Annotated in this window: 51 protein-coding genes and 1 tRNA gene (1 of these 52 running past the window's edge); 23 read left to right on the top strand and 29 right to left on the bottom strand. The window is 31.2% G+C overall.

Translation table 11 applies throughout. From position 1 onward, the window contains the following. Together N4A44_03415 and N4A44_03410 are read right to left on the bottom strand one after the other, a co-directional pair. Nucleotides 1-130: the 5' end (the start) of a hypothetical protein gene (locus tag N4A44_03415; GenBank protein ID MCT4552691.1), read on the bottom strand. Its footprint begins 1,145 nt before the window's first position; the window shows 130 of its 1,275 coding nt (coding positions 1-130); its start codon is at nucleotides 128-130; its stop codon lies off the left edge, out of view. Between the two features lie 115 nt (nucleotides 131-245). After that, nucleotides 246-1,730 (bottom strand): ATP-binding cassette domain-containing protein, encoded by a 1,485-nt coding sequence (locus N4A44_03410; protein ID MCT4552690.1) that lies wholly within the window; start codon nucleotides 1,728-1,730, stop codon nucleotides 246-248. Nucleotides 1,731-1,972: 242 nt separating this feature from the next. Between N4A44_03410 and N4A44_03405 the strand changes: the two genes are divergently transcribed. From N4A44_03405 to N4A44_03360, 10 genes are all read left to right on the top strand, one after another. Continuing rightward, nucleotides 1,973-2,473: a DUF4402 domain-containing protein gene (locus tag N4A44_03405; protein MCT4552689.1), complete on the top strand. Its 501-nt coding sequence runs from the start codon at nucleotides 1,973-1,975 to the stop codon at nucleotides 2,471-2,473. 118 nt (nucleotides 2,474-2,591) lie between these two features. After that, entirely contained in the window at nucleotides 2,592-3,092 is a 501-nt protein-coding gene (locus N4A44_03400; GenBank protein ID MCT4552688.1) for a DUF4402 domain-containing protein, read from the top strand. A 222-nt stretch (nucleotides 3,093-3,314) separates the two neighbouring features. Beyond that, nucleotides 3,315-3,995: a DUF4402 domain-containing protein gene (locus N4A44_03395; GenBank protein ID MCT4552687.1), complete on the top strand. Its 681-nt coding sequence runs from the start codon at nucleotides 3,315-3,317 to the stop codon at nucleotides 3,993-3,995. A 12-nt stretch (nucleotides 3,996-4,007) separates the two neighbouring features. After that, a complete protein-coding gene (locus N4A44_03390; protein MCT4552686.1) occupies nucleotides 4,008-4,895 on the top strand; it encodes a DUF4402 domain-containing protein in 888 nt (295 codons plus the stop codon). A 44-nt stretch (nucleotides 4,896-4,939) separates the two neighbouring features. Continuing rightward, nucleotides 4,940-5,788: a hypothetical protein gene (locus tag N4A44_03385; GenBank protein MCT4552685.1), complete on the top strand. Its 849-nt coding sequence runs from the start codon at nucleotides 4,940-4,942 to the stop codon at nucleotides 5,786-5,788. A 25-nt stretch (nucleotides 5,789-5,813) separates the two neighbouring features. Continuing rightward, nucleotides 5,814-9,296 (top strand): hypothetical protein, encoded by a 3,483-nt coding sequence (locus tag N4A44_03380; GenBank protein ID MCT4552684.1) that lies wholly within the window; start codon nucleotides 5,814-5,816, stop codon nucleotides 9,294-9,296. A gap of 59 nt (nucleotides 9,297-9,355) precedes the next feature. Continuing rightward, nucleotides 9,356-10,411: a glycosyltransferase gene (locus N4A44_03375; GenBank protein ID MCT4552683.1), complete on the top strand. Its 1,056-nt coding sequence runs from the start codon at nucleotides 9,356-9,358 to the stop codon at nucleotides 10,409-10,411. A 141-nt stretch (nucleotides 10,412-10,552) separates the two neighbouring features. Continuing rightward, nucleotides 10,553-11,803: a hypothetical protein gene (locus N4A44_03370; protein MCT4552682.1), complete on the top strand. Its 1,251-nt coding sequence runs from the start codon at nucleotides 10,553-10,555 to the stop codon at nucleotides 11,801-11,803. A gap of 85 nt (nucleotides 11,804-11,888) precedes the next feature. Beyond that, nucleotides 11,889-12,701 carry a DUF616 domain-containing protein gene (locus N4A44_03365; GenBank protein ID MCT4552681.1) on the top strand — a complete coding sequence of 271 codons (813 nt, stop codon included), beginning with the start codon at nucleotides 11,889-11,891 and terminating at the stop codon, nucleotides 12,699-12,701. 10 nt (nucleotides 12,702-12,711) lie between these two features. After that, nucleotides 12,712-14,475, top strand: a complete 1,764-nt coding sequence (locus N4A44_03360) for a glycosyltransferase (protein MCT4552680.1) — start codon at nucleotides 12,712-12,714, stop codon at nucleotides 14,473-14,475. A gap of 26 nt (nucleotides 14,476-14,501) precedes the next feature. Here N4A44_03360 and N4A44_03355 read toward each other — a convergent pair whose 3' ends face one another. Then, complete coding sequence (locus N4A44_03355) at nucleotides 14,502-15,515, bottom strand: glycosyltransferase (GenBank protein MCT4552679.1); 1,014 nt, start codon at nucleotides 15,513-15,515, stop codon at nucleotides 14,502-14,504. Between the two features lie 182 nt (nucleotides 15,516-15,697). Here N4A44_03355 and N4A44_03350 point away from each other — a divergent pair, with 182 nt between their 5' ends. Beyond that, nucleotides 15,698-16,144: a hypothetical protein gene (locus N4A44_03350; GenBank protein MCT4552678.1), complete on the top strand. Its 447-nt coding sequence runs from the start codon at nucleotides 15,698-15,700 to the stop codon at nucleotides 16,142-16,144. A gap of 128 nt (nucleotides 16,145-16,272) precedes the next feature. Here the strand turns inward: N4A44_03350 and N4A44_03345 are convergent, their stop codons facing one another. From N4A44_03345 to N4A44_03335, 3 genes are all read right to left on the bottom strand, one after another. Then, on the bottom strand, nucleotides 16,273-17,772 hold the full coding sequence (locus N4A44_03345; protein ID MCT4552677.1) for an orotidine 5'-phosphate decarboxylase: 1,500 nt from the start codon (nucleotides 17,770-17,772) through the stop codon (nucleotides 16,273-16,275). A 209-nt stretch (nucleotides 17,773-17,981) separates the two neighbouring features. Further along, nucleotides 17,982-18,362 (bottom strand): hypothetical protein, encoded by a 381-nt coding sequence (locus N4A44_03340; protein MCT4552676.1) that lies wholly within the window; start codon nucleotides 18,360-18,362, stop codon nucleotides 17,982-17,984. 319 nt (nucleotides 18,363-18,681) lie between these two features. Then, nucleotides 18,682-18,758: transfer RNA gene (locus N4A44_03335), tRNA-Asp, on the bottom strand. 372 nt (nucleotides 18,759-19,130) lie between these two features. Between N4A44_03335 and N4A44_03330 the strand changes: the two genes are divergently transcribed. Then, entirely contained in the window at nucleotides 19,131-19,376 is a 246-nt protein-coding gene (locus tag N4A44_03330) for a hypothetical protein (protein ID MCT4552675.1), read from the top strand. Nucleotides 19,377-19,455: 79 nt separating this feature from the next. Here the strand turns inward: N4A44_03330 and secA are convergent, their stop codons facing one another. From secA to N4A44_03310, 4 genes are all read right to left on the bottom strand, one after another. Further along, nucleotides 19,456-22,143 carry a preprotein translocase subunit SecA gene (gene secA / locus N4A44_03325; protein ID MCT4552674.1) on the bottom strand — a complete coding sequence of 896 codons (2,688 nt, stop codon included), beginning with the start codon at nucleotides 22,141-22,143 and terminating at the stop codon, nucleotides 19,456-19,458. A gap of 135 nt (nucleotides 22,144-22,278) precedes the next feature. Then, nucleotides 22,279-22,593 carry a hypothetical protein gene (locus N4A44_03320; protein MCT4552673.1) on the bottom strand — a complete coding sequence of 105 codons (315 nt, stop codon included), beginning with the start codon at nucleotides 22,591-22,593 and terminating at the stop codon, nucleotides 22,279-22,281. A 127-nt stretch (nucleotides 22,594-22,720) separates the two neighbouring features. Then, nucleotides 22,721-23,164: a hypothetical protein gene (locus N4A44_03315; protein MCT4552672.1), complete on the bottom strand. Its 444-nt coding sequence runs from the start codon at nucleotides 23,162-23,164 to the stop codon at nucleotides 22,721-22,723. Between the two features lie 200 nt (nucleotides 23,165-23,364). Beyond that, the gene (locus tag N4A44_03310) at nucleotides 23,365-23,883 is read right to left on the bottom strand and encodes a hypothetical protein (protein MCT4552671.1); all 519 of its coding nucleotides are present in this window, start codon (nucleotides 23,881-23,883) and stop codon (nucleotides 23,365-23,367) included. Nucleotides 23,884-24,039: 156 nt separating this feature from the next. Between N4A44_03310 and N4A44_03305 the strand changes: the two genes are divergently transcribed. The 3 genes from N4A44_03305 (at nucleotide 24,040) to N4A44_03295 (ending at nucleotide 26,281) form a co-directional block, all read left to right on the top strand. After that, nucleotides 24,040-25,002: an NAD(P)H-dependent glycerol-3-phosphate dehydrogenase gene (locus N4A44_03305; GenBank protein MCT4552670.1), complete on the top strand. Its 963-nt coding sequence runs from the start codon at nucleotides 24,040-24,042 to the stop codon at nucleotides 25,000-25,002. A gap of 167 nt (nucleotides 25,003-25,169) precedes the next feature. After that, nucleotides 25,170-25,793: a polymer-forming cytoskeletal protein gene (locus tag N4A44_03300; protein ID MCT4552669.1), complete on the top strand. Its 624-nt coding sequence runs from the start codon at nucleotides 25,170-25,172 to the stop codon at nucleotides 25,791-25,793. A 122-nt stretch (nucleotides 25,794-25,915) separates the two neighbouring features. After that, entirely contained in the window at nucleotides 25,916-26,281 is a 366-nt protein-coding gene (locus tag N4A44_03295) for a hypothetical protein (protein ID MCT4552668.1), read from the top strand. 48 nt (nucleotides 26,282-26,329) lie between these two features. Here N4A44_03295 and N4A44_03290 read toward each other — a convergent pair whose 3' ends face one another. Both N4A44_03290 and N4A44_03285 read right to left on the bottom strand, forming a co-directional pair. Then, nucleotides 26,330-27,256: a hypothetical protein gene (locus N4A44_03290; GenBank protein MCT4552667.1), complete on the bottom strand. Its 927-nt coding sequence runs from the start codon at nucleotides 27,254-27,256 to the stop codon at nucleotides 26,330-26,332. 117 nt (nucleotides 27,257-27,373) lie between these two features. Next, nucleotides 27,374-28,396: a hypothetical protein gene (locus N4A44_03285; protein ID MCT4552666.1), complete on the bottom strand. Its 1,023-nt coding sequence runs from the start codon at nucleotides 28,394-28,396 to the stop codon at nucleotides 27,374-27,376. A gap of 382 nt (nucleotides 28,397-28,778) precedes the next feature. Here N4A44_03285 and ffh point away from each other — a divergent pair, with 382 nt between their 5' ends. Beyond that, the gene (ffh, locus tag N4A44_03280) at nucleotides 28,779-30,152 is read left to right on the top strand and encodes a signal recognition particle protein (GenBank protein ID MCT4552665.1); all 1,374 of its coding nucleotides are present in this window, start codon (nucleotides 28,779-28,781) and stop codon (nucleotides 30,150-30,152) included. A gap of 72 nt (nucleotides 30,153-30,224) precedes the next feature. Here ffh and N4A44_03275 read toward each other — a convergent pair whose 3' ends face one another. Continuing rightward, entirely contained in the window at nucleotides 30,225-30,782 is a 558-nt protein-coding gene (locus N4A44_03275; GenBank protein MCT4552664.1) for a hypothetical protein, read from the bottom strand. 629 nt (nucleotides 30,783-31,411) lie between these two features. Between N4A44_03275 and N4A44_03270 the strand changes: the two genes are divergently transcribed. Next, nucleotides 31,412-31,756, top strand: coding sequence for a hypothetical protein (locus N4A44_03270; protein ID MCT4552663.1), 345 nt, complete (start codon nucleotides 31,412-31,414; stop codon nucleotides 31,754-31,756). A gap of 76 nt (nucleotides 31,757-31,832) precedes the next feature. On the opposite strand, the gene serS is transcribed toward N4A44_03270, so the two are convergent. The 4 genes from serS to N4A44_03250 form a co-directional block, all read right to left on the bottom strand. Beyond that, nucleotides 31,833-33,113, bottom strand: coding sequence for a serine--tRNA ligase (gene serS, locus N4A44_03265; GenBank protein ID MCT4552662.1), 1,281 nt, complete (start codon nucleotides 33,111-33,113; stop codon nucleotides 31,833-31,835). A gap of 277 nt (nucleotides 33,114-33,390) precedes the next feature. Next, complete coding sequence (locus N4A44_03260) at nucleotides 33,391-33,627, bottom strand: helix-turn-helix domain-containing protein (protein ID MCT4552661.1); 237 nt, start codon at nucleotides 33,625-33,627, stop codon at nucleotides 33,391-33,393. Between the two features lie 188 nt (nucleotides 33,628-33,815). Further along, nucleotides 33,816-37,232, bottom strand: a complete 3,417-nt coding sequence (locus N4A44_03255; protein MCT4552660.1) for a hypothetical protein — start codon at nucleotides 37,230-37,232, stop codon at nucleotides 33,816-33,818. A gap of 316 nt (nucleotides 37,233-37,548) precedes the next feature. Beyond that, nucleotides 37,549-41,562 carry a hypothetical protein gene (locus N4A44_03250; protein MCT4552659.1) on the bottom strand — a complete coding sequence of 1,338 codons (4,014 nt, stop codon included), beginning with the start codon at nucleotides 41,560-41,562 and terminating at the stop codon, nucleotides 37,549-37,551. A gap of 422 nt (nucleotides 41,563-41,984) precedes the next feature. Here N4A44_03250 and dnaK point away from each other — a divergent pair, with 422 nt between their 5' ends. Continuing rightward, nucleotides 41,985-43,916: a molecular chaperone DnaK gene (gene dnaK / locus N4A44_03245; GenBank protein ID MCT4552658.1), complete on the top strand. Its 1,932-nt coding sequence runs from the start codon at nucleotides 41,985-41,987 to the stop codon at nucleotides 43,914-43,916. 70 nt (nucleotides 43,917-43,986) lie between these two features. Here dnaK and N4A44_03240 read toward each other — a convergent pair whose 3' ends face one another. The 5 genes from N4A44_03240 to N4A44_03220 form a co-directional block, all read right to left on the bottom strand. Continuing rightward, complete coding sequence (locus N4A44_03240; GenBank protein MCT4552657.1) at nucleotides 43,987-44,466, bottom strand: hypothetical protein; 480 nt, start codon at nucleotides 44,464-44,466, stop codon at nucleotides 43,987-43,989. 117 nt (nucleotides 44,467-44,583) lie between these two features. After that, a complete protein-coding gene (locus N4A44_03235; protein MCT4552656.1) occupies nucleotides 44,584-45,627 on the bottom strand; it encodes a hypothetical protein in 1,044 nt (347 codons plus the stop codon). A gap of 122 nt (nucleotides 45,628-45,749) precedes the next feature. Then, nucleotides 45,750-46,139 carry a hypothetical protein gene (locus tag N4A44_03230; protein MCT4552655.1) on the bottom strand — a complete coding sequence of 130 codons (390 nt, stop codon included), beginning with the start codon at nucleotides 46,137-46,139 and terminating at the stop codon, nucleotides 45,750-45,752. 71 nt (nucleotides 46,140-46,210) lie between these two features. Continuing rightward, entirely contained in the window at nucleotides 46,211-46,558 is a 348-nt protein-coding gene (locus N4A44_03225) for a hypothetical protein (protein MCT4552654.1), read from the bottom strand. Nucleotides 46,559-46,653: 95 nt separating this feature from the next. Further along, the gene (locus tag N4A44_03220; GenBank protein ID MCT4552653.1) at nucleotides 46,654-46,935 is read right to left on the bottom strand and encodes a hypothetical protein; all 282 of its coding nucleotides are present in this window, start codon (nucleotides 46,933-46,935) and stop codon (nucleotides 46,654-46,656) included. A gap of 138 nt (nucleotides 46,936-47,073) precedes the next feature. On the opposite strand from N4A44_03220, the gene N4A44_03215 reads away from it, so the two are divergent. Continuing rightward, the gene (locus N4A44_03215; GenBank protein ID MCT4552652.1) at nucleotides 47,074-48,183 is read left to right on the top strand and encodes a site-specific DNA-methyltransferase; all 1,110 of its coding nucleotides are present in this window, start codon (nucleotides 47,074-47,076) and stop codon (nucleotides 48,181-48,183) included. A 46-nt stretch (nucleotides 48,184-48,229) separates the two neighbouring features. Here the strand turns inward: N4A44_03215 and N4A44_03210 are convergent, their stop codons facing one another. The 5 genes from N4A44_03210 to N4A44_03190 all read right to left on the bottom strand — a co-directional run bounded on the left by N4A44_03210 (nucleotide 48,230) and on the right by N4A44_03190 (nucleotide 51,219). Further along, on the bottom strand, nucleotides 48,230-48,517 hold the full coding sequence (locus N4A44_03210) for a hypothetical protein (GenBank protein ID MCT4552651.1): 288 nt from the start codon (nucleotides 48,515-48,517) through the stop codon (nucleotides 48,230-48,232). Nucleotides 48,518-48,628: 111 nt separating this feature from the next. Continuing rightward, nucleotides 48,629-48,907 (bottom strand): hypothetical protein, encoded by a 279-nt coding sequence (locus tag N4A44_03205; GenBank protein MCT4552650.1) that lies wholly within the window; start codon nucleotides 48,905-48,907, stop codon nucleotides 48,629-48,631. A 301-nt stretch (nucleotides 48,908-49,208) separates the two neighbouring features. After that, on the bottom strand, nucleotides 49,209-49,454 hold the full coding sequence (locus N4A44_03200) for a hypothetical protein (GenBank protein ID MCT4552649.1): 246 nt from the start codon (nucleotides 49,452-49,454) through the stop codon (nucleotides 49,209-49,211). 352 nt (nucleotides 49,455-49,806) lie between these two features. After that, nucleotides 49,807-50,631, bottom strand: coding sequence for a hypothetical protein (locus tag N4A44_03195; protein MCT4552648.1), 825 nt, complete (start codon nucleotides 50,629-50,631; stop codon nucleotides 49,807-49,809). Nucleotides 50,632-50,634: 3 nt separating this feature from the next. Beyond that, a complete protein-coding gene (locus N4A44_03190) occupies nucleotides 50,635-51,219 on the bottom strand; it encodes a hypothetical protein (GenBank protein ID MCT4552647.1) in 585 nt (194 codons plus the stop codon). Nucleotides 51,220-51,316: 97 nt separating this feature from the next. Here N4A44_03190 and N4A44_03185 point away from each other — a divergent pair, with 97 nt between their 5' ends. From N4A44_03185 to N4A44_03170, 4 genes are all read left to right on the top strand, one after another. Then, nucleotides 51,317-52,057, top strand: coding sequence for a methyltransferase (locus tag N4A44_03185; protein ID MCT4552646.1), 741 nt, complete (start codon nucleotides 51,317-51,319; stop codon nucleotides 52,055-52,057). A gap of 60 nt (nucleotides 52,058-52,117) precedes the next feature. Next, nucleotides 52,118-52,573 carry a hypothetical protein gene (locus N4A44_03180; GenBank protein ID MCT4552645.1) on the top strand — a complete coding sequence of 152 codons (456 nt, stop codon included), beginning with the start codon at nucleotides 52,118-52,120 and terminating at the stop codon, nucleotides 52,571-52,573. Nucleotides 52,574-52,727: 154 nt separating this feature from the next. Then, nucleotides 52,728-53,090 (top strand): hypothetical protein, encoded by a 363-nt coding sequence (locus N4A44_03175; GenBank protein MCT4552644.1) that lies wholly within the window; start codon nucleotides 52,728-52,730, stop codon nucleotides 53,088-53,090. 127 nt (nucleotides 53,091-53,217) lie between these two features. Next, complete coding sequence (locus N4A44_03170) at nucleotides 53,218-53,667, top strand: hypothetical protein (GenBank protein ID MCT4552643.1); 450 nt, start codon at nucleotides 53,218-53,220, stop codon at nucleotides 53,665-53,667. A gap of 49 nt (nucleotides 53,668-53,716) precedes the next feature. Here N4A44_03170 and recG read toward each other — a convergent pair whose 3' ends face one another. Both recG and N4A44_03160 read right to left on the bottom strand, forming a co-directional pair. Continuing rightward, a complete protein-coding gene (recG, locus tag N4A44_03165) occupies nucleotides 53,717-55,879 on the bottom strand; it encodes an ATP-dependent DNA helicase RecG (protein ID MCT4552642.1) in 2,163 nt (720 codons plus the stop codon). 1,030 nt (nucleotides 55,880-56,909) lie between these two features. Continuing rightward, nucleotides 56,910-57,671 (bottom strand): DUF2628 domain-containing protein (locus N4A44_03160; GenBank protein MCT4552641.1); only part of this gene is annotated, 762 nt, incomplete at its 5' end.

Raw genomic sequence — 57,671 nt, 5'->3', positions numbered from 1 at the left:
TAGGTGCAACTTTTTTTGCAACAGTTTTAGTTGGTTTAACAACTTTTTTAACAGCTGGTTTTTTAGCTACAGTTTTCTTTTTAGCAGGTGCTTTTTTAGCTACCTTTTTTTCTTCAACTTTTTTATTCATATTTTAACTCCTTTTTTCATTGAAAAACTTTATATTAATTATGCATAGAAAATTTAATATTACAATTAAAAATATAATAAAAAATACCCCCACGAAAGGTGAGGGTAATTTAGTTTTATTCAGCCCAGCCAACTTTATCTAGCCATTCTTTATAAGTTCCATTAAATACGCTAACTTTTCCATCATCGAATACAACAAGTTTTGTTGCTAAATGATGTAAGAACATTTCATTGTGGGTAACTATAACACATCCACCATCAAAATTATCTATAGCATTGATTAATGAATCACAAGAATCTGCGTCTAAGTGGTTTGTAGGTTCGTCCAACATAAGAAGATTTGTTGTGTTAAGTAAAATCTTTCCAAGAGATACACGAGATTTCTCTCCACCTGACAGTACAGATATTCTTTTCTTAGCTAATTCTCCAGAGAATAGCATCGCACCTGCAGTACTGTAAACTTCAGTATTAGTCAATCCACCTCTAGCAGTGAAAAGCTCATCAATAATATTGTTGTTAGGATCTAATCTTTCAATATTGGTTTGTCCGAAGTAACCAATTTTACAGTTAGGGTGGTAAGTAACTTCTCCAGATTTAGCTTCTAATTCACCAACCAATACCTTCATTAAAGTAGATTTACCTTTACCGTTTCTACCAATGATACAAACTCTATCATCTTTTTCTATATGTAAAGATAAATTCTCAATAAGGTTTTCACCATCTTCATATCCAAAAGTAAGATTTTCAAATTTCATCAAGTTTCTTGCTCTGAACTCTTCTTCATTAAAAGTAAATCCAAGAGTTTTAATTTGAGACAACTCTTCTTTCTTGCCCATTTTATCTAATTGTTTAATTCTAGATTGTACACGAGATGCCAAACTTGCCTTAGATCTAAACCTATTAACGAACTTCTCAATTTCTTCACGTCTTCTAGCATCGTTAGCAACTTCTCTCATATACATTTCTTCTTCTAATGCAATTTGTTCATAAAGCTTAACAGTATTACCTTCGCACTTAACCATCTTTTGTCTATGTATTGCCATAGAATGAGTTGTGATACTATTCATGTTATTTCTATCATGGGTAATAAGTATAAGTTCATTAGGCCATTTCTTTAAGAATGAAACTAACCAACGGATTGAAACGATATCCAAATAGTTTGTAGGTTCGTCCAAAAGAAGCAAATCTGGTTCGCCAGCCAAACATTTAGCCAAGTTTAATCTAACTTGAAATCCACCAGAAAATTCATTTGGATCTCTATAAAAATCTTCTATTGTAAAGCCTAATCCAGAAAGGATTTTTTCAACTTTCCACTCGTTATAATAATCTTCTTCTCTTAAACCTAAGCATGCTTCTTCTAAAACAGTAGGTTTGGTAAAGTTCAAATGCTGCTCTAAGTGACCAATCTTATAGCCTGAAGGAGTATTTATCTCTCCATCATAGTTTTCTAACTCACCAGTAAGTATTCTAAATAGAGTGGATTTACCAGATCCATTCAATCCAGCTAGACCAACTCTCTCACCAGAATTGATTTTAAATGAACTTTTATCAAATATTTTTTGTTTTCCGAACGATAATTCTAAATTTTTAATCTCTAACATTTCTGAGCCTTTTAAGAATCGTTTAAGATTCTTTTCTTAATTAAATTTGTATCAAAATATATAACTTTTTTTATCGAAAACATCATAAACAATTTAAAAAAAATATCAATAAAAATCTTGGTTTTAGGACAAAAACAATTTATTTTCTCAAAAAAAGTTTGAAAGAAATCCCAATTTATGCTATAATAACCAACGTGGATATAAAAAAAATTCATATAGTTTAAAATAACGAGGAGAATAAAATGAAAAAAATATCTTTATCATTGCTAGCTTTGGCTGGTGTTTTAGTTACAGCTGAATCAAGAGCAGCTTCAATCAACGGTGTTGTTAATGCTGAAATTGTTGCTCCACTAGAAATCGTAGAAGATACTCAAATGGACTTTGGTACTTTATCTACAGATGGTACTCCAGAAACTGTTGTTATGGACAATGCAGGAAGTGTTACATGTCCTTCAACTATGTATTGTGATGGTTCTACAGACGCAGGTGTATATACAATTACAGGTGCTCCTAACGGTTCTGTTGATGTTACAGTTTCAGACGCTGTTTTATCTGATGGTAGTGGTAACACAATGTCACTAACTAATGATTATGGAATTAAAGCTGGAGAAACTTTAGATGGTACTGGTGAGTTAGTAATCAATGTAGGTGGAGAATTAGCTGTTGCAGGTGATCAAGCTACAGGTATTTATTCAACATCAAGCGTTGGTGGTACTGCAATGACTATTGACGTTAACTATTAATTTAGTAAACTTAATTATTTAAAAAGGGAGAATTTTTTCTCCCTTTTTTAATTTGAAATAGAAAATCTTTTGTGTTAAAATATCAAAAGAGTTTTATAAATAAGGAAAGAGGGGATTTATGAAGTTTTTTTTAACATTATTTTTTAGTTTTTTAACATTTATTTCTACGAATTGCTTCGCAGTTTCTATTAATGGTATAGTAGAAGCAGAGATTGTTTCTGAGCTAGAAGTGTCAGAAAGTAATTCAATATATATGGGAACTATCTCTACAGATGGTACTGCAGAAACAGTATCAATAGACTCTTCAGGCAATGTAACATGTCCCCCAACTATGCATTGTGATGGGATACCTCAGTCTGGTAAGTATACTATTTCAGGAGCTCCAAATGCAGAAATTAGCTTAGATGTTCATGAATCAACTTTATCCAACAGTGCTGGTACAGAAACTATGGATTTTACACCTAATGTAGGTTTGGGAGAGGCAAGAACATTAGATGGAACAGGTAGTCATACTTTAGAAATTGGAGGAGATTTATCTGTTGGTGCAAATCAAGAATCTGATACTTATTCAACATCTAATACAGGTGGAGTCCCAATGTTAATAGATATATCTTATTAATATTATTTTTGAAGGGAGAGGATTGATTTTAAAAGTATTTAAGGTAATGTTATTTTCTTCATCTGCGTATTCATTAGCAATACATCTTTTGCCAGGATTTCTTACAATAGAAATTCTCAAGGTAATTTTGGAAATCTTCAGCCATCAAGTCCTTCATTTTTTAATGTGAGTATGTCTGGAACAAGTTCTCCGAATGTATCGGTGATATCGGGAGATGTTACTATGTTGGGAAGTCCAGTTCTAGGTCATGTGACTCTTACAACAAATAAAACAGGGATAGCTTATTCTTTACCAGCCAATGTTCAACTTATTAGAAATAGTTCCGTGATAGATTTTGCTCCGACAGCTACTGCGGTAGGAGATCCAGATACAACAATAGACTTGTATATAGGGGGTGTAATCACTAATTCAGGAGTAGATTTAGAAACAGGAAGGTATAGAGGGACTATGGCTCTTCAAATTTGGGATGACACATGGGGTCCAAGAAGTAAAAATATAAGGTTTGATGTTAGGGTTGATCCAATTCCCGTAAGTGTTACTATGACTAAAAGCGATGTTAATATGGGGGCTATAATAATAAATGATGGTAAAAGGGTTACCTTTAGTATGTTGCAAGATGGAAGTACATCAATTGTTAGAGGTGATTTCTCAATAGAAGGAAGTCCTAGTTTAGCTACATTTGATGTTTCTGGGCAACCAAATCAAACAATTAATTTTAATTCAAGTGCAGTAAGTATTGGAGATGGTAATGGAAATTTCATCACAGCAACTCCAATAGTTGATGATGCCAGTCTAGATGCCTCAGGAACCTTAAGTTCAACAGTTGGTATGAAATTAAATATCCCAGCAGGAACACCTATGGGAAGCTACAGTGGTAATTACACGGTGGATGCTAATTACTAAGAAAGGACCTAAATGAAAAAGAAATTACTAACAATTTTGCTAGTTTTTTTTGTTGCTCTAAGCATAGGAAATAAATCTTATTCGAGGTCTTCAGCCTATAAGATTTCAGATTTAGATTTTGGCAATGTTATACCAAGTTCTCCTACTAAATTTACAATAGATATGGATGGTTTGTCTAGTAATCCTATTGTTATATTGGGTGATGTTTTATTGGGAGGGAATCCTTATTCAGGTGGGGTAAGCATTGATAGTAGTGTAGGTGGAATTAGATATAAATATCCTAAAAACGTAACTCTAAAAAGTAATGGTAGTAGTTTGGATGTAGAGTTATCTGTTACGGAATATGGAGACCCAGATTATTATTTGGACCTTTATATAGGGGGAAAAGTTATAAGTGCGTCACCAGGAATTGAGGCAGGGACTTATAGGAAGACCATAAAAATTAGATATAGAGATCGGAATGATAGAAAGTGGAAAAAGCAAAAGTTAAAAATCAAGGTTGTTGTAAAAGAAATAGCTATAGGAATTGAAGTAGAAGATGCTGATATAGATGTTGGAACTATACTTTTAGAAGATGACAACGGAGTTATAGTTGGTGTTAATTTAGATGGAACATCTACCGTTATGTCAGGTAATGCAACTATAATGGGAACCCCTAAGAAAGGTAGGGTGCGTCTTAGGGGGCAACCAAATAAATCTATTATATTCGTACGTAGAAAATCTCAGTTAACGAATTCATCTGGTAAAAAAATAGATATGGAAACTGTCTTGGATAGTGATACAGATAACATTGGAATAGATGGGTATTTAGATAGAGATATAGGTGCGATAATAACAATACCAGCTGGAGTTGAACCAGGTAATTATTCTGGCAATTTTAGCTTTGATGTTAACTATTAATATGATATAATAAAACAAAACAAAAAGAGGAGTAAAAAACAAAAATGAACTATAAAGGGATAAATATATTTAAACTACTAACTTTAACAGTTTTAATCTTAGCGGGTGTTAGGGGAGTTTCGTCTGCTTTTACGATTAATCCATATTATTTAGTATTTGAGGGCAGGACAAGAATTCAAACATTTACAGTAAGAAATAATGGTAATGAAGAAAAGTCTTATAAGGTTTCTTTGAAGCATCTAAAACAAACAAAAAGTGGTGGTTACGAAAAAATTCAAGATGACGAAAGTCAAGGTGTTAAGTTTGCAGATGATTTTTTAATGTATGGTCCAAAATCATTTTCATTACAACCTAAAGAAAGTAAGACTATTAGAATTCAAAGTAAGCATATGACTTCTGATAAACCAGATGGAGAATATAGATCTCATCTTTATGTAAAAGAAACATCTAAAGTAAAAAAAGCTATTTCTAATAAAAAAGCCAAAGAAGGTACTTTGAGCATGACAATTGGTGTTGATCCAGGAATATCAATTCCACTTGTTGTTAGAAAAGGTAATTTAACAGGAGATGTAAAAATTTCTAATTTTAGAATAGTTAAAACGGAAGATGGAGGATCTAAGCTTTTATTATCTCTAGAAAGAACCGGAGACATTTCATTTAAAGGTAAGTTAGAAGTGTTGAAAGATGATGAAGTTATTGCTATTCAAAATGGATTGGCTATCTACCCAGAAATGGGCCATATTTCTTTGGAAAAAGAATTAAAAGATAGAAAAACTAAAGAAAATATTTCCTATGAATCTCTTAAAGGAGAAAATATTACAGTCGTTTATACTACTGAAAAAAGATTTAATAAAAAAGATATTTCTGTAGAAAAAAGCATGGAGATTGAGTAAAGGAGAATAAAGTTTCATAAGAGGTATGAGGGGAAGGATATTATATAAAATATTAGCTTTATTTGCATGTTATTTTATAATAACTTCTTCTTCTGTATCTTTTTCAGAAGAAAATAATGGTGTAGCTCAATCGTCAGTAGATGATGTTTCAATACAATCTTTTAGTATTAGGAAAGTTGGAAAATTTATAATAAGAGAAGATTATCCAGAAGAATATGGTATTTATAACTTAAAATTAAAAAGATATGAACTATTAGATGGCTTCATGATTTACCAAGAAGATACAAACACTTATTTACCGATGTCAGATATAGTATATGCCTTAGAATTTCCAATATCTGTAAATGCTACAAGTGGAATAGTTAAAGGTTGGTTTATAAACAAAAATAGAGAATTTCTAATAGATTTATCCAAAGGGACTGCGGAAGTAAATGGCACAACTGTGAAGTTAGATGCTACTGATGTTCATTTATATGATAGTGAGATTTTTATTAAATCAGCTTTATTATCTAAATTATTCAACATAAGATTTACTATCAAAGATGAAAGATCATCAGTTCTAATAGAATCTGATGAAATACTTCCTGTCGAAGAAAATATAATAAGAAGAAATGCTTACGATAACTTTTCATCTTATGAAAGAACTAATGTTTTAGCTGGTATTAAAAATGAAGATGTAATTTCAAATGAGGAAAATTTTACAGTTCCAGCTGTCGATTTTAGTTTAGGTTTTACTCATAGAAAAATCACAAACGAAAGTAGTGATACTGAAGAGATTAAAGATAGCTTAAACACATCCATTTATGGAGGCGGAAGATTTTTAGGATTTGATAATCAATTTAATTACTATAATGACACAGAATCAAAGAAAGATTTTTTAAGATTTAATTTATCAGAGTACTATCCTGATGAAGAGGATAAAATAAAATACCTTGAATTTGGAGATATTTCAGCTCATAAATCTGCTTTGATAAGTAATGGAGGGCTTGGTAGAGGTTTACAATTCACAACGTTTGATAGGTTAAAATCTAGTGATAAGAAAAGTGTGGATATAGTAGGAAGTCTTCCGTTCGGATGGGAGGCAGAGTTATCTAAAAATGGAACAATTTTAGCTTTCCAAAGAGAAAACAAAGATGGTCAATACGAATTCTTAGATCAGCCAGTTAATCTAGGTCTTAATATATTTAAAATTACTTTACATGGTCCATTTGGTCAAAAAGAAGAAAAAGAAAAAATAGTATACATTTCTCCAACGGCAGTTGATGAGGGAGAGCTAGGTTTTAAATTTTCTATGCTACAAACAAACAAACCACTTTTTGATCTAGAAAATAAAGACTATTATACTGATAAGATAGCATTGGAAACAGAATATGGTATTACAGATAACTTATCTTTAGTAACAGGGTTATCTTTGAAAGACATAACTGATAAAAGTACGCAATCTGAACTGGAAGAAGAAGAAAATCTATTTTTAACGGGTTTTAAAGCCAATATAAATTCAAACGCCTTAGGTTTGTATTTAGCTCAAGGTCTTGATAGTAAAGAGCAGGCAATCCAAACATCATTTGAAACAAAGTTATTAAACCTAAATTTATTAGCTGAATATAGTGATTTTGGAAAATTAAAAACAGAAGAATCTTACCTAAACACAGAGCATGTTGAAACCTTAACAGAACTAAGATTAGGAGGTGCAATGAACTTTGGGATAAAGAGGCTTCCATTCTGGATTAATTATAGAGAGGGTAAAACAGTAGATGATAAAAAAGAAACAGAGCTTTCAGGTAATATAAGTTATAACTTATTATCAAAATTATCATTAACATATGAGTTATCAGAAAGAGATACATTTTCAAGAGATAAAGAAAGCTATAGTACAATAAGGCTTAGTGCTAATTATCTTGGAGCCGATCTGAGAGCAGAGGCATCTTATAGTAATAGTAGAGATGAATTAACAAGTAATAATATTAGTGCTGATATAGATCTTAACGATACTATTAGCACATCATTTAGATGGCAACACAGATATAAAACTAAAACAACTTCCACCTCTTCAGATTCATTCTCTGCAAGTTTAAATAAAATGTTTTCATTTGGTACACTTAGTTTTACAGGACAGGTAACAGATACAGATGATTATTCTATAGGAATAAGATATAATTTTGGATTAAGAAGAAATCCTACCACAAGAAAATATCATTCATTTAATGGGAATGTTTCTAGTACATCTTCGCTTTCGGCCAACATTTTCTTAGATGATAATGAAAATGGTATAATGGATGAAGACGAAGAAAAGTTAGAATATGTATCCGTAAAATTAAATGGTTCGGAAAGAGATGAACTAAGTGATAAAGATGGAAATGTATTTGTGCCGTCTATATCAACTTATAAAGCAGGTTTAGTTACTATAAACGAAGAAACTCTTCCAGATATATCAATGGTACCATCAATAAAGAACATCCCTATTAGAGGTAAACCAGGAAGTTGGGTTGAGATAAGTTATCCAGTTGTTTTAGCTGGTATAGTAGACGGAACAGTTATTACTAAAGTAAATGGAAGAAAAAGAACTCAAAAAGGTATGAAAATTTCATTAATAAAAGAAGGTTCTGAAGAAATACATGAACTTATTTCTGACTCTGACGGTTATTTCAGTTTTGAAAATATAAGAAAAGGTAAATATCAAGTTATATTTGATGAACAACAGCTAAAAGATCTAGATTTAAGGGTTGAAAAAAATCAAATATTTAGAGTCCATGAAGACAATCTATTTATGACATTAGATAATATAATTCTAAAACCAGGATACAAACCTCAAAGAAGAAAATTAGAAGTCTACAAACCTGAAAAAACTAAATTTAAAAACTATGTTAAAGGTAAGGTAGAATGTCCTTTCACTGGATGTAGAAATAAAATTGCTGGAATAAGAGTAAATCTTATTAAAGAAGGAATCTTATTCGGAATAACAAAAACAGATGATTATGGAAACTATAAATTTAATAATGTTAAAGCCGGTGAATACGAAGTAAGACTATCAACGCCAGATTTAATAATTAGAGGCTTAAGACAAGAAGATGATATCGAAATTGAATTAGAAAAAGATATAGAATCTATTGATCAAAACATTCCTGTTATAAAAGATCTAGGAATGACAGCTAAATATAAAAAGTTAGAAGTATTTTTAGAAAAAGATAAACTTATAAAGAAAGAAGAATTAAAAAATTCAGAAGAGTCTTTCATAATAGGTAGGATTGAAAAGAAAAGAGAAGGTGAGCCAACTCTTCCAGCCGAAGGAATAAAAATAAACCTATATAGAGATGATGAAATTATAAGAGAAACTATCTCTGATAATATGGGTATATACTCTTTCGATGAACTTGATAAGGGTGAGTATGATATAAGATTAGACAAAGGTCAATTAAGGAATCTTGAAGTTGATCTAAAGAGTATAGGAAGGCATATAAATATAAATAGTGATAAGCTATATCTTGAAATGCCAAAGATAGAAATTTAATCCTTTAAAATAATTTTTACATATGTTATAAAATCAAAAAATAAGAATAGGAACTTGCAATGTCTAAAAATTCTCCAAAAATTTCAATAATAATACCAGTTTATAATGCTGAAAAATTCATAAATCAAACAGTAGATTCAGTGCTATGTCAAACATATGATAATATAGAAATATTATTAGTTGATAATAAGTCTAAAGATAAAAGTTTGGAAATAATTAAAGCTTATGAGAAAAAAGATAAAAAAATTAAAGTATATCAAGAAAATGATAAACAAAGTGTTGGCGCAGCAAGAAACTTAGGTATTAAAAAAGCTACAGGAGAATACATCACATTCATAGACGCTGACGATATTGCTCAACCATTCCTAGTGGAAAAATTAATAGACAATGCGCTGTTAAATAAAACAGACATAGTTTATGGTCTTTCAGCAAGAAAAGGTAGTTTGAAAACATATGGTGTGCTATTCAAATGTAATAAGCCAGAAGACTTCAAGAAAAACTTTAATAAAATCAGTGTAATCCACGGAGTTTTATATAAAAAATCATTCCTAGATAACAATAATATAACTTATCATGAAGGCGTACTAACAGGTCAAGATTGGGTATTCAATACAACATGTATTTTCAATACCGATAAAATTTCAAAAGAACCAACTATCGTTTATACATACATCAAACAAGACGGATCTCTTTCAACTGTATTTAATGAAAAATTCTTAACAAAAACAGTTTTAAGTGAAGCCCAAATAAAACTATTTAAAGAAAAGAATTTAATAGGTGATAAAAGATATAATAGAGCTCTTTTCAAAACTCTTTTCAAAACATATTTTAATACTAGAAGACAATTAAGGTCTGATCTTTCAGCAAGATTTAAAAACGAATATTTAGACATGATTGCGAGAGAAGGATTAACAAAAACTTTCTATATATATAAAACACTTTTCCATATAAAGAAAAACCTTCTTAACATAGTATTACTTTCTTTATTGTATATAGCAAACACAGCCAATACAGCCTTTGCATTAAAAGTAACGTTCAATACTTTAGCAGTAATATATGTGGCTCACATTTTAAATACAATTAGAAAAAGAAATAAAAGAAAAGCAAAAAAATAATTTTTTTTCTTGACTATAGATAAAAATATTCTATATATGTTCTATATGAAGAGGGAGAACTATATCTGCTTCTTATTTAATTAAAATCACACAGCCTTTCCCAATCTGGGAGGGGCTTTTTTATTATAAAAAGGAAAAAATATGAGTAAAACATTACAACTAAGAAGAGGTACTACAACAGAACATTTAACTTTCACAGGTAGTGAGGGGGAGGTGACAATAGATACAACAAAACAAACAGCCATAGTACATAACGGGACAAATGCTGGAGGGAAAGCTTTAGCAAGAGAAGATTTATCAAATGTAAGTCAGGAAACAATATCTAATAAGGGAATTGCCAAATCAGATTTATCAAACCTAGATATGGATAATTTAGAAAATATTGCCAAGGTAGATTTAAGCAACGTTGAACCAGGAGCGTTCATCCAATTTGAATTAGCGAAGAATGATCTTATATCAGCACAATCAGCCACGGAAGAAAAACAAGGGGCCATATCTCTAGCATCTAAAGAAGAAACTATAAAAGGTCAGGATATAAACAAGGCAATAACTCCAAAAACTCTAAAAGAATATATAAATTCATTCTTTTCAATAAATTCAGAATTCAAGCCATCTCTACCTCCTAAATATATAGAGGGATTTATAGCCTCAAATTTCAATGAAGATACAGGTCATGATATAACCATATCAGTAGGAAGCTGCAGAGATGCGAATAATTCTATAGACATATTATTAACAACTCCAATAACTAAAAAATTAGATACAAGCTGGAACGAAGGAAGTGAAGTAGGGGGATTAGCAAGTGCTCTTAGCATTTCATCAGAAACAACATATCATTTATTTATAATATCAAAAGAAAGTGGTGAGGTAGATGCTGGTTTTGATACCTCATTAACAGCAGAAAACTTATTATCTGACGCAGAAGGATACACTTACTATAGAAGGGTATATTCAATAATAACAGATTCTAATGCAAACATAATTCCTTTCAATGCATATGAGATTTGCGGTGGTGGGGTTAAAACAGAATATATGAGCAAAGTAATGGATATCTCTTCAGCTGCATTTAATTATTCTTTAGCTAGATTTTTATCTAAAGTATCTATACCTGAAGGAGCGAACATGCTATCTGATTTTAGATCTAGAGTTATGGATGGTAGTGGAGATGCAATATTATTTACATCATCATCACAACCTGATTTTTCTGTAGATAAAATTTCTGGCGATAATAATGAATTTATAGGTCAAATATATTCAACTAATAATAGTGATTTTATAACGGATTTTTCACTTAAAATTTCAGATAGCAAGATAGGTATAAGAAATTCTGAAAACAACAACATAGGAAGCTTATACGTTCAAACTCTTGGGTACACAGACATCAGAAGATAAGTTCAATTATATACATTTAAATAGTTGAAAATTAAAGGTCTCCATGTTATATTGATTTTAACTTTAAAAGGAGGCCTTTATAGTTATGAAAAATCAAAAATTAGTAATCTATTCATGCATGACAGGAGGATATGATGATATCCTTCCAGTTCCAAAAGATAATAATATAGATTTTGTTATGTTTACAGATACTCCGAAAGATAAATTACCAAAGGATAGTAATTGGGAGTTTAGGCAAATAGATAGTACTGTTGCAAGAGACTCTCACTTTATAAATAGATATTATAAAGTACATCCTCATAAGTTTTTATCTGATTATGAAGCATCTATATACATAGACTCAAATATACAGATAATGAATACTGATTATATAAAGGATAGACATAATGAATTATTAGGAGGTAAAGAAATAATTTCAATACCAAAACACCCAGAAAGAAAATGTGTTTATGAAGAGATTTCAGGTGTTATTATTAATAATAAAGATAAATTGGGTAAAGTTAAAAACTCTCTTAAGTTTTTAATTCGAGAAGGGTATCCAGAAAAAAATGGTTTATTTGAAAATGGATTTACTTGGAGAAGGCATAATAATAAAAAATGCATAGAAGTTATGAATACATGGTGGAAAGTTCTTTCAGATCCAAATCTTTCAAAAAGAGATCAGTTATCTTTAGTTTATAGTGCATGGAAACATGATCTAAAAATAGAAATGTTCTGGAAGGATGGGAAATGTTGTAAAACATCTGATGATTTTAAGTGGAGCAAACATCCAAGAAAAAGAAAATATAGATTCAAGGGTAGAAACAAGGTTCTACACGAGCTGAACATTATAATGTTACAAGCACAAGGTCTATACCTAAAATTATTAAAGATATTTTACAAAGCAAGATTTAAGTAGAAAGCATAAAATGAATAAAAAAGTTATATATACAGCAATAGTCGGTGGCTATGATATTATCCCAGAAATCAAATATAGAATGAAAGGCTGGGACTATATTTTATTTTCAGATAGCGTAGATAAAGGAACTTTTAAAGGTTGGAAAGTAAAACCTCTACAAAGTAATGTAAAGCCAGATATCGACTATAAAACAAAATCTGCAAGATGGCATAAAACACACCCGCATAAGCTATTTCCAGATTATAAATATTCTATTTGGATAGATTCTAATATATCGGTAGAAAATGATACTTTAGAAAAAAAAGTTGAAGAACTTATAAATAAAGAAATAAAAATATCTAGTGTAAAACACCCAGATAGAAAATGTTCATATAAAGAAATTAAAGCTTGTTTTAAATTTGGTAAAGATACATTCTCAAACCTTAGAAAGGTTAAATCTTTTTTAAAGAAAGAAAAGCTTCCTAAAGATATGGGATCATTTGAAACAGGACTAATGTTTAGAGAGCATAATAATACTAAGATCCAAGAGCTTGATAATCTTTGGTGGTCATTAATAGAGAAATATTCTAAAAGAGATCAACTAACATTTCCTTACTCTTTATGGAAAAGCAATATTGAATGCCACAAGATATTAGGTGAAAATCATAGTGTAAGAAATCATAAAGGTTTTAAGATTATAAATCATAAAGTGAATAATAAAAAAGTTAAACCTATAAAAAGGTTTAGAAGATTTTTAATAAAAATTAGACTTAAAAGATATCAAAGGTTGTTAAAAGTTTTTGGAATGAATATAATAAATTCTCAAAGGGGATCTAATCTAAAATATTTTGCCCTATGCTTTAAGATTTGGAAGGCAAAAATAAAAAAGCAAGGTTCTATAATCCTTATCAAATCCACATATCCAGATGACAAAAGAAGATTAAATTGCGGAGATTTATATCTAGCAGAAGACCTTTGCAAAGGAATGTCTATAGATGGAAACAAAGCATTTCCAGTGCCTTTAAATTATTGGAGTAGAGGACTTATAAATAAGTTATCAAACTATTCTATAGTATTTAGAGGTTTATTTGAAATGGACTTTTCTAAATTGAGTAGAGATAATCATTACATGTATTTAATATCTCATCCAGAAGACGTTATGATATCTGAAATGAAGAATTATAAGGGAGTTTTCGTAGCAAGTAAAAACTATGCAGAGGACTTAAGAAAAGTAGGTGTGAATGCTTTCTACGTACCACAGTTCACAAATCCAAATAAGTTTAAAGAAGAAAAAGACGATAACTTTAAGCATGACATTCTATTTGTAGGCAACACAAGACAGGTTTACAGAGAGATAGTTAAAATGTGTATAGATAATAACATAAATGTAGACGTCTATGGTAAAGGCTGGAAAAAATTTATCCCAGCTGAAAATTATAAAGGGAAATTTATAAAAAACACAGACCTTGCAAAGCATTATTGTAATTCAAAAATAGTTCTTAACGATCATTGGGATGATATGAAGAGATATGGTTTTGTTTCTAATAGAATCTTCGATGCAACAGCATGTGGAAGTTTCATAATAAGTGATCATATTAATGAAATAGAAGAGAACTACAAAGGTAATGTTGTTACATACAAAACCGAAAAGGAATTTGTAGATAAAATTAATTTCTTCTTGAATAACGAGAAAGATAGAAAGGCTAAAGCAAAAGCTGCCAAAGAAATCACTCTTAAAGAATTTACAGAAGATAGAATCGGAAAGAAGATGTTAGATATAATAAAGTCATCTTAACCTAAAGAAAATAAAAAGTAGCTAACTTAGCTACTTTTTTTAATTATATCTACAAAAGATTTTGCAATAGATTCCTTAGTAAATTTATTGGAAGTTATCTCATAGGCTTTCTCAGCTTTTTTAATTCTTTCTTTATCATTATCTAAATAATATATAATTTTTTTAACGAAGTCTTCTTCATCTTTATAAGTCTCAATATTTCCCTTAAAGATACTTTCTATATCAGATATATAATCAGAAATCATAAAGCCTTTGCACGCAGCAACATCAAAAACTCTGTTTGCCATAAATCCATTCTTTTTCATAAATTCCCAATGGTCGTTAAGAACTATCTTAGCATTAGAATAATATCTATTAAGTTCATCATTCTTAACAAACCTAGATTTTATAAATTTCTTCGGTATAACGTTCTCCCAACCTTTACCATAAACAGCAACGTCTATACCGTTATTAATACAGTACTTAACAGTTTCTCTATAAACTCCACGAGAGTTTCCTATAAACAACACATCATGTTTTTTAGTATCATCTTTAATATAGTAAAACTTATCCATATTAGTAAATTGAGGAACATAGAACGCATTGACATTACTGTCTTTCAAAGTTTTATAGTGTTTTTCACTAGCAACTATAACAGCTTTATATGAATTGAATTCTTCCAAAGAAGTTCTTTCAGGGTGTGATATGAAATACATAAAATGAGTCTTCATTTGTTTCTTCGATAGTTTAAGATTATGTAAGCCTCTAAAAACTATAAAATAATCAGATATCATATTTATAAAAAATCTATTCCAATAATGTCTAGGAGCTACAACAGAAATAAACTCTCCATGATTATTTATACCTTCAGCCAAATCGGTAGATAAATAAAGATCTCCATATCTAGACTTTCTTTTATTATCTGGATGAGGAGATTTTATTAATATAAGTTTTTTCTTAGGATTTTCCCTTCTCATTTTCATAATAGAAAATAGAAGTTTTATATATCTAATATGAGAAGTTAAACAAAAAATATATGTAATTTTTTTCAAGAATTTCATAAAGTATCTCCTTTATAAAGATTATATGTTTTTATAAAAATAAATCAACGAATTAAAGGTATTGAGAAACAATCCTTGCAATTATAAATAATAATGAAATATTATGAAAGAAAGTTTGTAGTTGACTCAATGACTTAGCTATATTAAGATTAATATTGAGTATTAAATTTAAACCTGAGATAATGTTATACAATTACAATTTAAACCATCCTCTAGATACTAGAGTAGAGTGGTTTGAGAAATATTTTTTCTCAAGAAAAACGACAAAGAGTTTTGAAGCAAATCTAAGTTCCGGAAGAATAAATAATCTGTTGTACTTAAGTCGTTTCTACTATGAACTTTCTGAAGAAGAAAGAAAGGCAACAGACAAAGAGCTGACAGAAAGGAATCTTATTTCATTTGCAAGTATTGGTTTTTTCTGGGAAGAAAAGATTTTATTAAAAGTTAAAGACGAAGAGTTTTTAATTCGAAATATAGATAAAATTATTAACTTCCTTAATTGCTTAATGTTTGGCATTAAAACAAATGTGCGAGAACCTATAAGCTTTATAAATAAGGTTTTAGAGGTTCAGATGGATAACAAAAGATTTCTGCAAAAAATCTACCCAGCGATAGTTTGTAGAAATTAATAAAATAAATTTTTCCATATTTGTAGAGAAAAGTGTCATTGATAGAAGTATCAAGGCACTTTTTTTGATATTGAAAAACCCGCTGCAAAAACAACGGGTCTATTAATTTTAAATTCTAATCCAAAATGTTAAATGGCAACATTAAAGCGCTCAAGCATATCTTGCTTAACAGCCTCGCGCTCATCTTCTGCAACAAACTTCAACGCCGCTTTTGCAATATCAGGAATATCAATGCATGCATAAGCTTTATAGCCAGCATCATTAACCTTTCCAGGAGCCTCCAATGTGTTTGTTCCAAGAGCAATGATTGAAATATCTGCATTCATATGGTAATGATTAGCAAGTACTTCTTTCAATCTGTCGGCTTCTTTGATAGAAGAACCTCCCGAAGAGAATATATCTTCCACCATAAGAATTTTAACATCTTTTTCTTCCTGTTCACGAATGGTGTAACCACTTCGCTGCAAGGCTCCTTTAGGAATAACCGGTAATCCGATTATTTGATCCTGATTACCAGGGCCTTCTTTCGCAGGTCGCAAAATCCAATCGGTAGTGCTCAATGCTTTGCTCAAAATATTGAGGAAACCCATAGCACCCATAGGAACTGGCACAACAGCATCCAACTTTTCATCAAGCATTTTTTTGTACTTTTCGGCGATTACAAACGAGCAGAACTCTTTGTCTCTATCCGAAACCCCGGTCAAATGTCTGATTTGGCAGAATGTAGTAAAGTCTTTACGTTTCAGGCGAGGGTGATCATTCTTATATTCGAATGCACGCTCTTCTGAATTTTCCTCTACATATCCGGAAACTAGTGCCAGCTGATTTCTGATAAGAATATCAACAGCAATATCCTTCGGCGTTTCTACGGTAGTACCAGCGTGATCTCCAATCCTTGCATTCAGCTCATTGGCACGGCCTATCAACAGCATGTCGTAGTCCTCAGATCTCCAGTCCATGTCGTCAGGAACTCCGGTGAATGAACTACTGGAATTAACAATGCCTTTTCCATTTAGGTACGCAAGTGTTTTCAAGCTGTTAGGCTTTTCTTGAGTTCCAACACCCGGCATTAACCACCACCCATCAGGGAATAAAGCACGAATTCTTCTTACGGCTTCAACATCATCTCCAGCACCAACAACAATACCTGTCATATTATCATGCTGTGATTTCTTAATTTCATGAGCAATCCACTCAGAATTAGAAAGTCCACCTGAATGTCTTTCCTGGAATGAGGTTCCTTCTTCATTAGTCGAACGAGCAACCACAAAGGTTCCAATCCCAAGTTCAATAAAAGGAAGTGCACACCCACCCATATAATCTGTTATGGTAACAAACTTAGGATTGTACATTTTCTTCACGGCAGCAGCTCTGAATCTTTGAGTTTTACCAATATCTCCGGCCTTAATGTCCAGAATAGATATGGTATTTTCACAGATGTATTTTAAAGCTCTTAAGCCTTCGGAACCTAATCCTTCGTAAAATGAGAAGTTAGGCTTGAAGCAGGCCACGTGCGGTTTTAATACATTAACAGTTTTCATCGCCCAGTCATAAACTTCATCTTCCTTGATATTTGTGGGATCCATACCCGCACAAAGAAATGATCCAGTTTTCTTGATGTTTTCCATCAATAGATCAAACGGATTTTGATTTTCGCTTTTCATAATTTTAACGATTTTAGATTAATAAATATATTAGATTAAAAATATGTTCACATTTTTCATATACTTAACGACTCTATATAACGAAAACAATTTTGTCAACAAATAAGTTGTAATAATAGGAAAATATATATAGAAAATAAAAAAGAACCCAATTTAGGTAAGGGCTCTTTAATTTAAAAACAAAAATCTATAATACTTTTTTCCTTAGATTTCATACCAAAAACCTTCTCTATTAAATCAGAATCGATAAAGGATATATCCTTAAACTTTTCATTTAATATAAAATATAAAAATGAAATTTCTGAAAAAGATGTTTTATTATCTTCAAGTTTAATAATTATATCAATTAAACTATCGCTATTAAAGCATATCTCTTCTAACTTTTCTGCATCTTCTATATCATGAGTACACCTCATAACAATTATTCTATAAAAGAAACATTTTAAATTGCTTCTGCAATTATCTAGTTCATTGAAAATATTTTGGAAAACCTTTTCTAACTTCTGCGGATCAGTATTATATTTTTTAGCTAATTTTCTGAATTCTTCATTCATAGCTTCAAATTTTACAACATTTATTTTTTAATATCTAAAACTATCATAGAACGCCAATCCCAATTTGTCAAAACGATTTTTAAATAAAAAAAAGAAGGTAAAAACTTTCATCTTAAATTGAGTGGCGCGAGTGACCGGAAACAAAGTAGAACTGAAAGATTTCGAAGTTTACAGAAATCGCAACAGTTCGTTTACGTGTTACTGCTACTGCAAGCAAGAAACTTGTTTCGCCAGCGGCAGACCCGAACTTGTTCGAGAACGGTTATTAATAAAAATTTGAAATAAAAAAAGAAGGTAAAAACCTTCATCTTAAATTGAGTGGCGCGAGTGACCGGACTCGAACCGGCGACCTCCTGCGTGACAGGCAGGCGCTCTAACCAACTGAGCTACACCCGCGTCCAACAATACTCAGAATTATACGTACAAAATTTACAATTGCAAGCATTTTTTCACCTTTTTTAATTTTTTTTTCATATAGTATAAGTAGTAATTACATATATTATTGAAAAAACTATATATTTAATAAAACAAAAAACTAAATCATTGACAATAAAATTTTTAAATATACTATTTAAAGTAGTAAAAATTTAAACCTATAAACTATGATAAACATAATTATTATCCTTATAAAAGGAGGCTTTTCATTAGTATGGTCTTTAATATCTACTTTGATATTAATAATTATTCTTTCTCCCTTTGTAATACTTTGGATAAAGTTTCGAAGAGTAGAGCATAAATACATGTATTAAATCAACTTAATTATTTACTATGGATTATAAGCAAAAAGCTATTTTAAAGCATAGATTAATAACTACACTGAAATATGTTGGAGTAATTGTCTTAACTATGATATTAATGTCTATTTTAGATAAATACGTTTTACATTTATTTGGATTGGATCCTTTAGACGTAGGGTATTTAAAATTTATATTAATATCATCTGTTTTTTATTTTCCTTTATTCTTTTACTTTACTTCAAAAAGAAAAATTAAAGTTATAGAAGTGAATGAATAATAGAATATTTAATTCTTTTAATAATAAAAACTCCCTATCAAAAGTAGGGAGTTTTAAATTTATTCATCAAAAAATCTAATTAGATCTTTCCATGACAGTGCTTAAACTTTTTACCACTTCCACAAGGACATGGTTCATTTCTACCAACATTCTTCATATCAGTAGAAGAGGGCGTAGCACTAGCATTTACAGGACTGCCAGCTACAGGAGCTTCATCCACAGATCCTTGACCATCAGTAGGATGCTCATCCGCAACAGCACTAGCAGCATTTTCTTCTTCTATATCAGAAATCTCATTACGTTTAAATTCACTCTTAGAAAGTATTTCAATACTTCTAGCTTCAAACTTTTCTAAGCAATCCTTAAACATAACAAAAGCTTCTTTCTTATATTCATCAATAGGTTTCTTTTGACCATAACTTCTCAAGTTAATACCACTTCTCAAGTGATCCAAGTTAAGAAGGTGATCCTTCCACTCAGTATCAAGTTCTTGCAATAGAATAACTTTTTCAGCATATCTAATCAAACCAGCACCATAATTAGCTTCTTTCTCAGCCATATGCTTTTGATAAATATCATATAAATCATCAAAGAATTCTTTCTCACCAATAGTTCTAAGAGATTTAGAATCAATTCTAATACCAAATCTTTCAAAATAATTAGCATCTATATTTTCATAATTCCATTGAGACGCCTCAGCTTTGAAAGGAATATTTTGCTCACAGATTTTTTCTACAATATTAGCAGCCATTTCAGCGGCTAGAGCAGAGTTATCATCTGTCTTCATAATATCTTTTCTTTGAGCATAAACAACTTTTCTTTGTTCATTCATAACATCATCATACTTAAGAATTTCTTTTCTAGTATCAAAGTGATGTTCTTCAACTTTTCTTTGAGATCTCTCAAGAGCCTTAGAAATCCATTTATGTTTAATCATTTCACCTTCTTTAAATCCGAAAGTAGAAAGCATATTTTTCAATCTATCTCCACCAAAAATTCTCATCAAATCATCTTCAAGACACAAGAAGAATTTAGAATCTCCAGGATCACCTTGTCTTCCAGATCTACCTCTTAACTGATTATCAATTCTACGAGATTCATGTCTTTCTGTACCAATCACATAAAGGCCACCAGCTTTTAAAGCAGCATCTTTTTGTTCAGCAACTCTAGCTTCGATAGCAGCAACTTCTTCACCAGTAAGCTCATCTTTACCAAGCTTTTCCATCTCATCTCTCATGATCATGTCAATATTACCACCAAGCTTAATATCTGTACCTCTACCAGCCATATTAGTCGCAATAGTAACAGAACCAGGAACACCTGCTTGAGCAACTATATAAGCTTCTCTTTCGTGTTGCTTAGCATTCAATACAGCCGCATCAATACCATGTTCATTTTTAAGTATATCGGCTAATAGTTCAGACTTCTCAATAGAGATAGTACCAGCAAGAACCGGTTGTCCACGTCTTTGACAGTCTTTAATAAGCTCAGCAACAGCTTTAAACTTGTCTTTAACATTTACATAAATTTCATCATCATGATCAACTCTTTGAACTGGTAAGTTCGTAGGAATTTCAAGAACCTTCAAGCTATAAATTTCTTCAAATTCAGCAGCTTCAGTTGCAGCAGTACCAGTCATACCAGCTAGCTTTGGATAAAGTCTGAATAAGTTTTGATAAGTAATACTAGCCAAAGTTTGATTTTCATTTTGAATAGTCACACCTTCTTTAGCCTCAATAGCTTGGTGTAAACCATTTGAATAACGTCTACCTTCCATAGCTCTACCAGTGAACTCATCAATAATCATAACTTCACCATTATTTACAAGATAATCTACGTCTCTCTTAAACATAAGATTAGCAGTCAAAGATTTATCCATGTAATGAACTATCGCAGCGTTTTGAATATCATAAAGATTTTTAACAGAAGTTATGCCGTTTTCATGAAGTAACTTCTCCATGAATTCCATACCTTCTTCATTAAGAATAACATTTTTATGTTTCTCATCCATTTTATAATGAGCAGGTTTAACTTGCCCAATAACAGAATTAATTTTTTGATACATTTCAGAAGTATCTTCCGTAGGACCAGAAATAATCAAAGGAGTTCTAGCTTCGTCAATCAAAATAGAATCAACTTCGTCGACAATCGCGAAATTAAATTCTCTTTGAACCATACTCTCTTGAGTGAATTTCATATTATCTCTTAGGTAGTCGAAACCCAATTCATTATTCGTAGCATAAAGGATGTCAGCTTGGTAAGCAGCTTTTCTATCTTCATCAGAAACTTCATTAGTCAAATAAGCCCAAGATAGACCTAACCATTCATAAAGTTTACCCATCCATTCAGCGTCTCTCTTAGCCAAGTAATCATTCACAGTAACAACATGCACACCTTTACCTTCTAATGCATTAAGATAAACAGCCATAGTAGCAACCAATGTCTTACCCTCACCAGTTCTCATTTCAGTGATTTTACCTTTGTGAAGAACAATAGCACCCATAACTTGAACATCAAACGGAGTCATACCCAGCACACGAGTAGATGCTTCACGAGCAACAGCAAACGCATCACACATGATATCATTCAGCGAAGATCCATCTTTCAACATTTTTTGAAGTTTAGGTGTATAAGCCTTAAGCTCATCATCAGAAAGTTTATTAAAAAACTCTTTCTTAGAATTAATTTCATCAACAAATTTTTGATACTTTTTTAAATCTCTCTCGTTCTCAGTCCCAAATAATTTCTTCGCAATTTTATTAATCACTTTTCCATCCTTTCTCAAAATAATTTTTATAACATATAATATAGTACTATTTGAGCTAAAGACAAGTAAAAAAGTGAGAAATTTCCTATAAAAAAAGATGTGCAATTTCCGAAGAAAAAACACATCTTAAAAAGATTAAAGGTATTTCCAAAATTTATTGGTTTGTTCCTTTAGATAATCAGCTTTATGTTTGCTAATCCACCAACAAAAACTTATAGCATTGCTTTCAAAGAATCTGATTTTATTTGGAGTTTCTTTAAAATGTTCTTCCATACATTTTAATAATTCCCAAACCTCCTCAGCACAGCTATCGCTTTCAATATCTCTTTTGAAAATAGTTTCAAATATCTCGACGACAGTTTTTTTATCCTCTCTTCTAAGGGCCAATTTAAAGTCATCAAGAACAAATTTAAATCGTTTTTCTAATATGGAAGTTTCTTTTTTTGCCATAGTTCATATTTATTAGTTTCTCTAAATACTATTGCAGATATAAAAAGTTTATTCAACAAAAAAAAAGAACCTTGAAAATCACAAGGTCCTTTATTGGGAATTATTCTTACTATTAAGTAGAATTCAATTACAGTGAAGATACTTTCTTTTGAAGTTTCTTTACAAATTTAGCTCCAGTACTTCTCTTATTAAAAATTTTAAATAAATCTTCCGGGGTAGTTCCAGAAGCTGTGTCTAATAGTAGAGAAAAGGCATCTGTCGGCCCCATATAAATTCTCCAAGAATTTTCATGGTCCTGCCATTCTGCAGAAATTCTCAATGACTTGGGCGCATTTTCCATGTCCTTAAGAGGATCATATTCTATTTTAGCATCCTTATTTAAAAAGATAATAACGGCGAAATCGTCTCTGAATTCTTCCCAGGTTAACTCCCATTTAGAATTTAAAGAAAATTGCCTAATTGAATTGCTGAAGTTGGATTCAAAGTAATCAACACTTTTTTCTTTATCGCTAAGCGACCTTACTATTTGGAATATCTTCAAGGAAAAATCATCTAATTCTTTTCCTGTCATAATGACACGTTCTTCATTTTTTTCTTTATTCAAATCTGCCAAAACAGAAATCGAAATTGATAAAAATGAAATCAAAAAACAAATTATTTTTTTCATATTGTGACGGTTTAAATTTCTAAAACATGTCGAAATATTAAAATACTGGAACAGTATTGTCAATTAAAAAAGGTGCTATTTCAAAGAGAAACAGCACCTGTATTTTAATTACTTAATTCAACGGTATTGAATGGATTTATTCCAGCACGCACCTCAGAAAAAATATTATTTCTTCCGCCAACCAGAAATTCATCATCGCCAAAGTATTTAGCTAGAACTTCTTCAGGATCCATATCTTCTTCAAGATTTTCTTCTTGATAAATAGTATCCAATGCATATTGATTGTATGCATATTTCAGCAGTTCATCAACTTTTTTAGAGCTCTCTTTGCAGAGATATTTCCTTTGATAATTAATAAGCTTAACAATGAATAAATGTTTGAACTCACGATTTCTCAAAAGTCTTGTAAGGATGTCCTGAACAAGTTCGGTATTATCATTTTTACACGCTCTTTTAAAACATTTAAAAACAATTTCATCCGAAGCCGTACATTCTCTTCTACAAGAGGCTTCACAAGGTTTAACGTCTCCGTTTTCTAAAAAAAGTTTAAACTCTCCATTTTTCAAAATGGTAGCGGGATCTTCAATAATTAAAATTTTAGCATTTTTCGAATTTGCATTCATATAAAACTAGGTTTAAATTAGTAATAAGAATAAACTATTGCAGATTGAATCTTGTTAGTCAATGAAAAAATTCATATTACAGCCTATATTTAAATTACACTTGCAAAAATTATAGCAACACGCTAAGATACAAGGACAGAAACTAAAGGAGTTAAGATGAATATAAGTATACTAGGAGCAGGGCGTTGGGGAACTCTAAACGCATGGTACCAGTCTTTTATTGGCAATTCAGCCTTACTTTTGGGAAGAGAAAATAGCAGTAGTTTCCAAGAACTTATCAAAACAAGAAAAAACGAATATCTGACATTACAAAACGATGTAGAATTTACAACATCTCTATCAGATGCACTTAAAAATGATATGATATTAATATCTATCCCATGTCAAAAACTTAGAAGTCTTTGTAAAGATATCAGAGGCTTAGACATATCTCTAAATAATAAAACATTCATACTTTCTATGAAGGGGCTTGAAAACTCTACAGGAAAAAGACTTACCGAAATAGTAAGAGAAGAGTTAGGTAACGAACCTAATATAGCTATATTCACAGGTCCAGGACATGCCCAAAGTATAACTAATAAAATTCCAACATGTATGGTAATAGATTCAGATAATGAAGTAGTTAAAAATGAAATAGTAGAAAACTTCTCATCATCTCTAATAAGAATATATAAAGGTACAGACCTTATTGGTAACGAAATAGGGGCTGCAACTAAAAACATCATAGGTATAGCAGCTGGAATGCTAGACGGTTTAAATCTAAGTGAGCTTAAAGGAGCTCTAATGACTAGAGGTTCTACTGAAGTTAGCAGAATAATAGAAGCATGCGGTGGTAATGGTAATTCAGCATACGGCTTATCTCATCTAGGTGATTATGAAGCTACATTATTCTCTAAATACAGCAACAACAGATTATTCGGAGAAGACTTCATAAAAGGAATTAAAATGGATAAAACAGCAGAAGGCGTAGAAACTCTAAAAGCTATCCTAAAAATATCTAAAGAATATGATTTAGAAACTCCAATCTGCTCAAGCCTTTATAAGGTAATATTCGAAAAAGCAGATTATAAAAAAGTGTTGGATGAATTATTCTCTCGTCCAATCAAAGACGAATTTTAATAGATATAAATTATTCTAATATTATAGATCCTTGGAAACTATTCTGAGGATCTTTATTTATACATATGGAAGTATCTAAAATATCACAAAAAAACATCTTGATGAATTTATAAAAATATTGTATCATTACATAAATTCAAAAGGAAATAATTAAAGAGGAATTCATCATGAGTAGTAAGAAAGATATCAAGTTAATGCTAGATAGGCTAAACAAAGCCTCAAATTCTGCAATTAAAGCAAGCGGATCAATGTCTCCATCAACTCCTATGGCAGCACAACCAACACCAAAAGGTAGACACTCAGGAAGCTCATCAAGCGATGGTAAACAAGTTATTATTGGTCAAGGTATCAAAATGAGCGGTGGTATAGACACTTGTGAAACTCTTACAGTAGAAGGTACTTTCGAAGCTACATTAAAAGATGCAAAAATATTAGACATTTCACCAGAAGGAAGCTTCAAAGGTGATGCAGTTTGTGATGAAGCATTCGTATACGGAAATTTCGAAGGAAACTTAACAGTTAGAGAAAATCTTTTTGTTTATAACGGTGCAAGAGTTAAAGGTAAAGTAATATATAACAATATCATTACAGAAAGAGGTGCTGAAGTATTAGGTACTCTTAAAAAGATTTCTAAAAAAGTTTTAGAAGAATTATCTGAAGAAGTTAATCTAGTGAAAAAAGCTCCAGCTAAAAAGAAGTCTGCAGCGAAGAAACCTGCATCTAAAACAAAAGCTAAGGTAAAACCAACAGCAAAGAAAACTGCTAAAAAAGCATCTTCTAAGAAAAAATAAAATTAGTTTTTTCAATAAGTTAATAAATCCCATATACATTGTGGGATTTTTTTAATCTAAACTCCTTGACACTTTAAATATTTAGGAGTAGCTTTTATTCATCAACTTTCAAATTTAAACCTATGGAAAACAATACATTAACCAAAGAAAAGCTTCTCTTTATAACGCAAGCTTGTCTATTTAGAAATATCATAAAAAAATTAGATGAAGAATTGGAAACAAGTCTGAAAAATCTTTTTGAATCTGATCCAAATCATTTTTTTTATTATTTCATTATCTGTAAAGAAAAAAAACTAAAACCCTCAATAGAGGGGCTAAAATCAATTTTTGAGGAAGACTTTAAAGATTTTGACTATAGCAATTTGATTGCTAGGTTTTTTTCAGGAATAGAGGATTACAAAGAAGGTCAATACACAAGGAATAGGAAATTCTTTGAAGAAACTGTAGGGGCCGCTAAAGAGCTATTCAGACCCCTTAGGGTAACATAAAATAAGCTCCTCTTAAATGAGGAGCTTATTCGTTTCTAGATAATTTATTTATAGTTCGTTGTTATATCTTTCCAACTTTTTCTTAATACTAGCTTTATTAGCTTTAAGTAATCTCTTATAATCTTTTTCTAAAGTAATAGCTTTTCCTTTAGAGTAAGTTAAGAAATCCTTACAAGATTGTTTTACAGAAATGAATCCAACATCCTCAGCCGCTAACTGACTAACCATCATTTCATTATCTTCAACATCAAAATATAATTTTTGCATAGAGTAAAGGTGGTCCTCACACTCAGATCTTAACTTAGAAGATGGGTTTTCAGGATTAGCACAGAACTTACTAGAAATATCATATTCCAACTCAGAATCCAAATCTCTAATTCTTAAAGTCAAACCTTTGAGCTCATATTCGTCACCTTTCTTAGGTGCTTTTAATCTAAGGTCTTTAAATATTTCTTTAGAAAGATTTTCTACAGCTAATTTACCTTTATTAAACGCTTCCATTTGATCAATTAAACTTTGAAAATAATTAACAGCGCCATCTCTAGGCACAGTTGGCCTATCTAAACTAGCAGAAGAATTTTTATAATAATTATTAAGATAAATACCTTTTGCAGATTTATCAAATATACATCTAAATTGAGGAGGGTTATTTTCATTATAATATTTTAAAACCATATCTCTAGATATATTTAAGAAATCAGGATATTTACTTAAAGTAGCAACGGCTCTTCCATCCATACAGCCTTTGTAAGCCTTAAAACATTGCCCAAAGCTAGATGTTTCAACTTTATTTGAAACAACTGTGTTTACTGCCGATGTTGTAGTAGCTCTGAAATGGCCTCTATTTTGAGAAGCGCTACCAGCTCTTTTAATCATCATTTGCATTTGAGCTTGTCCAGAAGCTTCTGAAAAGTCATTAACGAAAATTAAAGAAGCTATTGCAGAAAAACCAATAAGAATTTTTTTATTTATCATATCTTTTCCTAACCATAATTTTTTATAAATTATAACATTATTTTAGGTTTTTGTAAAATAAAAATAATAAAAAAAGAACCTACATTTCTGTAAGTCCTTAATATAATTTAACGCAATTTATTGAATTACAATATTTCCATTAAATCTAGTATTATCAGTGTCGATAGGAGCTATAGAAGAATTTTCCACTACAATAATATTTCCATCAATATTATTTCTATCACCAACTTCAAATTTAGAAACATTCCTTAAATAAATATTTCCTCTGATTTTAACCCCTTCAGGAGTTTTAAATCTTCTAACATTTTCAATATAAATATCAGATTTAATATCTTTGTGACCGTCTAAGTACTTCACATTTTCAGTAGAAATATAAACTTTTTCTTTCTTCTCAAACTTAGCATCATAAGTGTTTCCATAAGAATCTAGCTCTACAGTTCTATAATGATCTTCAGGTCTATATTCATCTCTAGTAAAGTCTACGTTCTCAGCATCAGGATCATATTTTCCATAAGGTGCTTCAATAGCAGGGGTATCTTCAACGTATGATACTTTTATTTTTTTAGGTTTAGATCTGTTTTTACTCAAAGTATCTATTTCATACTTATAACCCATCTCAACTTCTCTATCTATATTTCTTCTAACTTTGTATTGACCTAAATCACAAGGCTCTGCAGTTTTGTTCTCAACAACTTCTTGTTCTTCTTCAATACCTAAATCTTCTTTAATTATATCTAAGAAAATTTTGTTAACATCCTTAGTTTGTATATAGCTCTTTCCATCAACAATTTGCTTTCTCTTAAGTAAAACATATTTGCCATTTGGAGCTCTAACATAATCATAATAATTCAAGTTCGCATTAGTCAAAATATTTTCTTGAGTTCTATCTACAGTCTTCATTCTATTAAACTGAAAAGAAAATAGCTTTATCATTGCTAATAAAGTAATTGTTATCAAACCAGCTTGAAACAAAGTAGATCTAAAGAAAATCTTAAGCATTTCAGACAAAGAATGAGTTTCTAGATAATGCTCAATACTAGCAAAAAAGTTTCTCACTTTAGCAAAAAACATTTCAAAATCTTCCTTGCGAACAATCCTATATCTAAGAAAATTCACTATATTTTTAATAAATTTTTTCATATCTAACACCTTTTGTTGTTATCTCATAGACAAATATTAACAATCTCAAAATCTTTTGTCAAGAAAAAACGTAATAAATAAAATATATTTAAATCTATTGATTTCTGCTTGAAAAGGTTGGGGTGACTTGTTATCATGTTTTAAAATTTCCATAATAACTTTTTCTATGGAAATTAAAGAAATTTTAACTATATATTATACGAAAAAATAAAAAAGAAAATTTTATAATCCACGATAAATAACCTTTGCATTTTAACCAAGTATTTTTTGCGAAGGAATTTGAAATAGATTATAATTAGTAGGGAGCGTATAAGTAATACGTGACCGAGAATTAATAATCGTAATTTCGAATTAAATTCGTGCAAAAGACGAAGGTAAAAAAATGTTTGAAGGTTTGACTAAAAAGATTAATTCCGCTTTTGATAAATTATCATTCAAAAAGCACATAACAGAGGACGATGTAAACACTGCTGTCCGTGAAATACGTATAGCTTTACTAGAAGCCGACGTATCTCTTCCTGTTATAAAGGATTTCATCGGAGCTATAAAAGAAAAAGCAGTAGGGGAGAAAATCATAAAATCAGTTTCTCCTGCAGAGCAAATTATTAAAATCACAAATGATGAACTTACAAAACTTCTAGGTGAAACTTCAGAAGGTCTATCAATTTCAGGATCTACAAAAAACTCCCACGGTATTCACACAATCCTTATGCTAGGTCTTCAAGGTTCTGGTAAAACAACATCAGCAGGTAAACTAGCAAAACACCTTCAAGAAAAAGAAGGAAAGAAAGTTATGGTACTATCTACAGACATCTATAGACCAGCCGCCAAAGAACAACTTCAAATCCTAGCTGAAAAAATAGGTTGTGAGCATCTTCCAATCATAAAAGATGAACAACCTCTAGCAACCGTTAAAAGAGGTGTGTCAGAGGCTAAAAACGCAGGTGTAGACGTTCTTATAATAGATACAGCGGGTAGAACTCACTTAGACGAAGACCTAATGAAAGAAATCATAGAAATAGAAAGATTGGCTAATCCAGATGAAGCACTTTTATGTGTTGACGCAATGATAGGTCAAGAATCTGTTAATATAGCAAAAGCCTTCAACGATAAAGTTGGCATAAGCGGAATAGTTATGACAAGAATCGATGGTGATGCCCGTGGTGGTGCTGCACTATCTATGAGACACGAAACAGGTGCGCCAATAAAATTCATGGGTGTAGGTGAAAAGCTAGAAGACTTCGAAGCTTTCTATCCGGACAGAATGGCATCTCGTATCCTTGGTATGGGTGACGTAGTTTCTCTAGTTGAAAAAGCCCAAGAGAAAATAGATGAAAAAGATGCGACAAGATTAATGGACAGAATGTTCTCAGGTCAATTCGACTTCACTGATATGCTTTCTCAAATAAACCAAATGAAAAAAATGGGTAACATTAAGGGGATAATGAAATTCATACCAGGAGCAAGTAAGCTACAGGATATGATGAACAATGCCAACGTAGATGATAACGCTATCAAAAGACAAGAGGCAATAATCCTTTCTATGACACCAAAAGAAAGAAAAAATCCTGATTTGATCCTAATGGCAAGAAAGAAACGAATCGCAAAGGGAGCAGGGGTTTCTGTATCTGATGTGGACAAACTTCTTAAGCAATTAGATAAAACTCGTGGCATGATGAAACAAATGCAAAGCATGGGTGGATTAGAAGGTATGATGTCTATGATGAAAGATCTAAAGAAAAACGGAGATTTATAATCTCATAGTTCACTTCCAATTTCGAAAAAAACAACCCCCTCGTTAAAGGGGGTTTTTAATAAAGAATTTTTTTTATTTTCTGACACCATGTTTTTTATCCATGATCTCAATTGCCTGTTTTAAGATTTGGTCTTTAGAAAGTTCTTCTTCAATTTCCTTTCTAAGATTAGTTTCAATTCTAGCTCTTTTATAAGCACTACTTATAAAAGAAAATCTTTCTTCCTCTTCTATCTTCATAAGTCTCAGATCAAGTCTCGTAGAAACTAAAATTTTGGTAGCATTCTCAATACTAAGATTATTATATGCTCCTTCTCTAGTAGAATTTTTAATAGGGCAAAATATTTTACCTTCATAAAACAATTCCTTAGATAAACTTCTTATTTTTTCTACGTCACATTCTAGGCTGATCTTTTCTTTAGAAAAAAGATCAACTACAGTCTCAAATTCGATTTGATCAATAGGTTTTTGACTTACACCAAGAGAAAAAACAGATTTCCTTACAGTTGGAAATAAAATATCTTTTCTGTTCATGCTTTCAGATAATAGAAATGCAAAATCATTGGCAGAGAGCTCATCTCTTTTCAATAATAGTTGCCTCTCTAAAATTTCAATTTTTCTACTTTCTAACATTTTTAAATTCTTTAGGTTCAAATTTACTTTCCAGATGAGATATTAATAATAAAGATATTTTTGTCAAGAATAAAATATTCCCATATATACGAAAATAGCCCCCAAAGGAGGCTAAATTCTAAAAGTAATATAAATTTCCTAAAATGACACAGGATAGTATCATCTGAATTGCGATTGAAAAATAGCTGTATTTCACATTAAATATATGGAATATAGCATTATAGAGCGGGGATCCTAGAATTGCAAATATGCAAATAAGCTTCTCCAGTCTACCAATATTATCTTGGTAGTGCTCTAATAATAAGTAAAGAACAATTACCCCAAAAGCAATATTTAATAGATTTAACAAAAATCCATATTTTTTCTTTTCTACTACAGTTTCAACTGTTAATTCATTTTTGTTTTTCATAGAATTAGGTTTAAATTAATACTAACACAAACAATAATAATTGAAAATTTTATTTTTGTCAATAAAAAAGTCTAAGAAACCATTCTCTATTGACATTTAAATCAAAACAGTTGTAATATTTTTATATAACCAATTTATAAACCAATACAAAATGAGAAGTCTGATTTTAGTGGCTGCGCTTCTATTCGTAGTTACCTGGGCATCCGCCCAGAAAGGGAAAGTGGAATCGACATTAAACGGAAAAGATATTTTTTCAGTTCTTGAAAATTCCTTTGAATACTCTGCGACTCCAAGCAATTGGAAGGAAATGAAGACGAAGTTTAACGAAATGAACCTAATAGAATGTGAGCGGCTATTTGAGGGAAGCATCTTTTATAAGAGATGTATTCTAAAATGCACAGATACTAATGAAGAAATTAGTCTCGATGTGACTTATGTTTTAGATGGTTATGTGGTATTATTGGAGCCACACAAAAACTCAGATGTAGAGATGTTAGCAATAAACCTCTACGAAAAACCTGAGAATCCATTTAAGGAGGAAAGATTTTTGGCATTAAAGAACTGACCAAGTCTTTGATGCCCTCCTAGCCCAAAAGAAAAGCCCCTTCGCGGGGGCTTTTAATTTCAAATACGAAGTAAAATTATCCTAAAAATTCTTTTCCACCCATATAAGGTCTAAGTTTTTCAGGAATTCTAACCTTCCCATCAGCAGTTTGATGATTTTCTAAAACTGGAGCTAAAGCACGAGGCAAAGCTATACCAGTATTATTTAATGTATGACAGAACTTAACTTCATTAGATCCATTTTCTCTATATCTAGTATTAGTTCTTCTTGCTTGGTAATCATGAATAGTAGAACAACTTCCTAGCTCTCTATATTTACCTTCTGAAGGCATCCAAGCTTCTACGTCTTGCATACGAATCTTATTGATACCCATATCACCAGTAGCTGTTTCAAGAACTTGATATGGAAGCTCTAAATCTTGCATAACTTCTTCAAGAGTATTTCTTAATAATTCATGCATTTTAGCACTTTCTTCAGCAGAGTTTTTACATATGATAAATTGTTCAACTTTATGGAATTGATGAACTCTTATTAAACCTCTAGTATCTTTACCAGCCGCTCCAGCTTCTTTTCTATAACATGGAGAATAACCAGCATACATAATAGGCAAATCATCTTCCTTAAGAATCTCATCCTTATGAAGCGAATTCAAGATAATTTCAGCAGTACCAGCTAGACACTTTCCAGTTCCTTCAAGTTGGAACACATCATCAATCATAACATCTGTACTAGAGCCAGGGAAATGACCGGCATCCATAATAGCTTCAGGCTTAACTAAAGCAGGAACAGTAATATAATTAAATCCTTTTTCAATCAACTTATCTATAACAAAAGTTTGAATAGCTAACTCAAGTCTAGCACATTCACCTTTAGTAGCATAAGTTCTAGGTCCAGTAATTTTAGTTAATCTTGTAAATTCAGCCCAATCATTTTTTTCTAATAATTCATAATGACCCAAAGCATCAAAATCAAATTTAGTTGGCTCACCAATGGTTTTAATAACAGTATTAGCTTCTTCACCACCAATAGGAGAAGTTTCTAAAGGAATTTGTGGTACTCTAAGCATAAGATCATTAAACTCAGGTTGAAGAGCTTCAATCTTTTCTCCATGTTCTTTAGCCTCAGCACCAGCATCTTTAGATTTAGCAATCATTTCTGGTCTTTCTTCTGGCGAAGCAGTAGGAATTGCTTTAGAAAATTTATTTTTTAACGCAAGAGCTTCTTCATGCTTAACTTTTAATATTTTAATTTCTTCATAAAGCTCACATATTCTATCTACATCACAAGGTATAGATTTAACTTCGCTCGCCCATTTAACTTTATCTTTATTTTCTAAAATAAATTTAATATCTAACATTTGATAAATTCCTTTCTCTACGATTTCCCATGCCTATCCAATCCATAAGGCGCCAATTGAGAAATTCATGATAATTATATAATAAGAGTTTGTAAAAAACAAGAAACAATAATAGCAACCCACCTTAGTGGGATACTTTAGAAATTTTCGAAATTTGTTTCATTAGAACTAACATAGTTAAATTATAACTTTTTAGAGAAGGGTAGTCAATAAAAAACAACCCAAAATCAAAGGGTTGTTTTAAAACGAGAATAATAAATATTAATAAAAAGAAAAACTATTTACTGTGGAAAAATTTAGAAAAGTCTTCCATCGATGTATTTGTTACGCTAAGAACTTTACTGATACTTTCCATAGAAGGCCATCTTTCTCTACCGTCTTTATTAAACCTCTTACTTTTATTGAATGTAGTAGGATTTAATCCAGCTTTTTTAGCTAATCCAGATGCACTCAACCCATTAGCTTTAGCAACCTTATAAATTGCTTCCCAAATTTCTTCATGACTAAAAGACATTTTAAACTTCCCCTTTTTTATGAATTGATTATCTTTTATAATACAACCATACATTATTTAAAAACGTTTTTCAAGTAAAAAACAACTTTTAATAAACTTTTTTTGCTCTTTACCTACTTCTAGTAGTAATTTTTAAAAGCACCCACATAATTTTGTAGGTGCTTTAAGTTTTTTATGATAATCATCAATTAAGCTCTCGTTCTTTGGTTTTCTCTTGTAAGAGCAGCCATTTTTTCGAACTCGTTCTTTTCAAATTCTTCATCGATGCTTCTAAGTGCAGCTTTACTGTTACCCATATCATTTTCAATACTTGCCATAAAGCTATCAACGCTTTCTACGTTAAACTCTTTAGGTAGGTAATTAAAAGCTTGATCATTAGGATTTGAATATTTAGGTAAAGGAAGTTTACCCCAATCCTCTAATTTAGTAGGTATATATCCATTAGAAGGATCTCTGTAAACATCTCTTACAACTTCATCATCAACAACTTTAACTTTTTCACCATTACCTGTTGTTATAATTTTAGTAGATGCATCAGAAAGTTTAACAATTTTACCGCCTTTAATATCAGCAGAGTAATTATCTCCTACATAAACATTGGCCATATAATCAGCAGAAGCACCTTGAACTCCTTTATAGAATATAGATCCAGATACATCACCATATTCTTTAAACGTCATATGAACATGAGAGATGATACCCTTATTAGGGGTATTTTTTTCAAATACAATCGGTTCGTTACCAGTAACTATGGTTCCATTTTCAAAAGCACCTTTTCTTATTCCCAATTCACCAAGTTTATTAAATGTCTCAGATTTAACTCTTCCATTATAATCACTACCAACAACGCCAAGTTCATTACCATCAGCAGCCATTTTCTTAAGAATATCTTCTACACCAGGTAATAAGTCTAAATTGCTATCAACAACATCTCCAAAAAAAGTTCCACTAATATCTGCAAATGTTATATTATCTATATGTATCCAAGCATCAACACTATTCATATCATCAGTCATTTCTCTCAAACTTCCACTAACATGAGTCTCATAGTTTATAGAAGGATCATTGATAGATGTAAACATATCTTTCAAAGAAACTTCAAGAGACGATGAATTATCATAATCAACAGAAGGAGAGTGAGATAATTCAATATTTTTAGGAGTTCCAGTTTTTCCAATAAAGTGAAGGATGTTAGGTACTCTATATCTAGTATCATTATCTTTGGTAGATAATCCTTCAAAATCAATTCTTAGATTTTCAAAATTATTACTTGTGTTATAAGGTAATTTCTCACCATCAATCCATCTTCCATATTTATCTACATATCCCCCATTTTCTTTATCAAGGTCAAATAGGTTAAGAAGTTGAGTCAAAGTTAAAGTTCCAGAATTAGAAAGAGTGGAGCTATTTAATTCATCAATTCTAATATTTCTATCAGATAAATCAGATAAATCAGATATAGTTAAAGTACTTCCGTTTATTTCTAATGAAACTTGTAAGTTTGCAGGATTTTCAAAAGTAACTTTTCTCAAGTTATCCATGAATATAGCAAATTCATTGCCAGAAATAGAGCAAACATTATTATCTGCGGTAATTGTTACAGAAGTTCCATCAAAATCAGCAGATTTCAAATCTTCAAGAGTAAAGCCTTCATTACCATTTCCAAGTTCATTATTCTTTTCTTCCGCAGAATTAACTCTAGATTTTAATCCATTTGCTTTAGTTCTTGTAGCCATTAGACCAGCTTCTTCAGTAGCAGTTTCCAACTCTTCAGTGGCACCATCAGATTTTTCATCATTAGAAATTTGAGCTATAATAGCTTCAATAGCTGAAATTTTAGCATCTATATTTGCAAAACTTATATCTTCAGCAGCAGTTCTTGCATTATCTATCTCAGCTTGAGTAACAGCAGTACCAGAATTAACTGAATTTTCAATTTGAGTAACTGTATTATCAACAGAATTAACCTCAGTAGTAATATCTTCAATTAATTTTTTCAAGTTTTCAATTTCAGTTTGAGCTTCAGCAACCTTTTTATCATCTTCAGCAGCATTTAACTCATATTGTATTTCTTTAACTCTATCTTCTTTTAATATTTCTAAGTTAGATACATTATCTTCTGGAGATAGATCATTAGGATTATTCTTATTTAATAATTCATTTGCATTATTAAGTTTGTCAGCATTAGAATCTCCTTCTGGCATTATCGCAAATATACTGTTATAAGAGTCTACCAATTGACCATATTCAGCAGTGCCTTCTAATCTATTTGCCTCAAAAGCTTCAATCATAGCTTTAAGTTCATCAAAATTTATTTGATTTAGCTCTTCAACAGTCGAAGCGCTAGCAATAGAAGTTTTTATGTCTTGAATCTTTTCATTAATATCTGTAACTTCATTGCTTAATTCACTAGAAGTAGTCGATACAAATGCATTTACATCGGCTTCAAAATCATTAACTAATTTAGTAACATTTTGAGCAAAACCTTCTTTAATTTCATTTAATTTATCTTTAGTAGCATCAAGACTTGTTTGAGCTTCACCAAGAGTTTTTTCAAGCTCAGCTAAAGTATTTAACTTTTCTTCATCATCAGCAAAAACTTCTTTTAGAGAAACTATAAGAGCAAGAGCATCATCAATTTTCTTTTGAGAAGCATTCACCTTTTCATTATAAGTAGTTAATAGTTCAGTTAATTCTTCATCAGTCATTTTAGTTGGGTCAGCTTCATCACTATTTAAATAGTTCATGTCTGCTTCGTTAGCTTCTTTTAAAGAATTAATAGTTTTAACTAAGTTAGTTTCATTTCTATCAAAAGAAATAGCACCAAGATCTAAATTGTTTTCATCAATGGCATCTTCTAAACTTTTAGAATCTTCTTTTAAGCCATTTAATCTAGCTAATTCACCGTCAAGTCTTTCATCTTCAACGGTTTCTTTTAAGTTTTCAGCTTTAGCTAATACTTCTTCTAATGTAGCATCAGCTTCTTCTAAGCCAGTTACTAGTTTTCCATTTTCTACAGTAATAACAAGAGAATCTGCTGAGAATTTTTCATCAGATAGAGTAGGTGAGTTTACTTCTAAATCATCAAGTAAATCTTTTACCTTCTTATCTTGCTCTAAAAGAGCTGCGAATTTGCTCTCAACACCATTAGCTTCTTCACTAATTTTATTGATAGTTTTATCTAATTCATATTCAGCTACCGCTTCAGTATGTAATCTGATTAATTCTTCTAGCTCGTCTTCTAAAGTTTCAAGCTTTGGTTCAAGCTCTTTCTTTTCAGCATCAGAAAAACTATTCATATAGCTTTTAATAATTTTAATATTTGATTTGTATGTCTCGATATTATTTTCAATTTCTTCTAATAAAGTACCTATATCAGATTTTTTAAGAGAAGTGCTTTTAGATGTAGCATTTTCTGTGTTTGAAATTTTTTCTTGATCATCTACCACATTCTCAGTATTAGTTTCAATCATACTATCTGTAAGATCAAATTTTTCACTTTTTTCTGGAGTGATAGGGTCATCTTTTTGGCAAGATACTGCTAAAAGAAGACTTGCTGAAAAACCTAAGTATTTCGCATATTTAAGTAAGTAGTTTTTTTTCATATTTTTTCCCCTTTTTTCTATTTGGGCCTGTCCTTCACTCGAATCCATCATGAGCTTCTCAAGCTTCTTTTAGAAAGTAACTAAATTATATCATAGTCTTTTTTACAATACAAATATATTTTTAATTTGTATGATTCGACTTTAGCAATTGAAAAAATTTTTGTCAAGAATTTTCGAAAAAAAATCTTAAAACAGAGTCTGAGTCTATTTCTTAGCAGAAAAAACAGATACTTACAATCTAAAATTTTCCCGTCCAAAAATTGATTTTTTAATAAAAAAAAGCTCTCGATTGAGAGCTTTTAATCATTTTTTAGGATTATATACATATTAAACAGTTTCCATATGCCGATCTAACCGGAGTAGGGTAATACTTTATATATGGTATATTTTTAGAGTCCATAGAAGATTTAGATCCACTATCAGTAGCTCTAGATACATTTCCTTGTATATCAATATATACCTCACTACATCCAGATTTACTTCCTCCGTTTCCTGAAGCAATTTCTTTTTCAGAATTTATTTCGCCAACAAAACTTGCAGTAGATAGTCCATAACTAACCCCAAAACTTGAAGGACAGTATCCGCCACCAGCAAAGCTAACAGAATCTAAATTATCAGAACTATTTCCTTTTTTAGAAATTTCTACACAAAGATATGAAGGGACATGATATTCTGAAGATCCACTACCTTTAGTGATTTTAACAATCTTCTTTTCATAGCCAGGTACACAAGTAGGATTTGATGCTCCGTTTGGAGTTGCACATCTATATTCTCCACCAGTTGTATAAACAATAGCTTCTCCTTCTTTACAAGTCATAGGACAAGGTTCTGTAGAGTACTCTCCAAATCTAGATGTGTAATTAGATACGCTATCAGGATTAGAAGAAACATCAATTATACCTTTAGAATTTAATGATCTAGAAGATTTATCACACATTCCAAAATTAATAGATTGAGCTCCACCATCACAACTTCCCATGTCAGGAGAAGAAACAAAGCTTCTTGCTTTTCTAACATTGCTATTGAAATTAATTTCACAAGTAAAGCAGTTACCTGTAGAGTTCTTCACAGCTTTCATTCCATTAGGACATAACAAGCTAGTGCTTACAGTAGACATATCTCCATTATCGTAAACTTTCAAAGCCTCTCTAGTAAGTACTTTCTTAACTTCTTCAGAAGCTGCTGTACCAGCTGGGTGACCGTGTCCTAAGAAGTTAGGAGCTGATGCCCAGAATTCATTGTTAGAACAGAATAGTTTAGGAACTTCAAAGTGACAGCTCTTATATGGTTGCCATTCCCAATCAGGATTTCCATTTCCGTTAACATCTCTATATCTAACTTTTTCTACCAAGAAAGTTGTAGATTTAATACCTGAACCAGAAACAGGACTGAAGTTATTTGGACCATATTTTAAATCCATTTCAGTTATAGCACTAGTAGGACAATCAGTTGTTTTTGTAGGATTATCAGGTTTTGTAAACCAATGATATCCATATTTACTATCCAATTTAAACTCATAAAGTTGCTCAGTTTCACCAACACTACGGAATCCATACTCTTTAAGAGCATCATTTACACCAACGTTGCTGTAATAAGCACTATCATGAGTCTTAGACCCATAAACATTCTTACCTAAACGGCCAGAGATATTTCCACCAGTACCATTATAATATAACATCTCCTCAGGTCTAGCTATTTGGAATTCTCTACAGAAGTTTCCATTAGAAGAAGACGTATAAGCTTCTTCTGCAGCATCAGGAAGATAATCTCTTTTATTGGCACTATTAACATATCTATCTCCAGTAGACCAGATACCATTACCATCCCATCTAAGAGATTTATTGTTTCCAGACGTAGCCCATTCCATCTTAACTAAGTAGTTATTTTCAGAAGATTTGCTAGCAAAAGAAGGTACTCTTAATCCATCTTTAGCAACAACTCCACCTGAGGCAGGATTTATTCCAGGACACCAGTTAGGAACGGCTCCTGACCAACCTTTACTGTAGTTTGAGAATTGAGAAGAACAAGAACTTTCAAAACTCTTGAATATTCTAACATAACCCTTATTTGAATTTGTCAAACCACAAGATGCATTATCTTGACAGTAAATATAGCAAGCATTAGCGTAATCTGTAGTTGCAGATTTAAATGCAGGTTGTTTAAAGAAACCATTGACAGTATCATAATTTTTATTGGAAAAATATTTTATACCATTTTTCTCAGTAGTATTACCACCATCAATACATCCAGATGTACCTTTACAGTTATTAGTTACAGTGTCATCAGCATCTCTATGTTTATGAGATATTGAATTCACATTAGCAGCAGAATAGTCAGAAGATAAAAAGTCAAATCTAATTCCACCATTATAAAGATTATCTCTAGAACAAACTCCATTACTACCTAAATTCATGTCTTTTAAACAAATAGGTTGAACAGACACGTTAACAGCTTCATTAACCTCTCCTTCATCAGCTGCATTTGCAGTAGAAACTATTGAAAAATCTATGTTTTTAACAAATTCAAACACATCTTCAAAGAAGCTATTTTTATCTTCATTATAAGTCATAGGAAGAGGTGATGGTATTAAGCAATAGTAACATTTTAACACAGGGTTATATACTTTACTAAAAAATCCACCAGGACAGTCGTCTGAACCAGGAGTTAAAGCAACGTGTCCAGAACTCTTAACTTCACTAACAAGACAAGCTCTAACATCTTCACCACTTGGGCAAATTTCAAAACCATTAGATTGTCCTGGAAGCAATGTATTTCCGTCAGAAGTTTTACATCTTTTTTCACAACTACAATTAGCAGCGTCATCCCCGTCACAAACAAATGTTTCGCCTGGAGCACAGCAGAATTTCTTAAATACTTTCGCAGATCCATCCCAAACCATATGAGCTTCTTCACCACCAGCACAAGAAGTTGTAGCACATCCTCTACTTGTAGCGCCACTAGTTCCAGCTCTACTATCATAAATACCTAAGTCATCAACTTCTTTAAGAGAACCTGTGCCAGATATATCTTTCCACTCAGAAGATGTAGATGTATCAGCATAAAAGTTTTCACATCCATCCCAAGTAGAATTAATTTTTTCACAAGGAGAACACCCAAATTCCTCAGGATTTTTTTCAGAACAATAGTAATATCCTTTTTCATGAGGTAAAATACTTTGACCTACAGCCATCCAAGTAGGGAACTTGGCTCTAGGATTTGGATTATTATCACAAGACTCTCTTGCGTCACTCATATTACCACATCTAGTATTAATCTTTATATCACTATCATGTTCTATTTCAGCACCATTGAAAGAATATCTTATTTGCTCACCTTTACATCTAACACAAGTAGCCGCATTACTACCATCAGGCTTACAAAGCTCACTAACTTCAACTTCTTTTTCTTTATTACAAGTCCAACAATCTTTCGCTAAATCGAATGTTTTGAAGTATTTAGCAGATCCAGATTCACACAAATCAAATTCATTCTTTCTTTGAGAATCTGTAGTTGTAGCAGCTCCTGTAGACAAAACTTTTTGAGCTTCACAAATTTGGAATTTACCAACTTCTTCCTTTTCATCACGACAAACAAACTTTTTCTTATCTTCATCTGAGTCATCACAAACAGGATGGTCATTTTCAGGTTTATTACACCATGCAGTTATTTCAGGAACATCATTCCAACATCTTTCTTTAGAATTAGCAACCTTAAATGCCGCAATGTCATAAACCATAGTAGGAGAATTTGATTGGATTTGACTAGACAACCCTTGAACATCAATCTTTCCAGAAGGAGAATAGAAAGAAGAATCGCCTCCATCATTATCATAATATCCAACACCAGAATCTAATAAAAGAGAGTAATCTGTATTGTCAACAGAGTTTGTAGATGTAGAAACGAAATAAACTTTATAATTATCAGAGTTAGACCTTCTATCATCAAGACAATCTTCTTTAGTACCAAATCCAGAGAAATCTTCACATAATACTACATTACAAGGAGCAGTAGCGCCATTTGCCACACATACCATCTTAGAGTTTATATCATTTCCAGAGCCTAGTTCATCACCACAAGTTTCATCACTGTTAGTAAGATTTACAACTGAACTTCCGCCACCAGCACCACTATATGCCGCACTAGTCAAATAATTATTAAGTATGTTAGCATGTTGTTGTTTTAAACAGTTTAACTTAAGTTTTAATCGGTTTTGTTCAGGTGTTAAAACTTGGTCTTGCCTAGTCTTAGCAACGTCATCATTTTTCACATAACTTATGTACTGAAAGATACCGATAAAGAACGATAAGATAACTAATAAAAATATATTCATTTTAAACTCTCCTTAAAAAAATGATTTCTCTCCCAAAAATTATACTATAAAAAAAAGTAAAAAAAAAGCAAAAAAACAATTTAAATTACAATCATAAATTATATAAGAAAAAAAACTTGATTTTTAATTTATTGCGACTAAAAAAATAATCGAAAGATAAAACCGCTAAAATAAAATTATAAATTTTAGCAAAATAACAAAATAAAAAACTCAATTCTTAGGCTTTAGGATAGTCTCTTTAAATATAAGCGAAACTATTAAAAAGCTCTAAAATTAAGATTATGAAGCACAGATCGAGCCACAGCACTATTATTTTTTCCAAGTATTTTGTGCAAGTGGAGGTAAACGTGCTTGAGAATTTTGGTGTCGTGTATAGATAATACTCGATTGTCAAAAATCAAAAGTACTTCTTACAATCAATTGTGCAAAAGACGAAGGATAAAAAAATGGGTAAAGTAATAGGTATTGACTTAGGTACAACAAACTCTTGTTTTGCATTCATGGATGGAAAAGATGCAAAAGTAATTGAAAATGCAGAAGGTAAAAGAACTACGCCTTCAATCGTAGCATTCACAGATAAAGAAAAATTAGTTGGTCAAACGGCTAAAAACCAAGCAGTTACAAATCCTCAAAACACAGTATACGAAGTTAAAAGACTTATCGGTAGAAGATTTGATGACAAGATCGTGTCTAAAGATAAAGATTTAGTATCATACCAAATCGTTAAAGCTGACAACGGTGACGCATGGGTAGAAGCTCACAATGAAAAATATGCACCAGCACAAGTGTCAGCATTCACTTTACAAAAAATTAAAAAAGACGCAGAAGCATTCTTAGGTGAAACAGTAACAGACGCTGTAATCACAGTTCCTGCATACTTTAATGACTCTCAAAGACAAGCAACTAAAGACGCAGGTAAAATCGCAGGTCTAAACGTTCTAAGAATTATCAACGAACCAACTGCAGCCGCTCTTGCTTACGGTCTTGATAAAGAAAAAGAAGGTATGGTAGTTGTATACGACTTAGGTGGTGGTACATTCGACGTATCTATCTTAGAAATCGGTGATGGCGTATTTGAAGTTAAATCAACTAACGGAGACACATTCTTAGGTGGTGCTGACTTCGACAAAAGAATTATAGACTACATCGCAGACGAATTCAAAAAAGAGCAGGGCGTTGACGTTAGACAAGACAGCATGGCTCTACAAAGAGTTAAAGAAGCTGCTGAAAAAGCTAAGATTGAATTATCTTCAGCAATGGAAACAGATATTAATCTTCCATTCATCACAGCTGACGCAACAGGTCCAAAACACTTAAACATTAAACTTTCAAGAGGTAAACTAGAATCGCTTGTAGAAGATTTAATCACAAGATCTTTAGAACCTTGTAAGAAAGCATTAAAAGACGCTGGTATCTCAGCAAGTGAAATTCACGACGTAATTTTAGTTGGTGGACAAACTCGTATGCCTAAAGTAATAGAAGAAGTTAAAAAATTCTTTAACAAAGAACCACACAAAGGTGTTAACCCTGACGAAGTAGTTGCAATCGGTGCTGCTATCCAAGGTGGTGTGCTTAAAGGAGATGTTAAAGACGTTCTTCTATTAGACGTAACTCCATTGACATTAGGTATCGAAACTTTAGGTGGCGTATCAACTCCATTAATAGAAAGAAACACAACTATACCTACTAAGAAATCTCAAGTGTTCTCAACTGCCGAAGATAACCAAACAGCAGTTACAATCAGAGTTTTCCAAGGTGAAAGACCAATGGCAGCTGACAACAAACTTCTAGGTCAATTCGACTTAACTGGTATCCCATCAGCTCCAAGAGGCGTACCACAAATCGAAGTTACTTTCGACATAGACGCTAACGGTATCGTTCACGTATCTGCTAAAGATAAAGGTACTGGTAAAGAACAAACTATCTCTATTAAATCAGACGGTGGTTTAAAAGATGACGAAATCGATCAAATGGTTAAAGACGCTGAAGCTCATTCAGAAGAAGATAAAAAGAAGAAAGAACTAATCGAATCTAAAAACAAATTAGAAATGTTAGTTAACTCAACTGAAAAATCTTTGAAAGAATATGGCGACAAAGTATCAGCTGATGAAAAGAAAGCAATTGAAGATGATCTAAAAGCAGCTCAAGAAGTATTGAAAAAAGAAGGTGCTTCAAAAGAAGACTTAGATGCAGCTCAAGAAAAACTTTCTAACTCTGCAATGAAATTAGGCGAAGCTATGTACAAAGAGCAACAAGCTCAACAAGCAGGCGCTGCAGCAGGAGCTGAAGCTAAACCAGAAGAAGGCAAAAAAGACGAAAACGTAGTTGATGCCGAATTTGAAGAGAAAAAGTAAGATACTTATCTTCAAGCAAAAAACAAAAAGGAGTTCAAAACGAACTCCTTTTTATTATGTATGAATTCTTTTAGTTGTTTCCCTTTTCAATATTATCGCAAAAAGGGCCAATCTTTTCAAATGCATAGTCAAACTGAAATTTGAAAAACTCAGGTTTCCCATTTTCATATTCCTTGAAATCTTTCTCAGAAGCGTCGGCGACTTGCTCATCAAGTAGTTTTAAAAACTCCTTAAAAACATTTCGCTCATATTCCTCAATTGAAAGCCTATCATTTAATATGTTATTAAATTCATCTCTAGTCAGTTTCCTAGCCCCGATTGAATCAAACTCAGTTCCTTCTACATCAAATAATATAGCTTCGAAATTAGAGGTAGTAGTTCTTTCGCTCATAATTTCAGTGAGGTCAAGATACCTAATATTTCCTTCTTCATCAAGGGCAATACCGATGGGAACAAGAATATCCTTTCTTAAACAAGAAAAGAAACGTCTATATTCACCAAAGGTAATATAGATTACAAAATCATTTATTACTTCATTATTAGTTTTCATAGATAGTGTATTTAAAGTTTATTTATTTTCTAAAAACATATAAGCAAAAGAATTTCATAGAGTCAAACAAAAAACAAAAAGGAGTTCATTACAAACTCCCTCTTATTAAATTAAAACTTAGAAAGGTACATCTTCTTCAGCAGCCTTAGCAGCAATGAGTTTGTTGTTAAATCTATTTACTTTACCCCAAACCTTTTTTTCTTCTTTTTTATCGATGTGAAAATCCTTGTTCTTAAGTTCCTCAATCAAAGCTTCGGTATCTTTGTATCTTTTAAGTATATCACTTAAAGACGCTATCAAAGCCTCATTCTTTGAATATTGTTTTAAATACGATAGTTCGAATTCAAAAGATTCAAATTTTTTGATCTTTGCAAGATAATTAAATCTAGAAATAAGAACTTTTATTAAAGAAACATTAGTTCCAGATTTTTCACAGATCTTTTTCCACGGAGGACCATATTTAAAAGCAAAAGAGTCTTCTTCTTTTGTTAATGCTCTCATAAAGAACTCGTTTCCAGGTTTTTCATCAAGGCAATCAATTAATAGAAGGTAGTCGTCACATCCAAAATTAATGATATTAACCACAGCTTCTCCCAAGAATTTATCGTCAGGATTTTCATGACAAGCCTTAATTAAAACCTCCGACTTCTCAAAATTTACAATAATTTGATTCCTTTCAGGATAAGCCCCATCATATAGGAACTTTCCTAAAATCTTAGTTATGTAACTATCAGGATCTTTATTCTCCAAATAATGAGAAATTATCAATTCAAAACAGTCACGCAATAAACAGCAGAATATTTCCTGATCAAGCAAAAACTCTCCAAGGAATTTATGTTCCGGATTTTTAATAACTTCTTCCACAATCCTATTATAAGGAAAGTTTTTAGGTTTAGTGTAATGAAGATTAGGGTGCTCATAGTCGTGAAAAATCTCAGTGAAGAAAATCTGAAGATTTTTATTCTCAGGATGCTTAATCAAGTAAGAGAAGAAAACACTAAGGTAATCCTCTTTCTCTGTTAAGATAGGGCTATCATAGCAACCAACATCGTGATCGGCATCAAAAAGAATTCTTCTAGGACTGTAATTTTTTAATTCTTCACGAGTTGCAGTAAGAATTTTATCAAGAAATTCAGTGTAATGATTTTTTTTACTTTTCATAGATATATAATTTAAGAGTTTACAATTTCAATAATAATAACTTTATTTCGTAAAAATGTTTTTGTCAAGCATAAAGCAAAAAGGAGTTCATTACGAACTCCTTTAAATTGTTAATTATTAAATTACTCCTTTTTGATTTCTTCTTCGATAATATCAAAAATTTGAAATGGAGTAGAGGAACTCCGATTAAGTCTAATAGCATCCAAGCATTTTGAAAAAAGTCTTTTTTCCTTTATGGGTAGTGTTGGATGATAAATCTTTTCCTCGAAATCTTCTTCCATTATAGGAATTGCTTCATTGGAATTAAAAATTCTATTTTCAAATTCCTTGGAAAATAAAGCTAATTCTTTACCAGAAGCATATACTTCCTGAAAAATAATTTCTCCATTCATGAATAAAATGCATAACGGAGAGATTTTGCAGTTTTCATTTTCCCGATATGCACTTAACATCCTTCCTTTAATAGATTTATAAAAAAGAATATTATCCTCTGTGACAGTAATTGTTTTCATTTTTTAAGGTTATTTAAAAGTATTAGTAAAAACTAAACCTTAACAATAAAGTCAAGGTCCAGTTAAAAAGTTTAATTAAGAGCGCATATATCTTCAAGGCTCTCAAATGTATCGATAACAGATAGTAAAAGATCTTTTTCATCCTCAAGGAGGTTTAAAGTTTCAATCTCATTTCTAAGATTTCTTTCTTCTATAACTTTTCGATTTAGGTCAAAAGAATTTCTGAATTCTTCAGATAAAGGATCCAGATTTGTATCAAAGCCAAGCTTTACAAACCCTGCATCATCTCCAATGCTATATGTAGCTATAGGAGCAATAACAGCTTTTTCATTTCTTTTAAATAAAGAAAGAGACAATCCATCCTCATATTTAATAATAAGGATATTATCCTTTTCTTCAGTAGATAAAATTTTACACATATCTAAATAGGTTTAAATTATTAATACTGAAAATAAAATAAACTATTAAAAGTTTTAAGTCAACAAATAAAAAAGCTCCAGTTTGGAGCTTATAATTAGTTTAATGATGTATTGATTGAAAGTAGCAGGTCTATAGGAGGCTCTATAAATTTAAAATTATTCTCTTCTAGTCCAAATAAAAATTTAGATTTTTCGACAATACCTTCCCAGTCAGCCGTTCTCATGGCGGACTCTCTAATATTAAAGCATAAATCTTTCATATGAGAGCCATATTCATCTAATTTTCCATTAATCCCATCATTTAAAAATGAAATTAAATCAATTGGCCCAGATATAGCATCTAACTTTCTGAGTAAAATATCTTCTTTTTCTTTCATACTATCAGGTTTAAATTAACATTATATTAAAGTTACAAATAATATTTAACCCTGTCAATATTTTTGTTTTTACAGACATTTTCCTCTTTCATTTTAAGAATCCATGTGCTAAAATTCCGAAAAGGAAAAGGGAATATAATGGATTTATTCAAGCATAGTATCAAAGGAAAAAGAAACAAAATATTAAAGGGTGATTGTATAGAAATACTAAAAAGTCTACCAGAAGAAAGTGTAGATTTAATCTTCTCCGATCCACCATATAACTTACAACTTAAAAAAGATTTATCTCGTCCAGATGCAAGTCACGTAGATGCAGTTATGGATGAATGGGACCATTTTGAATCATTCAAAGAATACGATGAATTTACAAAAGCTTGGTTAGCAGAATGTAAAAGAGTTCTAAAGAAAGACGGAACTATCTGGGTAATCGGTTCATATCATAATATATTTAGAGTAGGGACTGAAATGCAAAACCAAGGTTTCTGGATGCTTAACGACGTAGTTTGGGTAAAGAACAATCCTATGCCAAATTTCAAGGGAACTAGATTTACCAATGCCCATGAAACTATGGTTTGGTGTGCAAAATCTGCTGAAAGTAAATACACGTTCCATTACGAAAGTATGAAAGCCTTCAACGATGATACTCAAATGAGAAGTGACTGGCACTTACCAATTTGCTCAGGTCATGAAAGACTTAAAAACGAAGAAGGGCATAAAATACACTCAACTCAAAAACCAGAAGCATTATTATATAGAATAATTCTATCATCTTCTAACAAAGGCGATACAGTTCTAGATCCATTCTTTGGAAGCGGAACAACTGGTGCCGTTGCAAAAATGCTAGGAAGAAACTTCATTGGTATAGAAAGAGAAGATGTCTATATAGAAGCTGCTACTAAAAGAATAGCAGAGGTTGAAGAGTTAAAAGACGAAGAATTAACAAATCCTTTCGAAAAAGAAAAGGTTCTGAAAATTCCTTTCGGAGCAGTTCTGGAAAGAAATCTATTAGTTCCGGGAGATAAACTTTATGATGCAAAGCAAAAGTTTGAAGCAGAACTTATGACTGATGGAACTATAAAACTTGTTGGTAAAAAGACTAGGGGTTCTATACACCAACTAGGAGCTAAGGTTCAAGACCAACCAAGTTGTAATGGATGGACTTATTGGTACTTCATAGATAAAAAAGATGGAGAATTAAAACCAATAGACGAGTTCAGAAATATAATTAGAAAAGAACTTGAGGTATAAAAATAAGGAGGCAAAAGCCTCCTTTTTAATATTTTTGATTAGTGTTTTAAAGTCTCGCCCATTGAAACTTTTCAAAACGCTCTTCAAGCACTTGATTGATTTCTTCCTTTTCAAGAAACAGTATGTATCTTGATGGTATCCAAAAAGCAACATTTGGTATCGCAAAGAATATACCCGCGAAGAAAAGATATTTAAATGAATCTGTCACATTAAATAGTTGGTAACAGATAAGAGATATTAGGATGTACGCGACACTAAAAATTAATGTAGCAATTAATTTCTTGCGAAGATTTTTTCCTCTCTCTTTAGCTTTTAAATTTTTTAAATTTTGCATTTTATTAGGTTTAAATGAATATTTCATTAAAATAATAGCCAAAAAAAAAATAAGAGTCAATAAAAAAATATAAAGCCCCATAATAATGGAGCTTTTTTAATAAATTAATAATTATCTTTCTTTAGGGCCTGACTTCCCATTTTTAGCCAGAAACTCGTCCCATTCTTCTTTGGAAAATCCTGGAATAAATTTTGTTGGTATAAAATATAGCAGATCAATTACTACTATGATGCCCAAAATACTCCAGAAATATTCTTCTTTAAACTTATCTTTTATATCAAAGAAGATATACATCAAACTAAAAATAACGGAAAGAACTACATCCACAATAAGGATAATTCTTAACTCTTGATAGAACTTCTTAGTTTTTAAATTTTTTAAATTTTGCATTTTTTAGATTTAAATTTGTAATTTAGATAAAACATAATCACATAAAGTAAAAAGTCAATAAAATAAAAGAGGCCCCATAATCTTGGAACCTCTTTCTAGGTTTATCTCTCGTATCAACTAATTATTGATCTTTCCAAAATAGGTATAAACTATAATATCAACACCTTTATCTAAATTTAAAAATATATTGGATTTAAATTTGTAATCAACCATAAGATAATTCTTTCCCTTTAAAAGTCAACAACAAAAAAAGAGGTTAAATTCTTACCTCTTTTTTCACAGTCATTTCAAGGCTTATATATTACAAGCCCAATTTCCAATTACTAAAATCAAAAGCCTCTTCTATAGATATGTTTACATCTCTTAAAAGGATAAAAATTATCCCAGTAAAATCAATTACAACCCATGAGGCGATGAATTTCCAACCAGAAAAGGTTGTTTCAACAACGCCAAATAAATTGATTGTTTTATCCGTAATAAAAACAAGGCCAACATTGATTACAATTAACACTAAGGTTAACAATGATAAAATAATAATTTTTTTCATCGATGGTTAAAATAATTTAATTAGGTTTAAACTTGATAATCTAAAGAATATGGAATTATTCCAATTCTAAATAAAAACAATTTTAGGATTTTTCTGAATTCAATTTATTTTGCATCCTGATATACAGTATCATAATGATGTTTAAAAACACTGCAATAACGGCATGCATAGCTACTGAGGACAGAAAGTCCAATCGGGTGTGTAGAGACGTTAAAAAAGTGCTAAAGGTAATTAAAATGTTACCTGACACTAAAATTAAATATAGTCTCCAGTTTCTCCAAACGTCTATTAAAAATTTTTCCATTGTATATGTTAGTTTAAAAAATAAAAAAAATTCTAAGATAAAAAGCTATTACTTAATGTAAGACAAAAGCACAGTTTTTATATCCGCTAATTTATACTTACCACCTTGCTCAACCTTCTTGATAGAGTGAAGTAAAAACATAACTGAGCAAAACATGATTAACACATTATGAGTTATCTGTCCGGCAAATACAAGTAAAATTGATAAAAAGAAAATATATGTCTCATCCCAAAGTCTCTTAAGGTTGATTTTCTCACACATAGAGTTGATTAGACCAATTCCAAATCCACCAATATATAGGAATAAGTATATCATTTCAGATCCAGTAAATATCATTAAAATTATTAAATCAAATATAGCTAACAATGCAATTTTATTTAAAAGAATTCTATGACCTCTTTTGAAATGGAATGTAGATATTCTTCTACTTCTAAGAGCTGGCTTTGTATAAACTCCGGTAAGAAATCCAGTAAGAATAGCAACAAAGATGAATATTCCCATTTTCACTGCAGACATATCAGCAAGATCTATAAAAGAATGTAGTTTAATATTCAAGAACATAGCAAAGAAAAGCATAGAAATAGCAACCATTTCAAGAGGTCTCTCCCAAACATGATTTACCTTACCCCATTTCTTTTCAAGGAATATAGCCACAGCTATGCCAACAAAAGTCTTCCAAGTTATTGGCTGCCAAACACCAAATAAAAACGACAATAAATATATAAAGAAAATAGTACCAACAATAACAGTTAATTTTTCTTTAAAAGAACTTATATCAAATCTTCTATATAAATACACAGCAGAAAGAGCACTAATTAAAGTGGAAAAGATATGAAAGTTATTTACAAAAATATTTTCCAAAAACTTTAACATATTCTATTTTTCTCCTTTTTCATTTTTTATATTTTCAATAATAGTTCTAACAATGCTATTAAAATCACCAGATTTTTTTTCTTCTTTAGTGATATTAAAACTATCCTTAATAGCTTCATCAAATTTCATTCTCTTATAACTCTTTTTCAATTCAGCAAAGAATACAAAAGCTATAATCAGGTATAGATAATAAAACATACCATTCTTAAATTGCATAGGTAAAGATATTGCCATTATAATGAAAAACATCATCAAAGCACTAAATCTAATTTTATCAGATGAAAATTCTCTTTTTGATAACTTATCCTTTTTAAGGAACATATAAACAAAAACAGTAGCAACTAAAAATAAATAATCATTAGCAAGAAAATTATTTATTCCTCTAAAAATATTTGTAATAGAAATATCCTTCACAATGGAAGTTTTCACTGCTATATCAGCTTCTTTTTTGAATGTAAGAGTGTTATTATCTTCAATAAGAACTTCTTCTTCAGTATCTTCTTCTACAATGATTTCATCGTAATCATCTTCAACGACAAGGTTTTCATCAAGTTCTTCAACAATAATTTCTTCGTTTTCTTCTAGCATTATTATTCATCTCTAAGCAAAATTTAATTGCAAACTGTTATAAAATAAATTATAAAACATTATATATAAAACATATTGAAAGTAAAGGAAAAATCTTATGGACAAAGTTTTAAACTCTCTACTGGGAGAAAAGGTAAAAATTTGGCAAAATTCAAAGGGTTGGAAAGTTTCTCAAGATGCCGTAATTCTATCTCATTTCGTAGAATTAAGATCCAAAGATAAAGAAATATTAGATATAGGTTGTGGCAATGGCGGAGCTACTTTGTGCCTAGCATCAAGAGTGAATAATAAGAACTTCACATCTATAGATATACAAGAAAGCCAACTAAATCTACTTAAACTTTCAATAGAGGAAAACAATTTCGAAAATAACTTTAGTGTTATAAAAGAAGATTTAAGCAAACAATCTTCAGATTTTAAGAAAAAACTTTTTGATACAGTAATGACAAACCCTCCATATTACTTAGGTGAAACATCTCCAGACAATGGAAGATCTATAGCGCATACAGAGAATAAAGAATTTCCATTAGAAAAATGGATTTCAGCAAGTATGAAAAAACTAAAGAGCAACGGAAGTTTTTATATCATCCATCAAGCAGAACGCCTTGATACTATCATACAAAGTATAAAGAACGAGCAGGGCGGAGCAATAGAAGTATTCCCAATATTTTCAAAAATCGGAGATGATTTCGCAAAAAGAATTGTTATTAAAGCTCAAAAAGTTTCAAAAACACCTACTAAACTTCACAAACCTCTATACATATATAAAACTTCTGAAGTAGGAGATAAAAGCACAGAGGACTATACAGAAGATGCTAAGAAAATTTTCAACGTTTAGATTGACAGTTAAAAAAATATATTATAGCTTTATATTCATAAAAAATTAAATTTAAACTTAATGAAAACATTTTTATTTGAGTCCGATGCTATAAAAACAGTAGCAGAGCTTATAGCAGAAACATTTCTAATGAGCGATTACAATTTACAATTAGTCGCTAGAGATGCAATTTTAAATAAAACTGAGATTTCGTCTTTATCCGAGCTTCAAGAGCTAATAATATCCAATCTGAATGTTGTATTCGATAGATATGAGTTTGACATTGTACATGAAGATATGTTAACCATTATTTTCAGTGCCATTCATCCCGTAGATGAAAAGAAAGATGGGTTTATTGGTAAGGAAGCTAAGAGCGCGATTTATACTTTTCTAACAAGGGGTGCCTGGGAGGAAAGAGATTTTAAATCATACGAGAAAACATTTCATTCCTTAGTAGATATAATCTGGGGAGAAAGTTATTTAAATTACTTATTGGAAATAGTGAATTCACAATCTACCGCAGAGGTAGAGATGTAAAATAAGGTGTTTTAAAAATATCTATTTTTTAGCAAAATTTTAAGAGAGATGAGGTTTTTATACCCCATCTTTTTTAATTTTACAACTTTTTACTTGACAAATATATTTGATTTGACTATAATTTATGTATAGAAAGTTTAAACCTAAAATATTTATGAAAACACGGGAAAGAAGATTAATTTATAAATTAATCGAATCAATAGAAGAAAATACATATTTATCGGCCATCGCCTCAATGGTTTACAAAGGTCTTAGTTCAAATAAAAACATGACACTTATGTTAAATGTTTTTCTAAGTAGACTAATTTCTTTTGTTAATGAAGAATTAAGAGAGGTAGACGTTGATATGGATGTAAAGCTTGCAGTACAATCTTTTTTCAGAACAGGATATATCGATGGATATGTTCATTCGAAAAAAGAAGCCATTATATTTGAAAAACTATTTTTAAGTATTTGGGGTGAGGAAGTTCAGGTATCCGAAGAGGTTGCCGTTGCTACAACAGCCGCTGCTGTATAAAAGAATTTAAGGTGGGATTTATTATATCTCACCTTTTTTTATTTCAGGAAAGAATTCTTGACAAAATAAAGTCAACCAACTATATTGTTTTTATCAATATTTATAAAACCTTTTTTAAATCAATAATATGGAAACAAAGTTAGTAAAGCCAGTAGCGGATAAAATTGTTAATTTTCTATCTACAAATAGCAATGTTCAATTCACTGCAGAAGTTTTGAGTGATGACATCAATAGTAATTGTAGTAAAAGTTTTCTTAAGACATTTAATAGTCTACTAAGTGCAGAGTTAAGATTGGTATTAAAAAAATACGATTTTATCCTGCCAGATTCTGATAGCACAGAAGTCTACTATATCTACAAATCACATTTGGATGACATTCATAGGAGGCGAGGACTAAGCTTTAACAAAGTTCAATTTTCAGAGGAATTTATTGAAGCAATCGTAAATTTCATAGTTTACGGAAATTTAAGAGGTGAGGCAAGCGATCACCTAGAAGCATTCAAAAATTCTCTAGATTATATCTGGGGAAAAAGCTATAGAATAGCAATAATGCCGGAGCTTAAAAAAGTAAATTAATACTAATTGTTAAAAAAATACAGGAGTGGTTTTAATCCACTCCTTTTTCTTATCCGGCAATAATATTTATTAAATCCTTATCCTTTCCAAACAGCTTAAGAAGACATCTCAAAGCTCTACCACGATCTGTCTGTAAGTAAGGATCTTTATGAAGAATCATCTTCACATCATCTTTAGCAGCATAAAATAGCTCTTTATCATTTCCATAATCTGCAACTTTAAAACGAGGGAAGCCAGACTGCTTAGTTCCTAAAATCTCTCCAGCACCACGAAGCTTCAAATCTTCTTCAGCTAACACAAAACCGTCTTGAGTTTCTTTCATAGCTATCAACCTTTGCTTTGCAATAGGGGTTACATTACTTCCGAAAAGTAGTACACAAGTAGATTTTTTATCACCTCTACCAATTCTTCCTCTCAACTGATGTAACTGAGACAATCCGAATCTCTCAGAGTTTTCTATAACCATAATAGTAGCATCAGGAACATTAACGCCAACCTCAATAACTGTAGTAGAAACAAGCACTTTCACAGTTCCATTTGGATTTTTAAAGTTCTGCATTATAGCATCACGTTCTTCTTTTTCAGTCTTCCCATGAACAAACGCAACTTGCCCGCCAAGCCTCTCTTGCAAATATCTAAAACGAGTTTCAACTGCTGCAAAATCCATCTTATCACTTTCCTCAATAAGAGGGCAAACCCAATAAATCTTTTCACCTTCAGCAATCTTACTCTTCAATGATAAAGTTAATTCATCTAATTTCTCAACAGATACAGTCGTGGTAGTAATTGGCTGTCTTCCAGGAGGTAACTCATCAATAATAGAAAGATCCATATCCCCATAAATAGTCATAGTTAATGTCCTTGGAATCGGTGTAGCTGACATAGCCAAAACATCTGCAGGATTTTCTTTTGCTTTACTTACTAAATTTAATCTTTGCCCAACTCCGAATCGATGTTGTTCGTCAATCACCGCTAAAGTAAGATTCTCAAACTCAACTTTATCTTGGAATAATGAATGCGTACCAACAGCAATCTTAACCTGACCAGAAGCTAATTTACCTAATTTTTCTCTCTTAACAGCAGCCTTATCCTTACCTGTAATAAGCTCAATAGGAACTTCATCTAATAATCCAGCCTTATTCAATAGCTCAAACAAATCTTTAAAATGCTGCCTAACAAGTAAATCTGTTGGAGCCATTAAAACTGCTTGACCACCAGCCTCAACAGCATTTAGAAGTGACATTAAAGCCACAACAGTCTTACCACTTCCAACATCTCCTTGTAACAAACGCAACATTCTCTTAGGTGTGGCCATATCTTGAAAAATATCATCAACAGATCTTTTCTGAGCTGTAGTCAAATCAAAGGGTAGGGCATCCAATAACTTTTTAACATATCTACCATCTCCATGAGTAGAAATACCCTTAAGCTCCCTCTCATCTCTATGTAATAACGCTAGTGCCAACTGAGATGCAAGAATTTCATCATAAGCCAATCTTTTTCTAGGTAAAAAGTCAGGTTCTAAGGCATCTCTATCTTTAGCAAAATGCATAGCTTTCATAGCTTCCAACCAAGATGGAAAATCATCTTGCCCAATCATTCTTTTATCTATCCATTCATCAGTAATATCAGCTTCTTTTCTATCGGAAGACTTTGGCATTCCAGCCAATCTATCTAAATGATTTAGAATCCTTGTAATGGCACCTCTAACGGATTTATTAGGTAGTCCAGCTGTTAGTGGATAAATAGTTTCCATAATAAGAATGTCGTTAAAATACTTTTCATTTAATACATAATCAGGATGAGACATGCTCAACTCACCACGAAACTTATCTACTTTTCCTGAAATAACACGAACCTGCCCAGTAGGCAACTTTTCTCTAATCCAATCGGCATATTTAACATTAAAAAAAGGAATAGCAATTCTGCCAGTTCCATCAGAACAAATAACTTTATAGGGAGATCTTTTATAACCTTTCTTATGTTGAAGAATTTCAACTTTTAAAGTAGCAACTTTCCCAACAGGTGAGGTGCCATCTAAAAGGGAAGATATTTTAGGATTATACGTCCTATCCAAAAAATCCACAGGAAAGTGGTACAAGATTTCTCTAACAATTTGTCCTCCATTTAATAAGGTATAAAACTTATCAGCAGTTTTTTCGCCAACACCTTTGATAAATTTTAAATCAGTATTTAAGTAATTATTTATCATAAGTTCTAACCTAAATTTTGCTTTAAATATCCTTTTCCTAAAACAAAACAAATATAGCACAAAACGATTCAAGAAACAAGTCTTTTATGCATCAAAAATAGTTACAAATAAAAAGGAAGGAGTGCCCCAATCTTCATTGTTAGACGTTTCTCCAACATATAGGGCACTCCAAATTTAAACCTAATTTATTAATTGTTTAAAAATACAACTAACAATTGAAAGTATAGTATCTTTTCTATCTATAGTCAAGAAAAAAACCTCTCAAACAAACTTTTCTAAGTAGTCGAGAGGTTTTTAATCTTAATTTAAACCTTTAGTGGTGTATTTATATTATATAAAAATATGAGAGTCAACAAAAAAACCTCTTAGATAAACTATGACTAGCCACCAAGAGGTTTTTTACACTAACTTAAACCTGAAATATTTTATTTGTTATTTTTAATAAAGGAAAAGGGGGCACAATCTTCATCACTAGACGTTTCTCCAACTATATGCCCCCTTAAATTTAAACCTAATTTAAATCCACATGGAATTTCTAATGAATGATTTTTCTCAATGCATTCATAGGTTTTGTTCCCAACTCCCTTAATGAAATGTCCTTTGGCGGTGACATTCCAAGTTGTAAGCTAATCTTCCTAAGCTGACACTGTTTCGCCAAGAAACACAGCTTGGAATAGTTTAAATGTAGACTTAAAGAACATTATATAACCCTTTTTTTTTAGAGTCAATATAATAAAAAATCCACCTTAGTTATACCGTTGTATAAAATGGTGGATTAATAAAAAAACTCAATTATATAAAAGTAACTAGATCTGAATAAAAAAAGGCCCTTTGAACAAGTCTCGAAAGAAAGGCCTTTTTATGGAAAGTTTAATTTGTAGCCCTATTAAGGAGTAGGGCAACCCTAAAATTTTAAATTGTTGTTAATGTCAGACTATAGCGAATTGTTTCCTAAGTCAAGATAATAATAAAAAATCCGCTAAACGTATTTACGAAAAGCGGATTATTATCTTTCCCTAAAGGTAGTTAATTAAATACCAATATATCCAGTATTAACTGCAATAGACAATAAAACTAAAGCAATAGTTATTGCAATCATAGCAATTCTCCAGAAGCTATGAACACCACCAAGGTCTTGCATAACTTTTAAAGCTTGCTCTTTATCTGAAACAGAAGAAATAACTTTTTTATCTGCTTCAAACTTGTGGAACAATCTATAATTAACAAGAGATGAACCAACCATAGCAAGAACAAAAAGATGAACAAAGCTAAATGCACCATAATAAGTAACACCGGCTTCAACTGCATACATAGTAGCAAGAATATCAATAAGTTTTAATACGGCAACAACAACTAAACCACCAACATAGTCTTTTCTAAAGAAACTATATAAGAAGTTATAAAGAGCAGCAAATATATTCCATGAAAATGCAAATTTACCATCTCTTTGCTCAAATTTAGTAATCATTTTTTTGAAATAGTTAAATTTATTTTCAGAAAGAACTTCATTAGAATTTCCAACTAACCATTTTCTTAAAAGTCTATCGTTGAAACTTTCTTTGCTAACAGGAGTAGTTTTAACTGAAACAGTTCTCTTAACAGTCTTTTTAGCAACTGTTTTCACAGTAGCTTTTTTCACAGTTTTAGTGGCAACTTTCTTAGCTGCTTTTTTAGGAGCAGCAACTTTAACAGTAGCCTTCTTAACAACTGCTTTTTTAGCCACAGTAGTAGTTTTCTTAACAGTCTTAACTGGAGCTTTCTTAGCTACAGGTTTAGCAACAGCAGCTTTCTT

The organism is Alphaproteobacteria bacterium, from assembly GCA_025210155.1.
Classification (GTDB): domain Bacteria; phylum Pseudomonadota; class Alphaproteobacteria; order Rs-D84; family CASDRH01; genus JAOASE01.
Note: the sequence above shows the minus strand (reverse complement) of the source record. Positions and strands in the feature narration are given on the sequence as shown.

Coding starts and splice junctions, on each gene's coding strand:
- N4A44_03410 (MCT4552690.1), bottom strand. CDS start 1,730: ATGTTAGAGATTAAAAATTTAGAATTATCGTTCGGAAAACAAAAAATA.
- N4A44_03405 (MCT4552689.1), top strand. CDS start 1,973: ATGAAAAAAATATCTTTATCATTGCTAGCTTTGGCTGGTGTTTTAGTT.
- N4A44_03400 (MCT4552688.1), top strand. CDS start 2,592: ATGAAGTTTTTTTTAACATTATTTTTTAGTTTTTTAACATTTATTTCT.
- N4A44_03395 (MCT4552687.1), top strand. CDS start 3,315: ATGTTGGGAAGTCCAGTTCTAGGTCATGTGACTCTTACAACAAATAAA.
- N4A44_03390 (MCT4552686.1), top strand. CDS start 4,008: ATGAAAAAGAAATTACTAACAATTTTGCTAGTTTTTTTTGTTGCTCTA.
- N4A44_03385 (MCT4552685.1), top strand. CDS start 4,940: ATGAACTATAAAGGGATAAATATATTTAAACTACTAACTTTAACAGTT.
- N4A44_03380 (MCT4552684.1), top strand. CDS start 5,814: ATGAGGGGAAGGATATTATATAAAATATTAGCTTTATTTGCATGTTAT.
- N4A44_03375 (MCT4552683.1), top strand. CDS start 9,356: ATGTCTAAAAATTCTCCAAAAATTTCAATAATAATACCAGTTTATAAT.
- N4A44_03370 (MCT4552682.1), top strand. CDS start 10,553: ATGAGTAAAACATTACAACTAAGAAGAGGTACTACAACAGAACATTTA.
- N4A44_03365 (MCT4552681.1), top strand. CDS start 11,889: ATGAAAAATCAAAAATTAGTAATCTATTCATGCATGACAGGAGGATAT.
- N4A44_03360 (MCT4552680.1), top strand. CDS start 12,712: ATGAATAAAAAAGTTATATATACAGCAATAGTCGGTGGCTATGATATT.
- N4A44_03355 (MCT4552679.1), bottom strand. CDS start 15,515: ATGAAATTCTTGAAAAAAATTACATATATTTTTTGTTTAACTTCTCAT.
- N4A44_03350 (MCT4552678.1), top strand. CDS start 15,698: ATGTTATACAATTACAATTTAAACCATCCTCTAGATACTAGAGTAGAG.
- N4A44_03345 (MCT4552677.1), bottom strand. CDS start 17,772: ATGGAAAACATCAAGAAAACTGGATCATTTCTTTGTGCGGGTATGGAT.
- N4A44_03340 (MCT4552676.1), bottom strand. CDS start 18,362: ATGAATGAAGAATTCAGAAAATTAGCTAAAAAATATAATACTGATCCG.
- N4A44_03330 (MCT4552675.1), top strand. CDS start 19,131: ATGGATTATAAGCAAAAAGCTATTTTAAAGCATAGATTAATAACTACA.
- N4A44_03320 (MCT4552673.1), bottom strand. CDS start 22,593: ATGGCAAAAAAAGAAACTTCCATATTAGAAAAACGATTTAAATTTGTT.
- N4A44_03315 (MCT4552672.1), bottom strand. CDS start 23,164: ATGACAGGAAAAGAATTAGATGATTTTTCCTTGAAGATATTCCAAATA.
- N4A44_03310 (MCT4552671.1), bottom strand. CDS start 23,883: ATGAATGCAAATTCGAAAAATGCTAAAATTTTAATTATTGAAGATCCC.
- N4A44_03305 (MCT4552670.1), top strand. CDS start 24,040: ATGAATATAAGTATACTAGGAGCAGGGCGTTGGGGAACTCTAAACGCA.
- N4A44_03300 (MCT4552669.1), top strand. CDS start 25,170: ATGAGTAGTAAGAAAGATATCAAGTTAATGCTAGATAGGCTAAACAAA.
- N4A44_03295 (MCT4552668.1), top strand. CDS start 25,916: ATGGAAAACAATACATTAACCAAAGAAAAGCTTCTCTTTATAACGCAA.
- N4A44_03290 (MCT4552667.1), bottom strand. CDS start 27,256: ATGATAAATAAAAAAATTCTTATTGGTTTTTCTGCAATAGCTTCTTTA.
- N4A44_03285 (MCT4552666.1), bottom strand. CDS start 28,396: ATGAAAAAATTTATTAAAAATATAGTGAATTTTCTTAGATATAGGATT.
- ffh (MCT4552665.1), top strand. CDS start 28,779: ATGTTTGAAGGTTTGACTAAAAAGATTAATTCCGCTTTTGATAAATTA.
- N4A44_03275 (MCT4552664.1), bottom strand. CDS start 30,782: ATGTTAGAAAGTAGAAAAATTGAAATTTTAGAGAGGCAACTATTATTG.
- serS (MCT4552662.1), bottom strand. CDS start 33,113: ATGTTAGATATTAAATTTATTTTAGAAAATAAAGATAAAGTTAAATGG.
- N4A44_03260 (MCT4552661.1), bottom strand. CDS start 33,627: ATGTCTTTTAGTCATGAAGAAATTTGGGAAGCAATTTATAAGGTTGCT.
- N4A44_03255 (MCT4552660.1), bottom strand. CDS start 37,232: ATGAAAAAAAACTACTTACTTAAATATGCGAAATACTTAGGTTTTTCA.
- N4A44_03250 (MCT4552659.1), bottom strand. CDS start 41,562: ATGAATATATTTTTATTAGTTATCTTATCGTTCTTTATCGGTATCTTT.
- N4A44_03240 (MCT4552657.1), bottom strand. CDS start 44,466: ATGAAAACTAATAATGAAGTAATAAATGATTTTGTAATCTATATTACC.
- N4A44_03235 (MCT4552656.1), bottom strand. CDS start 45,627: ATGAAAAGTAAAAAAAATCATTACACTGAATTTCTTGATAAAATTCTT.
- N4A44_03230 (MCT4552655.1), bottom strand. CDS start 46,139: ATGAAAACAATTACTGTCACAGAGGATAATATTCTTTTTTATAAATCT.
- N4A44_03225 (MCT4552654.1), bottom strand. CDS start 46,558: ATGTGTAAAATTTTATCTACTGAAGAAAAGGATAATATCCTTATTATT.
- N4A44_03220 (MCT4552653.1), bottom strand. CDS start 46,935: ATGAAAGAAAAAGAAGATATTTTACTCAGAAAGTTAGATGCTATATCT.
- N4A44_03215 (MCT4552652.1), top strand. CDS start 47,074: ATGGATTTATTCAAGCATAGTATCAAAGGAAAAAGAAACAAAATATTA.
- N4A44_03210 (MCT4552651.1), bottom strand. CDS start 48,517: ATGCAAAATTTAAAAAATTTAAAAGCTAAAGAGAGAGGAAAAAATCTT.
- N4A44_03205 (MCT4552650.1), bottom strand. CDS start 48,907: ATGCAAAATTTAAAAAATTTAAAAACTAAGAAGTTCTATCAAGAGTTA.
- N4A44_03200 (MCT4552649.1), bottom strand. CDS start 49,454: ATGAAAAAAATTATTATTTTATCATTGTTAACCTTAGTGTTAATTGTA.
- N4A44_03195 (MCT4552648.1), bottom strand. CDS start 50,631: ATGTTAAAGTTTTTGGAAAATATTTTTGTAAATAACTTTCATATCTTT.
- N4A44_03190 (MCT4552647.1), bottom strand. CDS start 51,219: ATGCTAGAAGAAAACGAAGAAATTATTGTTGAAGAACTTGATGAAAAC.
- N4A44_03185 (MCT4552646.1), top strand. CDS start 51,317: ATGGACAAAGTTTTAAACTCTCTACTGGGAGAAAAGGTAAAAATTTGG.
- N4A44_03180 (MCT4552645.1), top strand. CDS start 52,118: ATGAAAACATTTTTATTTGAGTCCGATGCTATAAAAACAGTAGCAGAG.
- N4A44_03175 (MCT4552644.1), top strand. CDS start 52,728: ATGAAAACACGGGAAAGAAGATTAATTTATAAATTAATCGAATCAATA.
- N4A44_03170 (MCT4552643.1), top strand. CDS start 53,218: ATGGAAACAAAGTTAGTAAAGCCAGTAGCGGATAAAATTGTTAATTTT.
- recG (MCT4552642.1), bottom strand. CDS start 55,879: ATGATAAATAATTACTTAAATACTGATTTAAAATTTATCAAAGGTGTT.